The organism is Rheinheimera sp. (assembly GCF_036782235.1).
Lineage (GTDB): Bacteria > Pseudomonadota > Gammaproteobacteria > Enterobacterales > Alteromonadaceae > Pararheinheimera.
Window position 1 is genome coordinate 9,751 of sequence record NZ_DAIPZL010000004.1, and the last position, 57,671, is coordinate 67,421.

The following is a 57,671-nucleotide window of genomic DNA, read 5'->3' on the forward strand; positions in this document are numbered from 1 at the left end:
TTGCAGAGTGAGCATTTAAAAGCGAATCGGGGAGCGATTCGCGGGCGAACGGCGTAACAGGCCTAGGCTGCCTGTGCAGCGCCGGAATTAATGCAACAGACCCAGCGCAAAGTCCAACACCAGCAGCAAAGGCTTGTTGCAGAGTGAGCATTTAAAAGCGAATCGGGGAGCGATTCGCGGGCGAACGGCGTCACAGGCCTTGGCTGCCCGCGCTGCGCCGGAATTAATGCAACAACGCCTTGTTATTTAGAGCAATTACAGTAGCAGCGCCCCGGGCAAAACCAACGGCAGCGCCAGCTTACAACGCCAGCTGCGCTAACGGCTACAGCACTCGCTATCCCTGCGGTAAAGCCCCTTCAATGGCCTGTTGCAGCTGCGCCAGCCGCTCTTCAATGCGTTGCCGGTCTTGCGCCAATAATTCGCGTTCAGTCAGCAGATCGTAACTTAAATGCAAAGCCGCCAGAATGGCCGCCTGTTCGTTGCTTAAATGCCGGCCGCGGTTTTTCAGCTCAAAAATTTTCTGATTTAACAAAGAGGCGGCTTCCTGCAAACCCTCTCGCTGCTGCGCCAGCGTTTTGAGTTTGTAGTCGCGCCCTGCAATCTCCAGCGTCAGCTCGGTATATTCAGTATTGATCATCGCTGCTGCCCCCCGATTATGGCTGCGCTACAGCTTTTGGGAATAACGCCAGCAGCGCATCCAGCCGGCTGGCAGCCTGTTGTGCCTGTTCTTCCGACTCCAGCATGCTCAGTTGTAATAACTCCAGCTCTTCCTGCTGCGCTTTAAAGGCCGCTTCTTTTTGCAACAGCGCTTGCTGCAATTGTTGGTTATCCAGCACTAAACGCTGAATGGACTGTTCTAACTGACTGAATTGACTATTAAACATACAAACAAACCCACCTGGAAAAACGGCGCGCAGCATAACAGTCATGCTCAGATTTGTAAGGATTTTCCGGTAAATTTTCTGTGATTTTTAGCCCTTGGTTTGTCGCTGCCGGAGCGCTACACTCAGGCAACAGGCTGACACCAGGCAACCAACCCTGCAGCCGCACCACCTCTCACAGCAGCCGCCTTTGGGCGCAAGGAGTTACCAATGCAAAAAAACACCCTGTTGCACCTGTTATTGGCTGCCGCAGTTGCCTTCACTGCCAGTCAGGTACAGGCTGATCCAAAAGATAACAAACCAGGTAAAGCCCACAAAGCTGAACAAAAAGCGCAAAAAGCCGGCCAAAAAGCCCAGAAATCTACCCAGGCAGGTTATAGCAGCGACAGCGGCGCCGTGCTGACAGGCGCCGCTGTAACGGGCGCTGCCCTGGGTGGTGGTACTGTGGCTATTAACAGCCAGATTGGTGGTGTCAATGTCACAGCCGGTATCAGTTTTGGTCAGGCGCGTGAACTGGCGGTGAGTTATCAGCAAACCGGTTACCAGCAACTGCCACCCGGCATCCGCAAAAATCTGGCGCGGGGTAAACCGCTGCCACCAGGCATTGCAAAAAAACTTGGCCATTCACAAATGCTGAGTCAGTTGCCACAACATGAAGGTTATCAGTGGCAGGTTTGTGGTACCGACTTAGTGCTGGTGTCTATCGCCACTCTGGTGGTGGCCGATATTCTGACCGACGTCTTCCGCTAACCACTGCAGCCCTTTGTTGTGAAAAGGCTAAGATAAAAAAACCACCGCAAGGTGGTTTTTTTATCTGTCATCATCAAGCTGGCTGTGATCGTTGTCAGCCTTCAGCAGCCAGACTGTCAGCCGCACCGGCTTTTTTGCGCCTGAAGCGGCTTAATAACAAATACACCACTGGGGTGCTGTATAAGGTCAGGAGCTGACTGACCAGTAAACCACCCACTATGGTAATACCCAGCGGCTGGCGCAGCTCAGAGCCTTCGCCCATGCCCAGCAACAAAGGCACAGCACCTAATACCGCAGCACAGTTGGTCATTAAAATAGGCCGCAGCCGCTGGTTGGCCGCCTGCAAAATAGCTTGTTCCGGTGTTAAGCCCTGGCGCTCAGCCGCCAAGGCAAAATCAATCAGCAAAATGGCGTTTTTCATCACAATGCCAATTAATAAAAACAGCCCCAATAACGCAATCAGGCTAAAGGCCGAGCCGGTTAAATACAGCGCCAGCAAAGCACCAATACCGGCACAAGGCAAAGTGGAAATAATGGTCAGTGGCTGCACCACACTTTCATAAAGCACCCCAAGCACCAGATACACCGCCAGCACCACCCCCACCATCAGCCAGAAATTATCTTCGTTCTGAAACATGGCGTTGCGCTGATCTTCACCATTCACCGTATGCACCACAGACGGGATCATCAGTTTGGCCAGCATACGGTCTATCGCCGCTGCCGCCTGCTCTGCGGTCACCTCAGGCGCCAGGCCATAACCTATGCCCATAGAGGCAAACTGACCGTCGTGCCGCACCCTGTCGCTGACCAGGCCATAGTCGTAACTGGCAATGGCACTGAGCGGCACCCTGCTACCGTCTTTGGAAATCAGCATCAGCTGTTTTAATACTTCAGGTTGTGCTGTGTAACCTGGGGCCAGCTCCATCACCACCCGGTATTGGTTCATTTCATCGTATAAAGTGGCCACCTGACGCTGCGAAAACGAGTTGTTCAGCATAGTGGCCACAGTGCGCATATCCACCCCGAGGCGCTGCGCAGCTTCGCGGTCAATGCTCAGCACCACTTGTTGTGCGTCTTCACCGCCCGGCGCGTCTACATCCACTAATTCAGGCAGCTCTTTCATCGCTTCAGCGGCTTTTTTGCCCCATTCGCGCAGCGGTTTAAGCTCACCTGACAATAACAGCAGCTCATAGTCACTGCTGTTCCAGGGTGAACTTAACCTGATGTCCTGCTCCACACTTAAAAACAACATAGCGCCCGGCACCTTGGGCGCGCTCATCCGCAGCCGGTTTACCACTTGCTGTGCTGAAACACCGCGCTCACTAAGCGGTTTTAACCGCACCCGCATCCAGGAATTACTCAGACCCATAGCACCACCGCTGGCGCCTGTCACATCGGCAACGGCCGGGTCTTTGAGCAATAACTGGCGGAATTCTTCAATTTTTGGTTGCATCACCTGATAAGAAAAACCGTCGTCACCACGCACAAAACCACTCAGCTGGCCTGTGTCCTGATCCGGCAACATACCGCCCGGCAGTTGCTGATACAGCCAGACATTGGCACCAAAGACCAGTAACATCAGCGTCAGCACCGACTTTTTATACTGCAACACCCAGCCCAGGCTGCGCTGATACTTGTGCGCAAAGTTCTGAAATAACGTTGTTTTTTGCGATTGTGTTGGTGCTTTGGCCTGCTGTTTTTGCAGTAGCAGCGCCGACAAACTGGGGGTTAAGGTTAAAGAAATAAACAACGAAATCAACATGGCGGCACAGAGGGTAATGGAAAATTCGCGGAACAGCCGCTCCACTAAACCGCCCATAAATAAAATGGATAAAAACACCACAATCAGTGCCGAGTTCATCGCCACCAAGGTAAAACCCACTTCGGCCGCACCTTTTTTCGCCGCCTGCAGCGGGCTTAAACCGGTTTCGATATGGCGTTTAATGTTTTCCAGCACCACTATGGCGTCGTCCACCACTAAACCTGCAGCAACAATGAGCGCCATCACAGATAAGTTATTCAGTGAAAAATCACAGAGATACATCACCACAAAAGCACCCACCAAAGACACCGGAATGGCCAGGCTTGGAATAAGGGCACTGCGTAATTTGCCCAAAAACAACCAGACCACCAGCACCACCAACAGCACCGACAGCATTAAACTGATTTGCGCTTCAGCCAAAGTGGCGCGGATCACAGGCGATCTGTCCATCACCACGGCAAGCTCGGCATCGGCCGGCACTAAAGCCTGCAACTGAGGTAAAGCCGCCGAAATGGCATCAATGGTGGCCACTATATTGGCGCCACTGCGCCTGCTGATTTGCAGAATAACGGCGCTTTTTTCATTGTGAAAACCCGCGCTGTAACGGTTTTCGGTCGAGTCTGACACTGTGGCCACATCGGACAGATAAATAGGGGCACCATTCACATACTTCACCACCAGCTTTTGATAGTCACTGGCACGGCGCATGGTCTGGTTGGTGGCAAGCTGCCAGCGCTGCCCGTTTTGCTCCACCACTCCGACAGGCACAGTGGCATTGGCGCTGGAAATTGCGCTTCGCACTTCATCCAGCGCCACGCCAAAATGGCTCAGCATGGCCGGATTGAGCTGCACCCGCACCGCAGGCAAAGAAGCTCCTGTCACTTCAACCTCGCCTACGCCCTGAATTTGCAGCAGTTTTTGCGCAATCACAGTGGCAGCAGCGTCGTATAACACACTGGCGGCCAGGTTGTCGGAGCTCAGCGCCAAAGCCATCACCGGCGCTTGTGACGGATTAAATTTACGGTACGACGGATTGCCCGGCATACCGGAGGGTAACTGACCGCGCACAGCGTTAATGGCGGCCTGCACATCCCGGGCGGCTTCGTCGACGTTGCGATCCAGTTCAAACTCCAGCCGCACCTGGGTTGACCCCTGATTGCTATTGGAACTGATCCGCCGAATACCGGCAATACTGCCAAGCGCCCGCTCCAGCGGTGTAGCCACAGTGGCCGCCATACTTTCAGGACTGGCACCCGGCAAACTGGCACTGACCACTATCATTGGAAAATCCACCGCCGGTAGCGGCGACACCGGCAATAAACGCCAGCACAACAGCCCCAGCAGCAAAATGGCGCTGGCAATTAAACCACTGGCCACCGGCCTTTGAATAAAAGGAGCCGCCAGATTCATAGCACCACCGCCTGATCCGCCGCTTGATGTTGGGCTTTGTTATTGCTGAAATAACGGTCAAACCATAAATACACCACAGGGGTGGTAAATAAGGTCAGCACCTGACTGACAATGAGCCCCCCCACCATCACCAAACCCAGCGGCTGGCGCAGCTCGGCGCCTGAACCACTGGCCAGCAATAAAGGCACAGCGCCAAAGAGTGCCGCCAGCGTGGTCATTAAAATAGGCCTGAAACGCAATAAGGCGGCCTGATAAATGGCTTCGCGAGGCGTCAGCCCCTGATTGCGCTGGGCTTCCAGCGCAAAATCCACCATCATAATGCCGTTTTTCTTCACCAGGCCGATCAGCAGCACTATGCCAATCACCGCTATTAAATCCAGCGGCTGGTTCATGATGAGGAGCGCCAATAAGGCGCCAACAGTGGCCGAAGGTAAAGTGGATAAAATGGTCACGGGGTGAATTAAACTTTCGTACAAAATACCCAGCACTATGTACATGGTGAGCACAGCCGCCAGCACCAGCCATAAAGTGTTGCTGAGGGATGCTCTGAAAGCTTCAGCAGCACCCTGAAAACTGAGCTCAATTTCGGCCGGCAGTTGCAGCTGTTGTTGCACTTCTTCAATAGCGGCCACTGCTTCACCCAGCGAATAACCTGCCGCCAGGTTAAAAGACAAAGTGACAGCCGGGAACTGGCCCTGATGGTTAATCAACAGTTTGGCCGGACGCTGACTGACTTTGGCAACAGCAGACAGCGGCACTGCAGTGCCGGCAGCTGTGGTCAGATACAGTTTATCCAGCGCCGCTATGCCCTGCGCCTGCGCCGGGTCGACCTCCAGAATCACCCTGTATTGATTGGCCTGGGTAAACAAAGTGCTGATTTGACGTTGGCTGTAGGCACTTTGCAAAGCGGCGCCTACCTGGCTGACGCTGATACCAAGCCTTGCTGCCGCTGTGCGGTCTATATCAATAAATGCCTGCAAACCTTGCTGCTGTAAGTCGTGCGCCACTTCTGACAGCTCCGGCCTTGCTTTGAGCGCCGCCATCAGATCCGGTAGCCACTGCGCCAGCACTTCACTGTCGGGTGTGGTGATGCTGAACTGGTATTGAGTGCGGCTGACTTTATCTTCAATACTCAGCTCCTGCACCGGCTGGAACCAGCCTTTAATGCCACTGACACTGCTGGCTTGTTGCTCCAGGGTGCGGATAATTTCTGTGGCACTTTCTTCGCGCTCTGCATGTGTTTTCAGGTTCAGCAAAATGCGGCCGCTGTTAATACTGCTGTTGCTGCCATCAACCCCAATAAAAGAACTTAAACTGGCAACAGCCGGGTGCTGCAGCAAAGTGGCTGCCAGCTGCTGCTGACGCTCGGCCATAGCAGCAAAAGAAATATCCTGCGGCGCCTCCGTCACCACCTGAATCACACCACTGTCCTGCACCGGGAAAAAGCCTTTGGGCACCGCCAGATAAAGCAGCGCAGTGAGGGCAACAGTGCCGAGCATCGTCAGCATGGCGAGCCTTTGATGCTGCAACACCCACTGCAGCATGCGGCCATAACGGCGGATAATGCGCGACATCCAGTCGGTTTCATCATCGTGTTTTGGCAATTTAGTCAGTAACTTAGCGCAGAGCATCGGCGTTAAAGTTAAAGACACCACAAGCGAAATTAAAATGGCGACCGCCAGGGTTACGGCAAATTCAAAAAATAACCGCCCTACCACATCGGCCATAAACAGCAGTGGGATCAGTACGGCAATTAACGAAAAGGTTAAAGAGATCAGCGTAAAACCAATTTCTTTGGCACCTTTGAGGGCAGCCTCCAGCGGGCTGGCGCCTTGTTCTCTGTGGCGCGCCACGTTTTCCAGCATCACAATGGCGTCGTCCACCACAAAGCCTGTGGCTATGGTCAGCGCCATTAAGGTGAGGTTATTAACTGAAAACTCCAGCAGATACATCACAGCAAAGGTACCCACTAAACTCAGGGGTACTGCCAGGCTGGGAATAATAGTGGCCGGAATAGTGCGTAAAAATACAAAGGTCACAGCCACCACCAGGCCAATCGCAAAAATCAGCTCCATTTGTACGTCATGCACCGAAGCACGGATACTTTGGGTGCGGTCTGTGAGTACCTCTACTTTCACTGCGGCCGGCAGAGTGGCGGTCAGTTGTGGCAACAGTTGTTGCACTCTGTCGGCCACTTCAATCACGTTAGCACCCGGCTGACGCTGAATATTCACCAACACTGCAGCCTGCTGATTAGCCCAGGCCGCTAAAAAGCGGTCTTCCGCCCCTTGTTCTACCGAAGCCACGTCTTTAAGGCGAATGGGTGCGCCAGCGCGCCAGGCAACGATGAGCTCTTCATATTCTTTGGTGTCGCGGATTTGGTCGTTGGCGTCCAGCATGGTCGAGCGGAAGGGGCCGTCAAAACTGCCTTTGGGCTGATTGGTATTGGCGCCGGTAATGGCGGTACGTAGCTGCTCCAGGCTTAAATCCAGCGACGCCAGCGCCGCCGGGTTGGCCTTGACCCGGATGGCCGGGCGCTGCCCGCCCGCCAGACTGACCATGCCCACCCCTGTTAATTGCGCCAGCTTTTGTGCCATCCGGGTGTCGACTAAATCGTATACCTGCGGCAAAGGCAAAGTGTCGGAGCTGACGGCTAACGTCAGAATAGGCGCATCGGCCGGATTCACTTTGCGATACACAGGCGGCGCTGGCAAATCATTGGGCAATAACGAGCCTGCGGTATTCATCGCCGACTGCACTTCCTGCTCTGCCACGCCCATATCCACCACCAGCGCAAACTGCAAAGTGATGACAGAAGCGCCGTTGGAGCTTGCCGACGACATTTGTTTTAAACCGGGAATTTGGCCAAGCCGCCTTTCTAAAGGTGCGGTAATGGTACGGGCAACGATGTCGGCGCTGGCACCTGGCTGAAAGGTAAAGACCTGAATAATCGGATAATCGACCTGTGGCAATGCCGCCACCGGCAATAACCGCCAGCTCAGCATGCCAGCGATCAACAGCGCCAGCATCAGCAATGAAGTGGCTACAGGGCGCAGAATAAAAGGTTTGGACATATTCATGTTTTAGCCCTGCGCCGGCTTTTGTACCACTTCAACGTCGCGGCCCGGTCTTAATCTGTCCAGGCCTTCTAAAATCACCAGGTCGCCGGCTTTTAACCCCTCTTCCACTGCGATCAGGCCATTGTCGACAGCCCCCAGTTTCAGCATTTTTAACTGAGCTTTGTTGTTGTCGTCCACTGTGTAGACATAAGTGCCTTGTGAGCCGTATTGCACAGCGTCTTGCACAATAGTGACGGCACCTTGCTGCACCGCTACATTCAGCCTGACGTTGACAAACTGGTTGGGGAACAACTCTTCGTTATCATTGGCAAACTGCGCTTTGAGTTTTAAGGTACCGGTCGCAAGGTCAATCTGGTTATCCAGTGTGGTTAACAGGCCGTCACTGATTTTTTGTTGTTCCGCTCTGTCCCAGGCTTCAACTGTTAACTTTTTGCCGGCCTGCACTGCAGCCCGCACCGCCTGTAACTGGATTTCCGGAATGGTAAATTGCACCGCTATAGGTGAACTCTGGGTGATAGTCACCAAACCTTCGGCGCTGTTGGCCTGCACTAAATTGCCGGCGTCCACTTTTCGCAAACCTAAGCGGCCGCTGATCGGCGCTTTAATTTGGGTGTACCCCAGTTCCAGCTGGGCGGCATCAATTTGTGCCTGATTGGATTTTAATGTGCCTTTGAGTTGATTCACCAGCGCCTGCTGCGCATTAAACTGCTGCGCTGAAATAGAATTTTGTTGTTTTAACTTTTGGTAAAGCGCCAGATCGGCTTCTGCATTTTGCAGCTGGGCCACATTTTGTTGTTGTGTGCCTTGCGCCTGCGCCAGCTTTACCTGATAAGGCGCAGGGTCGATTTGTGCCAATAATTGACCAGCTTCTACTTTTTCACCTTCAGTAAAAAATACCTGCTGCAGCGGGCCACTCACCCGGCTTTGCACCAGCACAGTTTGCAGCGGTGTGACTGTACCAATGGCTTTAATTTGTACTTTTAAATCGCTGGTTTGGGCGGCAATCACCCTCACCGGCACTGGTGCATTCCAGGGGTTAGCGCCACCTGCACCTCCGCCTGGCCGGGCTGCTTGTGGTCTTTGCCCGGCCTGAGCGCCGCCTGCTTTGGCTGCAGCGCCGTTTTGTGTTTTGCCCGCCACACCAGCCTGCGGCTCTGACTGACTCTGCTGATACCACCAGGCTCCGGCCGCAATGGATAAAACACCGGCAACAATCAAAAAGGTGGGTTTGGTAAATTTCGGCATGCTGTTGTGATCCCTGCAAAATGCTGTGTGACAGGCGCTTTTTATGCACCTGTACTCTTATTGTGTAAAACCTGTAGCCGCAGCAACTGCGACCTTGTGGTGATATTCAGCCCTGGCCGAATGTCTTATCCGGCCAGGGCTGTTATTGCGGCCCGACAAGGCCTATCCGTTTTGCGGCTCATTGTGCCAACTTGCAGAAAAATGACCAGTACTGCTGCGATTTGCTGCTATTTTGCAGCGATAATCAGGGTTTAAGCCCTAAAGATGCCGAAAATACAGAAGCGGCAATCAACTCTTTTTCTGCCGCCGGCAAAGCCTGCAATTCGCTTCTGCTTAACCTGGCCAGATATAAACAATTGCTGACATCGGCATCAGGCTCATCACTGGCGATAAACTGATGCTGGGTTAACAGCGGCTGCAACATACGGTTGTCAAAACCCCACAAACAAAGCAGATGAGCAGTCACAGCCACATCAGAGCGCACTGCACCTGGCTCGCTGTTTTGTAACTGCGGGTCGTCCAGCACAAACCCATTTTGTAATAACAATAACTGGCCAAAACAGCTGAACATGGCAGCAATAAACACATGGTCCTGCTGGCTGCGCCGTAACTTCGCGGTTTTGGCCAGTTCACGGCACTGATTGGCAAATTGCATGGCGTTGTCCAGTACCTTATTGTGCTCCGCCTGATCCAGCCCCTGCAGCTGACTTCTGAGCGATAACATCAGCACCAGCGCGTTCACCACCTGTAACCCCAGCCGGCTGATGGCAATGTCCAGCGACAGGGTTTCACTGACAAAACCCATATAAGGTGAATTCACCAGCTGCATCAGCCTGGACACCACCACAGGGTCTTGCTCCAGCAAACGTGCCACCTGACTGATTTCCACTTTGGGATCCTGCAATTTGCGCTGCAGCTGCTCGCTTAACCTTGGAAACACCGGGTAATGCAAAAACGACGACAACAGCCTTTTACTGAGCGCCGTTTGTGGCAGCTGTTTGACTCTTTCAGCATTACGGAACAACTGCGTCAGATGATCAAATTCAACCGAAGCGCCGATAAAACTATGAAAGTGGTCCAGATGCGACAACACTACATCATCATGCTCCGGATTGGTCACCACCACTCTGAGCGCCAGCGGCGCCATAAAACACACCAGCCGTTTTTCTTCCTGCGAACTGGTTAAACCCAAGGCATCAAAAAACAACAAATCGATGCTGTCGTTATTGCGGGGGGCTGTGGCAAAACTGCCCACAGTCGGGAAAATTTTCAGCTGCCAGCGTGGGTCATTCAGCTCACAATATTTACGCAGATAACTTAACAACGCTGGGTTCAGACTTACCGCAACCACCTGAAACATATTGATGTCCCTACTTCAAACTGAAAAGAATGTACCAGCTGCCCCGGTACCACCAAAAACAATTTACATAACCTTTGCATTGGCTGCAGCTCTTTGCACAAAGTTCCGTCAGCTTAAAACTGCGCGCTGGCCTTTTATCGCAATCTGTCAGCTTCTTGTCTGAAAGCTGATGTAATTCATCAATTTAGCCACCGCAACTTTGATAACAGGTCGGACTGCGCGGGCAATGATTGCCGCGGGCGCAAATCAGCTGCGCCGGTTTTTCTAAACTGCGTGCCACCCAGTTAATATTCAGAATATTAGCCACTGTGCTTAAGGTGCTTTTCATCGCCGCCGGAATCTTGCCGGCGCCGCCCTGGCTGTTACACAAAAACTTCAGCTCCTGCGCCATGGCATCTGCATCCATGCCCTGGGCGGCAATGGCCGGATTTAAGTCGATACCGGCACAAAGCACATGGGCGTTACCGGCCAAGTCCTGCACCTTGACTGACTCACAACAATAAATCCGTGGTTGGCCCTGCACATCCAGCAACGACAACTGCGCCGAACTTTGTTCGCCCTGCACATCAAACATACGGAACACAGCCCAGTGCTGGCATGGGTCTTCCACTTTTCGCATATTGCCCCAGGGCAGCGGAATACCATTGCCCCGATAGACAGCTTTCAGTTTACCCGGGGTGTAAGCATCAAAATAATGCCAGTGGCTATAAGGCGACACTGCCGTCATACGGCGCATGGCGACAGAAGCGGACACACCGGCCAGCTGATGGGAGCTGATTTCATAGCCGTTACGGTCCAGCAACTGGCGAAACGGCAATTTAGGACAGAGCAAAGCACCGGCAAAAAAACTGGATTCAAAGTCGCGCCAGGCATGCAGAATATCCTGTGGCGCCACTAAACCCGAATCCGCCTCCACAGTTTCATAAGCACCGCCCACTGTCATACCGCTTTTTACACCGTCTTTATTGTGCAGCACCGCATGGCCAATATGCACCGCCAGCTCGTATTTCAGCCGGGTGGGATGATTTTTTAAAATGCGGTTTAAGTGCAGGGTTTTAGGCGGCAAAAAATACGAGGTGGACACGTTTTTACTAAAAACCCCCAGCTCATCCAGCACTGCTTTGGGGGTTTCATCAAACCAACTGATGGCCAGACCCAGTTGTTTCACAATTTGCAGCAGCTCTTCAACACTGAGCGGCATACGTTTTTGCCCCACTTCTTCAGCCGCTCTTTCCAGCTCAGGGAAATGGTTTTGGTGATGTTCCTGATGGGCGCGGATCAACAACTGGGCAAACTGTTTGCCACTGATGCCGGTTTGCGACAACATTTCCGGAATGGCAATTTGCAAAATATCGTTGGAAAACAAAAAACCGGGCTCCAGCGCCATACCGCTGATCCCCCCCCTGCTGCCTTTGGCCGGGGTAATATCCAGCTGCTGCTCTTCACCGTCTAAAAACCAGTCCAGCTCTTTTTGAAAAACTGCGGCTATCACAGTCAACATTTCCACACTGGGCACCCTTTTGCCGCGTTCAATCATCGACAAATACGACACCGAAGGTGCGTATTCAGCGTCGATGCGAATGCAGCGGGTCGACAAATCTTCCATAGTTAAGTTATTGCGTTTTCTCAGGTTTCTGATTTTAGTGCCGAGAAAATGTGATTTGCGGATCAGGCTTTTGGGTGTTGTCATTTTGTAAAATTCACACTGTGAAGTTTTAATTGTCAAATTATGCACAAAAACAACATAGACTAGTTTCTAAGCAACAGCAATGACTGACTGCGACACAACGCCCGCCACCCTACCGGGCTCAACCATGACAGGAAGCAACGACGACGCCAGCTGCTGATGCAGCACAAGGAAGTCAGCGCAGATAACAAGAGTGAGCGAGGATACCCAAATGCAAACAAATGCCACCCACAATACACAGACCGAACAACCTTTGGATCAGATCATCCGTCAGCAAATGCACGCCATCAGTGCACTGAACGACAGCCACCTGAAGCAGGTGCTGAATTATTCCAAAGGTTTTCTGGATAAAGTCTTCCCGCTATCAGCAGGCTCCCATCAGGATGTGAAAAGTTACGTGGTGTATTACCAGCATTTATTGGCATTTTTTGCCGATGGCAGCAACAGTGGTTTAGCCAATCCAACCCAGTTTGTGGCTTTGTGCGGCAGTAAAGAAAAACCTCAGTCGATTTTATTATGTAATGCCGGGCGCCATATTGAGCTGGTGATCAGCAAACAGGGTGAACATGGGTCACACGACAGCGCCGGTATTGAAGATGTGTTACTGGAATTATCGTCATCAGGTCAGCCACAACGTTGGTTTAGTATGATCCGCGGCCAGTTGCAGCAGGACGCCAGCACCAGTTGTCAAAGCAGAGCCTGTTACCGCGCCAAAGATGGCGGCGATTACCATCTGGCCTGAAGCAGTACTGAGGCAACAAAAGCAGTCATCAGCAGCAAAAAGGCGCAAAACCTGCGCCTTTTTGTTTGTTGTGGTTAACTCAAGCCTGTTACAGCTGTTCCGGCAACAGCGGTTGATGCAGTTTGTTGTCCAGAATGAAGGCTTCTTTTCTTGGATCTTTGGTCAGCACCGACAAACCCTCTGACTGCCTCAATGCCTGGGTTTTATCCGCAGCTGCGCTGGACAAACTGGCAGCCGGACAACTTAAGCTCGTCATATAATTAAGCGCAGCACCCAGTAACTTCTCGTTTGGATCACCAAGCTCAGCGTTTAAGTCGTCGCTGACCGGACAACCTTTTACATCAGCGGCAAACTGTGGTGCGGGTGTTGGCCTGAAACCGTCGGCAAAATCACCAAAGTTTTTTGCATTCACCCCACTGAACTGAATAGTAAAATAGGTGGTGCCGCAGTTGTCGGTTGGATAAAAACCATAAGGTTTCCCACAGGTTTTGCCACCAATCTGGATCACCTCCAGATCGACCCCACGCAGAGCATTCATGAAAGCTTCACTGGCCGAACAGGTGCTGTCTGTGGTTAACACAAACACCCGTTTTAACGTCAGGTTTGGCAGCGTCTGATTGGTAAACTGACTCAGCTGATAATCAATACCACGGTTGTAAAATGGCATCGGCTGTAACGCCCGCCCTGTCACCGGATCTGTATTGGGGTACTTGTCGTTAAACATGGTTTTTTCAAAAATACGGTTCTGGATCACATTAGGTCCGGCTACCATATAACCCAGCTGCGACGCCAGCGCCAGCAAACCACCACCGTTGTAACGGATGTCCAGCACCAGCTCCTGCACAGCCTGATCACGGAACTGGGTAAAGGCGTCAATCAACAGCGGCTGAGCCAACGCAATATGGCTGTTAAACTGCAGATAACCCACTTTGCCAGCCGGGGTCTGCAGCACCTTGACATTCTGCACCGGCGTTGACGCTACTTGCGCCGACTGCATGGTCAGATTCACTCTGCTGCCGTCAGTTTTGACAAAGGTCATCTGACTGCTTTGGCCCAGTTGTGCCGGGAACAAAGCCGCATTAATCAGATCAACACCAGCCTGGGTATTGTCATTGACCACATCAACCCCATTGGCCTCCACCAGCATAGCGCCACGGCGCAGCCCCTGCAGCGCAGCGGGTGAGCCAGGCTCAGTGTAAGCAATATAAATTTTGCGCGGTGGCCGGCCTTCCACAATACGCCATTCAATGCCATAACCAGCTTCCACGCCACCCTGAGTGCGCTGCAGATAACTGGCGGTTGCTTCGGAAAAATGGAAGTTGTCTTTGGCCGCCCCCGAATCGGTTAAAGCTGTAGTGCGTAATAACTTAAAATAATCGGTGACGCTATAACCGGCTGGATCCCGGTCCGGCAGCTCGCGATACCATAAATAAGTACGGTTGCTCCAGGATCTTAACCAGAGCTTTTCATGTAAAGCGCTGCCTGCTTTATCCGGGTAAGGTTGTTGACTGTATGGATTTATCCCTGAACGTGGTGCGGCACACTGTGCCTGATACTGACTCTCAGCGGCATAAACCCCGGCTTGCCAGACCGGACCTGTCGCTGGCGGATTAGTGGTGCCATTACCGGGCGGAGTGACGTTGCCGCTGTCACCACCGCCGCCACAGGCGCTGAGTAACAACAGAACCAGTACTGAGCTTATCAGCCTGGTGTGGCGGTGTTGTTGTTTTTGGTCCATCATCATGAACTCCTTACATTCGTTGTTGCTGCAACACTTTGTATCTTTGTTCGCCTGATAGCTGTAACTCACTGGGCTGCACTTCCAAACACCATGCCAGATAACAGGCTAGATAGCAGGCCAGATAAAAAATAGTACTGCACTCCAGCTGCTTTGGTTCAGCTGCCTGCACCTTAAAACCAATGCTGCCGCACCACAAGGGCTGATGTTAAGAATATGTTCAGATGAGGCGCTTTAGGCTCACATCTGCTCCCTCAGCCACAGGCAAATTCACCATGCAAAACCACATTTTGACAGCGTCATTCTGCAAAAAATACAGTGGCAGCCAACTGCTGGCGGTCATCTTGTTTCTGCTCACTGCAGGCACAGTGCAGGCCCAACCTTTAGAATACCGGCATTATTACCCGCGTCAGGCCGAACCTGAGTTTTGGAGTGTCAGGCCCTTGCTGGCGGTTGAAAGTTCCGACAGCGGCCGCATCAGCAGTGTGGGTTTACAATGGGGTGGCCTGCCGGGTCAGTCGGTGGCCGTGGTCACCAGCTTAAGTTTTTACCATGCCAAGGAACAGTGGGGTGGCAGCGACATCGGCTTTACCAATTTTGATACCTCACTGCGTTTAGGCCGTTTTGACGATTTTAGTCTTTATGCTGAAGTTGGCGTCGCGCTGGACGAGCTGGTGTTTGATGAAGAAGAAACCGAATATTACGACAACTTCGGCTACCGTCACCGCCACCAGGGTCCTATCGACTGGTTTGCCGGTGTTGGTGGTGGTTTACAACTGGATTTTATACAAATTAACGCTTTTGCCCGTTATCGTTACCTGCGCAGTCTGGAACAACAATATTACCGCGAGCCCTTGTGGCAACAGGGTTATCTGCCAAACCCTGAGCCTTATCAGTGGTTTGCCGGTATTGAACTGAGTTTCAGGTTTTAAGCTGTCACTAAAAACAACCCCACCAAGGCGGTGGGGTTGATGTTTCAGGCAGCAATAAGGCGATGACTTCTGCCCTTATTGATAATTCCAGTTTTGGGTGACCCCACTAAAAGTGCTGTAAGCCCTTAAGCCCACATGCCAGGTGCCGGCGCTTGGGTTATTGATCACACAGCTTTCGCTGTTGCCGTTTTTATAGGGGCGGCAGGCATAACTGGTGGTGGTTGGTTGTGAACCAAAACGCAGGTATAAATCGGCATCACCGGTACCACCTGAAATGGTCACTGTCAGTTTGGTCATACCGGCCGGTACCGTAATGGTGTTGCGGGTCCAGTTACCTGTGGTTGCTGCCAGATTGGTCAGAGTGCCGGAGTTGCCCGGATTGGTCACACCGCCACATTCAGTGGCGGTAATACCCACGCTGCTAAAGGCAGCCGCCACATCAGTCAGGTTATAGGCTTTGTCTTTGGCGGCTTTACAAACGCCATTGGCGCCGGCCACAAAGGTGCTGCTGCTGGTCCAGTAAATTTGGTTGGCAATGGTGAATATTTCAAAAGCCTTGCGGGTATTCCAGCCGGTTTTATTGGCCAGCAGGTAAAAGGCTTTGTTAAACACCCCTGAGCTGTAATGCACATCCATACCGCTGGTATAGTTGCTGGCATGACCAATAGAACGACCATCTTTGGTTGGGTCGTCCATATACCTTAAAGCGCCGGTGCTTTTAAAAATATCGGCGCCCACCATCCAGTCATTACTGCCTTTCATAAAATATTCAGCAGCTTCACCTGCCATGTCGGAATAAGCTTCGTTCATACCACCCGACTGGCCGCTGTACACCAGGCCTGAGTTAAACTCAGTAAAACCATGACTGACTTCATGGGCTGATACATCCAGGCTCACCAAAGGATAAAAGCGGGTGGCTCCGTCACCAAAAGTCATCTGGCTGCCGTCCCAGAAAGCATTTTCGTAATTAGAGCCATAATGTACCCGCATTCTTAGTTTGCTGTTCAGCGGATTCACGCCAAACCAGCTTTGGAACATATCAAACACCACACCACCAAAATAATGCGCATCGTTCAGTGGTGAATAAGCGCCGTTAATGGCTTTAAAAGTGTTATTCGGACAAGTGAACAGGTGAATGCTGCCGCCTGAGGTGGCACCATTTAAATTAATGGTATCCACATTGGCGTTGCTCATACGGCAGCTGCTGTCGACATTCAGGTAGCCATAATCAGTGCCATAAAAATACTGACCGGTTTTACTGTTGCCGCCAGGTCCCGTGGCATTGGCATGGTTAATCCCTTCCCAGCTTTGTAATAACTGGCCGCTGTTGGCATCAATAATGGCAAAAGGCCGACTGGGTTTGCCGTTATGACTGGTCACGTAATCTGTGATGTACACCAGCCGCGCCTGGTTTTGTTCGTCCAGATAAACCCAAAGTTTGGCTTTGGCAGCCTGCGCACTTTGATGGGCGAGTAACGTAGTTTCATCGGATGCCGACAGCAGCTGCTGCGCCGAAAGACTGCCCTGAGCCAGGGTGATGGCTTCAATGGCTTTATACTGAGGAGTGACGTCCGGCAGATCCTGCTCTATGCCGGTCACAACAGTGCCGCTGATATCAGAATAGTTGTTGCCTGCTTTACTGGCCGCCGCACTGTGGCCCCACACTGGTACGCCACGGTACATTTGCTGGTACCGCACTTTCATTTTGCCATCGGCCCTTTTGATTTGTTGTTTGGCAACAAACTTCAAGGGTTCAGATTTGCGATCATCAGCGGCCGCTTGGGTCAGCGTTTGCAGGTTCTGCCCGTTTAACACCTGTTCAGCGGGTACCACATCGGCCGCCATCACAGAACCACAGCCAGCCAGCAGCATAGCGACTGTTAAACGGGATAAATGTTGATGTTTCATTGAGGTTTGCCTCTTGTATTTAATCTGATGTTCCTGGTTTTACTGCGTGCTGCTGCACACAGCCAAGCAACCATAGCGGATTAAAACTTCGGCAAAACTGCATCAATACAATATAAGATTTTTATAAAACATCTGTCATCAGGCTGACATCAGAGCGCCACAGCACGGGCAGCAACACCACGGAAGATTCTGCTTTGCAGAAGTGCTCACAACCCTGAGCTTAAGGTGGTTGTGACAGGGCACACACCAAGCCAGCCACGTTTGAATCATAATCAAAACAGGCACGACCGCGCATGGTTTGACCTTTTTATCTGATCTTTCTCGGCAGTGAAGCGTCTGTATGACAACAAAGCTGGTTAGTCTGCGCTGTTACAACAACGAGCAGCCGCTTTAACACCAGGGTTGAACCCGGGCAACCAGCAGATCAGAGGCCCTTTTCCACTCAATTGCAACTGGGGGGGTGGTGGCCATGCCAGCAAAACAGCGGACAGCTGCGATCTGACGATGTCACACTGTTGTTGCTGTGGCGGTAATGGGTTAGCTAACTTCCGTTGCCATTGTTGTAGTTGCTGTTGTATCGCGGCACTTTGTGTTTCGCTCAAACCTGACAGCATGTCAGCCAAACCTTGTTGCCGGATATCAAGGGACAGCTGGTCGGCCTGTAGCCCAGTGCCATAAAACTCATGCCAAATGGGTTCCAGCCTGAGCTGTAACGAAACAGAAACCAGATCCGCCATGTTAAGCCCGATTTCAGTTTGCCAATCGTTTTGCTGCTGTTGCCCTTTTTGCCATTGTATAAAGCCCGACAACGGCTTTAATAGCGTCTGCCACTGCGGTTCAAGCCAAGCACGGACCGCTGCCGAAGCTTGTAACTGCTGCCAGTGCAACTGATAACGACTGTGTTGCAGTAGCGCTGAGGCCAGAATGCCCTGCAACCTGATGCCGGACATTTCGGCCAGCACAGCACCGGATGGCAAACTCAGTTGCAGCTGTTGCACCTGCAGCTCGTCACGCCAAAATATAAAACGCACCTCAAAAGCCTGCAGCTGCCATACCGGCCAACCTTCAGCACGGGCATGCTGCTGATACTGCTGATTCAACACATCCAGTTGCTGTTGCACCTGATGGCGGGCGTACAACTGCAACAACAACCACAGCAACAACAGATTTAGTGTCAGCCACAACAATGCCTGATATTTTGCTGAAAAAAACCGCGCCATTTTGGGCTCCAAACCTTTGCATACATGGGCTAAGTACGCGCTATCACAGCTATTTTTTGCTGAAGTTATCACAAAGCTCTGTACCGTTGATATGATAAATTTATTTCGCCGGAGTCTGGTATGGAGCTGTATTTTCAGTGGTTTGATTTATTGGGCATAGCCGTGTTTGCGGTATCGGGCACTTTGGCCGCCTGGCGCAAGCAGATGGATGGTTTTGGCGTGATAGTGCTGGCATCGGTCACTGCTATTGGTGGTGGTACTTTGCGTGATTTGATCCTGGATGTGCCAGTGATTTGGTTGCGTAATGACAGCTTTTTTTATGCGATTTTTGCCGCCACAGCTCTGACTATTCTGCTGGTGCGCAAACGCCTGACCATTCCCAATAACACCTTGCAAGTTGCCGACGCGCTGGGTTTGGCTTTTTTTGTGGTGATGGGTACACAAAAAGCGCTGGACCACGGCACGTCCACCTTAGTGGCTATTATGCTGGGCACCATGAGCGGGGTTTGTGGCGGTATGATCCGCGACGTGTTATGCCGGGAAATTCCGCTGGTATTTCGGGGTGAGCTTTATGCCGTCACCTGTATTTTTGGGGGGTTGGTGTACACAGGTTTATTGCAACTGGGGGTGGAAAAAATGCCGGCCATGTTTGCCGGTATGCTGGCCTTGCTGTTGCTGCGTCTCGCTGCTATCCGCTGGCATCTGACCATTCCGGTGTTTAGCCGCAGCAGTAAAATAGACCCGTAAAGCGGCGCAACAGGCTAAGCAAAAAACCTGAGCAAAAACAAAGGCCGCGATGCGGCCTTTGTGTTGAAGTTATTCGCTGATTGCGGCTGTTGGCGCTTATTCCGACAGTTCTTTATGCAGTTTCACAGGCACAGCTTTTTTCTTGCGCATGCGGATATTGATCATCTCTACCGTGACAGAGAACGCCATGGCAAAGTAGATGTAACCTTTTGGTACATGCACATCAAAACCTTCAATCATCAGCATCACACCCACCATAATCAGGAAAGATAACGCCAGAATTTTTATTGAAGGATGCGCATCAACAAAATCACCAATCGACTTGGCAGCAAACATCATCACCAATACTGCAGCAATAATGGCAATAGCCATGATTTCAATGTTATTCACCAGACCTACCGCAGTGATCACCGAATCCAGCGAAAACACTATGTCCAGGATCATAATCTGAATAAGGATCATCATCAGGTTATTCGCCACCACTTTAGGGCCTGAAGTTTCTTCATCATCAGCACCTTCCAGACTATGGTGAATTTCCTGAGTAGATTTGGCCAGCAGGAATAAGCCCCCCCCTATCAGGATCACGTCGCGGCCGGATATGTCGTTGCCCAGCACAGTAAACCAGGTTTCGGTTAACCCCATCACCCAAGAAATGGAGAATAACAGCGCCAGACGGGCAAACATCGCCAATCCTAAACCCAGACGGCGAGCAAAAGCCCGTTGTTTTTCTGGCAAACGGCCGACTAAAATTGATAAAAAGATAATGTTATCAATACCTAACACAATCTCCAGTGCAGCAAGGGTTCCCAGTGCAATCCAGGCTTCTGGGCTGGCAATCCACTCAAACATATAATTCCCGTTGATTAAAATGAACAATGACCGGTTAGTGTACCAGCGCTGGCTAAAGCCGCCACTAGTTGCAAATAGAAATTATGTTTAACTGCGCAGTTCCTCAGCAACATCGGACTTTGGCTTGCTTTCGACCAGCACAATAAAATCTGCGTTTATTGGTGCTGGCCGCCAGGGGCAGATGACTGTTATGCTCAAAAAACACCCTGCTCACCCGGACTTTTTCATGAAACTGCATAAACTTGCGCTGCTGTTGCCATTGCTATTTAGCAGCCACGCTGTATTTGCTGCACCATCTTTGCCAGAAGCTGTTGCCCAGGATTATCAACAACATCTGGCACCGTTATTCCGCCATTTCCACCAAAACCCTGAGCTATCCCATATGGAGGTGAATACCGCCAAACGCCTGGCTGCAGAGCTCAAAGAGGCTGGTTTTGACGTTTATACCGGTATTGGCAAAACAGGTGTGGTGGCTATTTTAAAAAATGGCAAAGGCCCCATGGTGATGATGCGTGCCGATATGGATGCACTGCCGGTGGAAGAAAAATCCGGGTTGTCTTATGCCTCCAAGGTGCGCACCAAAGACTGGGATGGCAATGAAGTCGCAGTGATGCATGCCTGTGGTCATGATGTGCATATCACCAGCCTGGTGGGCACAGCAAGGCAAATGGCAGCGCGCAAAAATGACTGGTCCGGCACCCTGATGCTGATAGGCCAGCCAGCGGAAGAGCGCAGCGGCGGCGCTCAGGGCATGATGGACGATGGTTTATACCAAAAATTTGGCCAACCCGATTATGCCATGGCGCTGCATGTGTCCAGTGAAATTGAAGCCGGTAAACTGGTAGCTGTCGAAGGTTCACCTTATTCCGGTGTCGACAGTGTTGATATTATTATTCACGGCATTGGCGCTCACGGCGCCAGCCCACATCGCGGCAAAGACCCAATAGTGCTGGGTGCACAAATAGTGCTGGCGCTGCAAACCATTATCAGCCGTGAACTGGCCCCCAAAGAGCCAGGGGTCATTACCGTGGGTGCTTTTCATGCCGGCTCTAAACACAATATTATTCCGGACCAGGCGCATCTTCAGCTGACAGTGCGTAATGACAATATGGAAACCCGCAATTATCTGATCAGCGCCATAGAGCGGGTGGCAAAAAACCTCGGCCGCGCCGCCGGTTTACCTGAAGATAAACTGCCGGAAGTGAAAGTGGACCCACAAACCACACCACCCACAGTCAACGATATTCCGCTCACCCAGCGTATTAAAGCCAGCTGGCGCAAAACCATGGGCGACGATATTTTTGACCAAAATTACAAAAGGTTAGGTATGGGAGCTGAAGACTTCCCGTTTTTAACCACAAAACCTTATATTCCGAGTTTGTATTTTGCCGTGGGCGGTACACCCAAAACGGCTTTTATTGCCGAAAAAAATGGCGGTCCTGCAGTGCCTAGCCATCATAGTCCGTTATTTAAAATTGAAGCTGAACCTGCTATCCGCACCGGTGTGGAAGCCACAGTGCGGGCACTGCAGGAGCTGATGCCGGCCAAAGCCCCCTGAGATAAACCTGTTGTCAGCCCGCCGCTGAACCCACCTTTGTGGTGACGTTTAGCTGTCGGGCTGGGTTTCTGGCAGTTGTTGTGCCACAGGCGTTGGTCTTTGTTCCTGCAGCTGATACAAGCGTTTTAACGCCGCCACTTCAGCAGCTTTTTCCTGTAAAAAGCGGTTAAACTCCTGAATAAGCTCAGGATACTTGGCTGTTGATATTAAAAACGGCAGTTGGGTAAAAGGCAAAAACTCCCCTATCACCAGCTTATCCTGTTGCTGAATACCACGCAGATAATGTTGTGCCACATTGTATTCAATATTGGCACCGTCCAGCCGCCCCTTGAGCACCAGGCCAAGCGCCGAAGCCACGTCGGGCACATCGACAATGCGGTAATTGTAACGCGACTGCAGCGCCAGCCACTTGGTCGGCGCAAAACCATGGATCACCGCCAGAGTGCGGAACTGCTTTAAATGAATATGCTGCTGCTCAGGCCGCACCAGAGTGCTGCCCAAGGTATAAATCACCGGTTCGCTGTAATGTTTTTCCACCCCTGTTTCCAGATATTGTTGCCAATTTGGATTGTCTGGGTAAATAAGGTCAATGCCTGAGGTTGATGAGTGATACAGCCGTTTTACCGGCAAAGGTTCAAACTTAAAAGTATGACCGCTGTGCTCAGCAAATAACTTAATCAGATCAACAAAATAACCGCGTTTTTGCCCACGGCTGAAATCGTAATGCGGATAGTAGTCAATCTCTTCGATGCCGATCACATAGTTGCCGGCCTGCGTCAGCGCGCTGTAACTACACAATACCCACAGCAAACACCACAACTTCATTGATATACCTCTGGATTCAACTGCGCACTGCAATCAGAAGTAGTAGTCTATCCCAAGTTGCAGATAATCATCCTGACGTAACCACCAAATCTGTTGCTCCGGCGAACGGGTTTGAAAAAACCAGGCGTCCAGCCGCAACCGCACGTTATTGTTATACCTTGTTGACGCTTCCAATAAACCACTACGGCTTTTGCTGTCGTCCAGATCCTGCGCGATACCAAATAATAGCTCAGTTCCGGCCGCATCGTTCCACGCCAGTCGGGTACCGATAAATAAATCACGTTGGCCTGGCGTAGTGGCAAACATACCTCTGCTGTCGTACTGATATTCCATCAGCCAGCCGAGGTCAAAATCCGAATCAAACACGCCCACCATGCTGTATTCAAAACCGCCGGTCAAGGCCCGGTAATGGCTCTGACCATCGGAGCGTCTGATGGTTTCCAGCTTCCAGATCCAGCTATCCACTATCCACTGTGCATCCAGGCCAAATTGTTTGATCTGGCCATAATAAGGCAACAAAGTACCCTGCGCTGTTGGCACAAATCCGGGTTCTCTGGAGGTGCCGCTAAAATAGGACAAACCAATATCCAGCTGATCCAGTTGTTTACTGTAACGCAGCGCCCAGTCGATATGACGTTGTTCTTGATCCGAGGCAAAAACAGCTTTGTCCTGCTCTACCAGCAAAGGTAAACGCAGCCGGCCATTGGGCCCAGCTAAAGTCCGTTCACGAAAATAAGGCAACACAAAAGTCTGCAGATTGCCAAAGTCCCCAAACCAGTTGAACTGTGCCATCGGCTGACCCAGTTTGCTTTCACCATCAATGTTATCGGCAAAATCAGTCTGGTTAATAATATCCACCAGATGTTGGGACTCAGTCACCCCCCAGAAGATTTGATCAACCCCCAGCTTTAGCTCCCAGCCGCTGCCCACCGTTAACCAGAACGCCTGGCGAATATCCAGCAAATGCCGCTCGGCATCGCGTTGATCCCAGCGCAGATAAGGGCTTAGCGTCCAACTGTGGCTTTCATCTTTCGACTGCCAATACCATTCCTGTAGCAAATTTACACTGTTATGCAGTTTTGCTTGTTGTTGCAAACCCTGCTTGGCAAAAAACCGGCTTTCCAATCCTAGTGTGCTGTTGCTTTGCACCCTATCGGTCCAGCTACTGGCGACAGGACTGCTGTTGCGGCTCTGCCCCGGCACTATAGCCACCACCACAGGCGGGGCTTTATCCGGCACTGGCGGGGCAGAAGGGGCAGCCGGAGCAGCGGCAACTGCTGGTGCTGCTGGTGCTGCTGGTGCTGCTGCTGGTGCTGCTGGTGCTGCTGGTGCTGCTGGTGCTGCTGGTGCTGCTGGCAGCACAGCCTGAACCGGGGCAGGTGCTGTTGCCAGCTGTTTTTGGGTGGCAATCAGCCGGTCAGTGGCCGAAACAAAACGACCTTGATGCCGTGGTCCGCGCTTTTGTAACTGCCGCCATAACTGCTCGTCGGTTTCTACTTTTTGCCGTGCCTGTTCCACATCAATAGCGGCAATTTCAGCCGCTGTTGGAATTTGCAACCGGGCGCCATGTTGCACATGGTGTACATTGTTGCCGATAAAAGCGCGAGGGTTTTTCTGCTGCAAGGCAATAATGACCTGGTACATGCTGTAAGGCGCATCTCCCCGCGCCGCTTTGGCCAGACTCCACAAGGTATCTTTACTGGTCACAGGGCCAAGTTCAGCCGCATCCAGTGGCCATAACAGGCCACCACAGAGCAGGGGTAACAGAGGAGTCAGACGCATATCAGTTCCTTCGCAACGCGCCGGCAATATTTTGGCGCAGACTTTTGACAGGCAAATGTCGCGCCAGCTTGCTGGGTTGAAGTTTATTTACTGCGCTTTTTATTTACTGCGTTGTAGCGCATTGGTATCAAAATCAGCATCAGTGCGGCCTTTGCCAAACTGAATGTCCTGGGTCAGCAAATCTGTGCTTTTGCCGGTCTGGTGATTGTGCATGGTCATTTTTAATGCCCGCCAGTATTTACCCAGATACTGTTGATAGTCCTGCAACAACAGGGTTTTTAACAGGCTGTTCTTTTTGTCATAAAACTCAATTTTCAGCACTTTGTAGTCTTGCTGATCAACCCAGACCAGGGTTTTGCTGTAACCCGAAAACTCATCTGTTGGCACTTGCTCTACCACAAAGGTATTTACGCCGTTCAGCGTTTCATCTTTGAGGTAATTAAAACTGAATTTTTCCAGCTCAAACGAACTTAAATCTTCATAGGCAAATTCGCTGCCCATAAAAGGGCCGGATTTATTGCGTGAAGCAATACGTTTTACCCTTTTCAGCGCTGGCAAATATAACCACTGGTCGTCCGGTTTACCGGTATGGGAGTGGTTTAAAAAGGCAGTGCCACGCACGTCTTTGGGTTCATCAAAGATGGTCAGGCCTTTGTCACCATCATTGGCCACTTCCAGTGCAATGGTGCGGATCTGCCGGGTGCTTTCTTCACCCTGGGCGTTTCTCAACACCATAGTGGTTTTGGCTTCACTGTCTTTCCAACCTTCATCACGGGCTTTTCGTTCTGTGGCAATTTGTAAACCTTTGGCGGCATCAGCCCATACAGGCGTAGTAAAACCCAATAACAACACACCAATAGTCACAGCGCCTTTAACATTAAGCAGCTTCATTTGTTTGTTCTCCTGTTGCTGCAACCGCAGTTTTCGGCTGCCGGTCGCATAAAAGTAAAAAGGCCGGTAAAAACAAAAAGTCGACAATCAGTGCGATGGCAATAATCAGCAGGGTTAATAAACCCATGTCGGAATTTAACCTGAAGTTTGACAACAACAACACGGCAAAGCCTATCACCAGCACCACAGTGGTGATCGTCAGGGCACGACCGACACTGTGAAACGCATAACGAATAGCCTGCTCAGTATTGCGGCCTTCTTTGCAGGCATGCTGGTATTTCGCCAGAAAGTGCACAGTGTCATCCACAATAATGCCAAGGCTCATCGACGCTACCACAGACAATCCAAGGTTGATTTCCCCCGACCATAACTGCCATAAGCCAAAACCCAGTAAAGCCGGAATCATATTGGGTAATAAACTGATGGCCCCCAGGCGCCACGACCTTAAACTGAACACCAGTAACAATGAAATAAGCAGCATCGCCAGCGGTAAACTTTTCAGCATACTTTCCATATTACGTTCGCCAATATGACCGAACATCAACGCTGTACTGGACGCTTCGGCTTTATATTGTGGGTAATGTTCGGCCAGCCAGCCCATGGTTTGTTGCTCCAGTGCCAGCATCTCTTTACTGCCAAGGTTTTTTAGCGCTATCGCCACTTTGGTGGCACTTTTATCCTGATTCAGCTGGTTATTCAGATCCAGGCCAAAAGGCAAAGACATTTCGTACATCAATAAATATTGTGCCGCCAGCTCCTGCGACTCCGGCAGCTGGTAAAACGCCGGATCGTCACCATTCATGTTTTTATTCAGCCGCTTAAACACGTCACTGATACTGCTGACATGGGTCACTTCCGGCAAAGTTTGCAGATAACGGGCAAATTCATCGACGGCTTTGATAAAAACCGGGTCATTGACACCAGAGGGGCTGCCACTGTCGATGGCAATATCCAGCATGGCCACACCACCCAGCCGCTCTTCCAGATAATCCACCGACTGCCGGTATTCGGTGTCGGTGGAAAAATATTTCACCGCTTCGTCATTAACGTTGTTTTGTAAGGTCAGATAACCACCCAGCAGTGTGAGCACAGCGGTCACCGGCAAAATAGCTTTATGGTGGCGGATCACCCAATCAGCCAGCCTGTCCATCATCGAAGTGCCGTCCTGGGCTTCGCGGTAACCCTGGCTGATAGGCATTAATAACAATAAAGCCGGTAATAAGGTGACAGTAAAAAACCACGCCAGCATCACACCCAAAGCGGTCAGATTGCCAAAGTCCCGTAAAATCGGCACTTCGGAAAAATTCAAAGTTAAAAAGCCAACCGCTGTAGTGGCACTGGTAATAAACACCGGCATCATATTGATCTGCACAGACTTTTCGATGGCCTGCGCCTTGCTCTGGCCCTGACGCATAAAAAACTGGGTGGAGGCAATCAAGTGCACACTGTCGGCCACCGCCAGTGTCATTACCAAAGTGGGTACATTGACAGTGGCTGTGCTTAAAAAGATACCGGCCCAGCCGGAAATCCCCATAGTGCTGCTGATGGTGACCAGAATGATCACTACCACTGTCAGTGCCGCCAGCGCCGAGCGCAGCATCACCGCCAGCATCAGAATAATCACCACAAACATCAGCGGCACCAAAGTGCTGGCATCATGTTGTGCTTCCACGCTAAAAGCGTTGTTCAGTGACATCACGCCAGCATGGTAAAAACGCAATTCAGGGTGCTCGGCCGCCAGTTTGTCGGTTAAAGAGCGCACCGAGTTGTACACATCAGACACTTCCTGATTCTGATTTTTTTCCGGCAACTGCACTGTAATATTCACCGCCGTAATGCTGCCGTCTTTTGACACTAAACGGTCAACCAAGGCCGGCTCGTTGAGCGCCACCTGTTTCATTTTGGCAACTTTGTCATCGTCCAGACTGTTGCTGTCTAATAACAAATCTTCCACCAGCAAGTCGTCGTCGGCCGCTTCGGTATGCTGAAAATTGGTGATGGAGTCGACCCGCAACGAGTGAGGGGTTTGCCAGGCGGCGTCAGTCAGCTCTTTCACCACTTTCAGCACTTTGGCATCAAACACAGTGCCGGATGCCGGTGCTATTGCCACCAGCATATTGTCGCTTTTATTAAAACGTGCCTGCATCCGTTCGAAGGCCTGCATCTGCGGGTTATCAGCTGAAAAGAAAATGCGGAAATCACCGCGGAAATACAGGTTTTTGGTGCCAATACTCAACAGCACCACCAGCAGCATCACCCATGCCAAGCTCCACCAGGGATGGCGTATTGCACCATTTAGCCAGAATTGTTTCATTTGTACTCCCTGTTGTCTGGTGTTGTAGCTGTTTAAGGCTGCTGTAGTGCCTGCGCAATTCGTTGCCAGCAGCCCTGATAGTCAAAATCGGCAGACAGAGGCTGCCAGCCCAAACCATCCAGCAATAAATTCACGCCGGATAATATCAACTGCTGCTGCGCCAGCCCCTGAAAAAAGCCCATCTGCTGAGTGGGTCTGTATAACGCATTACCGCCAAAAGCCAGTGCCCATTGCAGATAAGTCAGCTCTTCAATACAACGCCCGCCCGGTAAACTGATGGCGTTTTCGACCAGCGCCTGCTCTATCACCTGCTGGCAAAACCCCAGCAGCTGCTGCTCCAGCGCCTGACGTTGCGCCATCCGGCTGGCCGAACTTTTTTCCACCACAGCCGGCGTAGTTGCACTTAACAAACATAAAAACAACGTGGGTTCAGTGGTCGAAAATAAAAAATAGGCGTAATGCAACGCCAGCGCCCGCTCTCTGCTGTGACCACTGAACTGCAGTGCCTGCTGAAATAACAACAGTTGCCGCTGCAGACTATCGACACTCAGTGCAGTGATTAAATCTTCTTTACTGCAAAAATGATTATAAATAGTGCCTTTGGACACTTCAGACGCTGCAGTGAGCCTGTCCATGGTTAAACCGGCAAAACCTTCCTGCTGCAATATCTGTTGTGCCAGTTGCAATAGCTGAAGCTCACGCTGCTGTTTCAGACGGGCACGGTTGCCTGAGCCTTGTTCTGCTGCACTGACTGTGGGCTTTTGCGGTTCTATCATGGCAGCAACCTGCGCTGACTAACTTGACGAATCGTCATAATAGTCAATCAAACGCAGAACTCAAGGTTATTTTTTCTGCAATGGCCATAAAAACCAGAACTTTTGCTGAAAAAACAAGGGCCCATCCCGGGCTGCACAGCGTGATTAATCCGCCAGATAACACCAGTTTAAACAGCAAAAAACCAACAGCGGCGGTTGAATGCTGCCGGCAAGACCAGGCCGGCAGCAATGGAAGGAGGGACTAAAAGGCAAATACCGGCGCTGTTAATAACGCCAGTACATAGGGGTGAATAACAACAGCACTGTCAGAATTTCTAACCGACCTAATATCATGCCAAAGCTAATCAGCCACTTGGCACCATCGGGCAAACTGCTGAAATTGCCGTCAGGGCCAATCACAGGACCCAGACCTGGGCCAACGTTACTAATGGCAGTGGCAGCGCCTGTTAAGGCGGTGACAAAATCCAGTTCAAACATCGACAGCCCCAAAGCCAAAGCGCCGATAGAAGCAAAATAAATAAAACAAAATGCCAGCACCGAGCCTAGCAATTGGTCATTTACCGGTTTACTGCCATATTTTTGCACCCAGACCGCATTGGGGTGCACCAATAATTTAAATTGTTTAATCAGTAATAAACCGGCCAGCTGGGTACGGAAGATTTTGAGCCCCCCCGAGGTGGAGCCAGAACAGGCACCTGAGAAGGTAATATAAAAAAACAGGATCACCGAAAGCCCGCCCCAGGCTGAATAATTTTCTGAGGCATAACCACAGGTGGTAATAATGGAAACTACATTAAAGAAGCTGTGGGTCAGGCCGTCGAGCCAGGGTCTGGCATTGTGTTCATGCTGATACCAGGTGAGCAGCAGCACACAAAAAGCGGTAATAGCCAGAAATGCCCTTACCTGCGGATCTTTAAACAAAATCCATTTGTGCCCCCTGATGGTGCCGACCAACAACACCAGCGGCAACGCCGATAACAACATAAAAATGCCGGAAGTCCATAACAGATGTGGTTTGTCGTTAAAGTGGCCAAAAGATGCGTCATAGTTGGCAAAACCACCGGTAGCAACAGTAGTCATACCGTGGGTAATAGCGTCAAAGCCATTCATACCTCCGATATAAAACAACAGCATACAGCTGGCGCTTAAAATCAGGTACACCAGGCCTATATACATCGACAGGCTGGAGCTTCGGGGCAGGATTTTTTCGGAAATATCAGAGTTTTCAGTTTTAAATAACTTCATACCACCGATTTTTAACGCCGGCAAAATGGCAATGGCCATCACGATAATACCGACCCCGCCAATCCACTGTAAAATAGCGCGCCAAAACAATAACCCTTTTGGCATTTGGTCCAGGCCTGTCAGTACTGTGGCCCCCGTCGTGGTAATGGCCGACACAGTTTCAAAAGCAGCGTCGACATAACTGATATTGGGCAACACCAGCACCACAGGTAAAGTAGAAAACAAACAAATAGCCAACCAGCAGAAGGTGGTTAATAAAAACAGATGGCGTTTGATCAGGGTAAATTCGTGGCGGCCTTTGTACACCAGAAAATAACCAGAACTTGCAGTGATAAAAGCAGAAACCAGATAACTCCAGAAACTCTTTTCATCGTAATACACAGCAACAGCTGTGGTGATTAACATGGCGCCTGCCAGCATCACCAGCAAATAACCAATCACCCGATAAAACAAAAACCGACTTGTTGCTGAGCGCACTGCTTATCTCTCAAATCAGCGGCAGGACTGCCGGACATTTTGGGCAAAACGCTGTTGCCCAAGCTGAAAAATCTGGTTGCAGTGTAGCGACTTATCCGAGATTTAGAAAGTCAGCACAGCGGCACGCTGCACTGTTATGGCATTTATTTGCATTTTATTTACATCTTGCTACACCTAAAGCAAAGGTCAAGCGTCAGGGATGTCGCATGTCACTCGCCATAGTGTACAGCAGAGCCCGTTTAGGGCTGGAAGCACCGCAGGTTTGTGTGGAAGTGCATTTAAGCCAGGGTTTGCCTGGGTTTTTGCTGGTAGGTTTACCTGAAACTTCGGTGAAAGAAGCCCGCGACAGAGTGCGCAGCGCTTTACTCAACAGCGGTTTTGAATTTCCGGATCGCAAAATTACCGTTAATTTAGCACCGGCCGACCTGCCCAAAGAAGGTGGCCGTTTTGATTTACCTATCGCCATCGGCATCCTGGTGGCCAGTGGCCAGCTGGCGGCAGAACATACCCAGGGTTTTGAATTTTATGGTGAACTGGCGTTATCAGGTGAGATCCGCGCCATAGTGGGCGAAATACCACTTGCTATCGCCTGCCAGGCCGCACAGCGTGGCGCAGTGCTGCCGATGGCCAATGCCAGTCAGGCACAGCAAGTGCCGGGGGCCAGTATTCACGGTGCCAGCCACTTGCTGCAGGTGCACAGTTTTTTGTCCGGCCAGCAGCCACTGCCCGCCATTCCGGCTTTGCCAAGCCCGGAGCAACCTGCTGAGCTGTTGTGCTGTTCTGACGTCAAAGGCCAGCACAGCGCAAAAAGAGCACTGGAACTGGCAGCAGCAGGGCAACACAATATCCTGATGTTTGGCCCGCCAGGCACCGGCAAGTCGATGCTGGCACAGCGTTTACCCGGTTTATTACCACCACTGGGTAAAGATGAAGCACTGCAAAGTGCGGCTGTCTATTCCATTCTGGCCAGGCCGCGCGCTTTGCAGGACTGGCATCTGCCGCCCTTTCGCCAGCCGCATCACACTAGCTCTGCCATAGCGCTGGTGGGCGGTGGTTCAGTACCTAAACCAGGTGAAATTTCGCTGGCCCATCAGGGCGTGCTGTTCCTTGATGAGCTGCCACAATATGAACGTAAAGTGCTGGATGTGTTGCGTGAACCTTTAGAAAACGGTTTTGTGCATATTGCCCGCGCCGGTCATCAGGCGCAATTTCCGGCACAGTTTCAGCTGGTGGCGGCATTAAACCCAAGCCCGACCGGCCATCATCAGGATGGCCGTGCCAGCCGCGAGCAAATTTTACGTTATTTAAGCCGTATCTCGGGGCCATTGCTGGACCGTATCGATTTACAAATTGAAGTGCCGCTGCTACCCAAAGGGGTACTGAGCCAGCAACAACATCAGGACGAAAGTTCGGCCACTATCGCCGCCCGGGTTGCCGCCGCCCGCAGCCTGCAGCTGCAACGCCAGGGTAAAGCCAATGCCAGACTCAGCGCCTCTGAAGTGAACCAGCATTGCCGCTTGCGCCAGCAGGACGCTGACTTTTTTGAACATTGCCTGCAGCAGCTGAAACTGTCGGCCCGTAGTTACCACAAATTGCTGAAAGTGGCCCGCACCATCGCGGATTTACAACAACAAAACAATATTGAAAAACCGCAGCTGCTGGAAGCCTTAAGTTACCGCGCCTTTGACCGGTTGCTGCAATATTTACAACAATAACCTTTTACATTTCAGGTTATGTAAGGCTGCAATTGCAGATGCCACCTCATTGTTTAACTACACCAATAGCCTTATTCAAAATAAAAATAATTACTGATCATCGACAACGTTCATTCGATAATGCCAAATATAAACACAACGTCAAATATCTCCAGAATTTCACGCTAAATAATATTTATCACTCATTTTTCATAATAATCACAGGGTACACTTTTCATCTTGTATGCTTTATCAATAATGTGACTGTAATTTTCAAACACCCCCAAGTCGGCATAACTCCCATTTATTTTTTCATAACCATTCAGTGCACAAGAAATACCTGCATTCAGTATCCTTTCAACTTCCTGTTTCGACGAGGCCTGGCTAGCCATTTCATAGTTGTACACAGCGCTGCTTAGTGCATGAGCGACATCAAAGCTCATTTGAACAAAAACAAAATAAATAACAACCACAACAGAAATCACGCATCCAGCCAAAAAAGATATCAACAACTGAAGAATACTAAAATTTTTCATCACATTGCCTTACACAATTAAAATATAAATTTTAAAGCAGGATTTTCAACAAAAAAAATAATAAAAGTTATAAAACCCTGCAATTTTACGCCATAATCAAGCGGTGTTAAGGGATTGACCAGCAAACTAAATAACTTGATGAGCTTCCAGAGCCGCTTATGCTGGTAAATGTCATTCTACAAAATTGTTTTATCTGCAATGTTGGTAGCTTAAATGTTCTATCAGCACGATAGTTTCCAGAACCATAACCACCAGTCACGCTTGGCTCTGGACGAATTGGAAAGCCATTTGCGTCTAATGCTGAATCTGGCAAAATATCCCAAGGCAATGTCTATTCGGGATTATTCAGGTAAAAATCTATTTTTGTATAGTCTGAATATTGTGTTGTGATTGTAAAAAGCCTGGAAGTAAAAAATTGACGTATTGCAATTTTAAAGCGCATGGAAAGTCTAGTTGTATATATTGCATTAAGCAGAAACGCAACATGCTTCTTTTTATTATGGTCATTCATTAAATCATAGGCTGATTGTGCGACTGTAGATGGTACAGGAAACGGCACACCTTGAAATTTCTCTCATGCTGACACAACTCCTTGAGATGACAATTGGAGAGGTAAGCATCCCATATTTTTATGGTTGTATGTGTGCGCATGATGTGATCATACACTCTTAGATACTCGTCAAAAGAATATTGATATTCATAGGGAACCACAGAATCTGCAACTGTAACCACTCGACGATCAGGTTCGAAATCAACTTCACGATAAAAAGCTTTAACGACTCGATTTACAACATCCATGACTATAACATCACTATTTGTTGTGTACGTCTCCAAAACTTTTGTCTTGTATTGGTTATACGTGCAGCCATCACAAACTACAACATTCAACGAGTCTTCAGATTTAGTTTAAAATGAAAAAGATGTAAGCACACCCATAAGTAACAAGCTTAAAAAGCTCATAGTTCCCTCTAATATTTAATAAAATTCCACAACTTAGATAAACTAACTTTCGTGAACATTAATAATGCATCAAGTCGCTTCGCTTGAAATGTACCCAAAGCGTTAATTAAATGCAAATAAAAATGACACAAAACACCTAATTTCATTTAGTTATGTGCCTAAGCCCCCCACAAACCGTTCCAGCACTTTCAAGTGCGACAGTCTATGTAACTTCGGATCCTCCCTCTGCAAAAACCGTCCCGTATTTTCATCCTTTTATCAAGCTGATAGCAGCACAACTGCAAACTTGTCTTTATACTCTGGCGAGCTTCATATGGATAACACCCCATGCCAAATCTTGAACTACGTCAGTTACTTCGCTACAACCTGTATTATTGGTTGGCATTGGTGGCCTTTGATGGTCTGAATGGCTTGCTGATGCTGCTGAGTTATGAAGAATATGAGTTTCACCTGCCTTATGTGATTGCCCGGTTGTTGTTGCTGGTGCTCGAAATTGCTATTTCCCAACGTTTTATCAACTGGTCGTTTTCCCGTCAGTTACCGCAATTGCAGGTGGTGCTGGCCGCTTTTGTGATGTTGTGTTTATACGCCCCGGTCAGCAATCTGAGCTGGATGGTACTGATGGATGAAGAAAAGTTTAAAGCCGCCATGCTGTTAAATCAGCTGGATACCACCAGTCTGCCACTGTTTATCTGGGTCATGTGTTATCTGACCTTCTGGCGTTATCAGCAGCAACAGCAACAGCTGCGCCAATCGGCACAATTGCATCAGAACATTCAGCAGCTGGAATTACAGGCGCTGCAGCACCAGCTTAATCCCCATTTTACCTTTAATGCGCTGAATTCAGTTTGTGCTTTGCTCGAAGCTGAACGTTATGAAGACGCTGAACTGATGTCAGAACAGCTGGCCACTTTTTTACGCTATTCGTTAAGTAAATCCCCGCAAAGCCTGGTGCAACTGGCCGACGAGCTGGCAGCAATAGAAGCTTATCTCACCTTACAAAAAACCCGTTTTGGCGACAAACTCAAGGTCATTTGGGAAGTTGACGACAGCCTGAAAGCACAACGGATCCCGGCTTTGTTGTTACAGCCTTTGGTGGAAAACGCTGTGAAATACGCGGTGGCCGGCCGCTCGCAGGGCGCAACTATCCGTATTCAGGGCAGCCATCAGAACGAACAGCTGTTACTGGCAGTCACCGACGATGGCCCAGGCTGCAGTTTGCATCAGGACCAAAACCACAGTTCAGGTGTGGGTCTTGCCAATATCAAAAACCGTTTGCAACAGCATTTTGGTGACAAAGCCAGCCTGGTGATCAAAGCGCTCCCCACTGGTTTTCAGGTCAATATCTGTTTGCCGTGGCAAGGCTAAAGAGGATAACTATGACACTTTGGTCTACCCAACCCCAACACAGATTCTGGTATTTTCACCTGCTGTACTGGCTGTTTTATCTGCTGCTAAAATTTACCCATATTGCTGTGCTGGTGCCAAGGCAGGGTGACCAGGCCTGGCCTTTTCTGCTGAGCTATAGCACTGTCACTAGCCTGGCGTTATTGGTCACAGGCTTGCTGGGTCAGCATTACCTGATGGCTGGTTTTAGCCTGACACAACAACTCAAACGCCTGCTGTATTGGTTAATCCCGCTGTTTTTTTTGCTGTTACCGCTGCGCCAGCGCCTGCTGGAACTTTATGCGCTGGACAACAGAAAAGTGATGACCTGGTTTGACATGCTGATTGGCACCTCACAACTGATATTGCTGCCTTTGGCCGGCTGGGCAGCGGTTTATATGCTGATCAAAGCCAATCAGTTGTATCAACGGGAGTTTATTGCCCAGCAGGCGCTGTTAAATCAGGCCAGAGCGGCGCGTTTGAAGGTGCTGCGTTATCAGCTCAACCCACATTTTATGTTTAATACCTTAAATGCCCTCAATTCACTGATTGTCAGCCGTCAGGGATTACAGGCTGAAGAGCTGATCCAGCATTTGTCCACTTTCCTGCGCCATTCACTGAAAAACAAAGACGACAAACTAATACCGTTGCCACAGGAACTCGACGCATTGTCAGCTTATCTGGCCATTCAGCAACTACGTTTTGGCGAACGGCTGGTGCTGAACTGGCAGCTCCAACCTTTGCCCAAACTGCAAATCCCCCCCTTGTTATTACAACCTTTGGCCGAAAATGCCGTGTTGTACACAGTGGCGGAAGTCTCAGGGCCAGTGCAGCTGGACATTCAGTTGCAATGTGACGACAAGCAACTGAAAATTATTTTATGCCGGGTGCCACAACCGGAGCAGGACAACGCCGAAGCCACGGTATGGCCAGCAAGCCTCAGTCAGCTGGCAGAGCGGCTGGATTTAATGTTTGGGCAAAAAGCCAGGCTGCAACTGAAGTTATCAGCCGGTGTTTTTTACACTGAACTCTGTTTACCTCTGGAGTCTTTATATGTCGACCATTAATCTGGTGATCGCCGATGATGAACCCCTGGCCATCAGCAATCTGAAAGCCAAGCTGGCCAATTATCCCAACCTGAACATCAAAGCTTGTTTTGACAACGGCGACGACACGCTGCAATACCTGCAACAACATCAGCATGAAGTCGATCTGGTGTTTCTGGATATTCAGATGCCGGGGTTAAAAGGCATCGATATTTTAAAGCAGCTGAATAAAGCCTCGGCCATGGCGGCGCCTTTATTGATACTGGTGACGGCTTATGAACAATATGCGTTTTCCGCTTTTGAACATTTTGCTTTTGATTATTTACTCAAACCTGTGTCGCGCCAGCGGTTAGCACAATGCCTGCTGGACGCCCGCACCGCGCTGGATAAACAACCTGAACTGCCGCCCAGCACCAATCATAAACTGTCGTTTCGTACCGGCGCTTCCACCCTGCTGCTCGAAGACATTGACATAGTGTTGATTGAAGCGGCCGGCAACTATATGTGTATTCAAACCTTAAGCGAAAGCCTGGTGATCCGCGAAACGCTCAAAGAGCTGCTGCAGCGCCTGCCCGGCCATTTTGTGCAGGTACATCGGTCTACTCTGGTCAATTTACACCATGTGCATAAAGTGCAGCCGCATAACAACGACTATCAGTTCACCTTATCCGACGGCAAAGTGATCAATGCATCGAGGCGTTATAAACAAAACTGGAGCAAGCAGCTCTCTGAGTGTTAACAGCGTCAATTGTAAGCAGCTGTTGCCTGTGCTGCTGCTTTCCTCATCGCCGTGTTAGAGTCTGCTGACGCAAATACAACAGACTCTGATCCTATGACCCTATCTAGCTTCAAGCACCGCACACTGCTATGCCTAATTGCCTTGGCGGCGTTATTTGGCGCCAGCTGGTTTTATCTTTACCCGCTGAACCAACAATCAGAGATTGCAGGTCCCGTCAACATCAGTGCTTTGCCACAACAAATCTGGCTGGAAGCGGCCGAACACCATCAAGCACTGAATTTCGATTTTTTGCTGGAGAATCAGGGAACAACACCGGTTGGCATCGACAGCATTGAATTGAAAGCCTACGACAGCAACAACAAACTGGTGCTGCGTCGCAGTATCGACAGCAATGGTTTTGCCCCCAGTATTGAAACGCTACCGGGCCGGGTACTGGCACCAGGCAGTCGCAGCCTGGTATTTAACCCTTTTCACAGTTTCAGGCCCGATGTTGAATTACACCGGCTGCAGTTTGTTTTCAGCCTTAGTATTGTCAATGCAGCCCCTGAAACCACAGCCAGCATCACAATAGAACCCAGACTGTATCAGAGTAAAACTCGGTTGTTATTGCCACTCAAAGGCAAAATGATGGTGCACGACGGTCATGATTATTATGCCCATCACCGCCGGCTGAATACCGAACATCCGGCGGCAACCGAGCTTGGTCTGACGCAAAATTTTATGCGTTTTAGCCTGGATTTAAACAGCACCGATCACAACTTTGCGCTGTTTCGCGGCACAGGCGAGCGCAATGAAGATTGGTATGCCTGGAATGCGCCAGTATATGCTGCTGGTGATGGCGTAGTGGCGCAAGCCGTTGGCAATGTGCCGGATAACATCCGAGGAGGTTCAAGTTTTTTCCGGCCAGAGCAGGTAAAAACCGATGCGATGCACTTTTATGGCAACTATATCTTGATTGACCACGGCAATGGAGAATTTAGTCTGTTGGGTCATTTGCAACGGGGTAGCCTGCTGGTCAAACCCGGCGACAAAGTGACCGCAGGCCAGATGCTGGCAAGCATGGGCAACTCCGGCAGTTCCAACAACCCCCATCCGCATTATGAACTGCGCAGCGGCGCCGGTTTGCATGTGGAAGGCTTGCCCGCCAACTTTAACCACTACCAGCGTCATTTGGGCAGCACAGTGCTGCCGGTGGCCTCAGGCCCAATCGATACTGGTGATCTGCTGGAGAATAACTAAATCCACAGTAACAAATGGCGGCAAGGGCCCGGTTTCACAAGGCTCTTGCCTATTCCACACTGCTGCTTTATCCCTGCTTTTCTACCTGTTATCACTTGGCCCCAAAGTAGCTTCCGCTAACCACATCCTGCGGTTATTTCCACGCTGTTCAGCACAAAATATCGTTATGGCAAGGTTCAAGCCCGTTTGACAACAAGCCATACCACCAATGAAACACAAGGAAACTGACCATGAAAACTGCTTTATTGATCACCAGCGCTTTATTCACCCTGAGTTTGCAACAACCGGCAACAGCCAGTGCCGGCAGCTTTACTTACGCCGAAGACACAGCCCGGCAAATTTGCCTGAATACCCAGGCTGACGATAAGCTGGCTTTATTAAAAACGATGAAAGAACACCGTATTCAGCGCAAAGCGGTGGTGGAAAAAGTGGTGTGTAACGGCCAGCCGCTGATGGACTTTGCCCGTGCTGAGCAGGCGGTCAAAGTGGTGAAGCTGTTGGAGCCAACAGAGCGCCGCTTGCGTGGTTCCGTCACTATCCAGGACGTGACTGCAACACCTTAATTCCTTTCATACCTATGGCAGTTTCAGCGGGCAACCAGCTATAGCGTTGGTTGCCACTGAGTAGGTGCCAGTCTGTTTGCCCCTGCTGCAGTTCCAGTGTTTTTGCCGGGTCGTCACCTTTAACCAGCCAAAGGTTGAACCTCAGCAGCACATTCCCTCAGTCTTAAGACTGTCTTAAGTAAAGCCTTTTAAGCTCCTGCTATATCAAGAAGGAGTCTCCATGAAACTGCTGTACAGCTTTTTGTTTTTATTCTGTTTTTCCACTATTGCCAGCGAAACTGCCCCAACACCAGCCCAAGCGCTGAACCTGTCGCAATACCAGGGCAAAGTGGTGTTACTGGACTTTTGGGCATCCTGGTGTGGCCCTTGCCGCCAGTCTTTTCCCTGGCTAAATCAGATGCAGCAAAAATACCGCGACCAGGGTTTAGTGATCATCGCCGTGAATGAAGATGAAGAACACGCTGACGCCATGCAGTTTTTGCAAAAGTACCCTGCCCAATTTTCTCTGGTTTTTGACCCACAAGGCGAGCTGGCTTCGCACTATCAATTGCAAGGCATGCCCACCAGCATTGTTCTCGACAGAACAGGCCAGATCCGCTTTAGCCACGCCGGCTTTTTTACCGCTAAAACCACAGATTACGAACACGAAATTCAGCAGTTGCTGCAAGAGGGCACAAAATGAATAACAAAATCAGGGTATTAATCACCGCCTTGGCGTTGTCACAACTGGCCGCCTGCGCCAGCCTCGACACAGTTAAACCCTGGCAACGCGGCACCTTGGCCAAAAAAGAGATGCAGCTCAATTCAGCAGGTCTCGACAATGCGTTAGATGATCACATTTATTTCAGTAAAGAAGGCTCCAGTGGCGGCCGTAGTTTTGCAGGCGGAGGTTGTGGATGCAATTAAGCAAAACCGGCAGTATCAGCGCTGCTTTAGCAGCAGCCACCTGCACTTTGTTGTCTGCCAATGCTATCGCTGCCGACAGCAATACCAACAGCCAGGCCAGTGCTTTAATCGAAGGCTGGCAGTTTAATTCAGCGCTGCTGTATTACGGCGAAACCGACAGAGTCAAAGCGGCCGAAGCCATTTTAAGTGCACGCGGTGACTTTGGTGACGATAAATTTCTGAATTTAAACCTGGTACTCGACAGCCTGACCGGCGCTTCAGCCACTGGTGCTGTGGCTCAGCCTGACGCCCAGACTTTTACCCGGCCATCCGGTGCCGGCAGTTATACCACAGCCGCAGGTGCTACACCTTTGGATGACACTTTCCGCGACACCAGGGTGCAGCTTGACGCCAGCTGGGAACAGCCGCTCACCAGCAATTACCGGGGTACAGTGGGCGGCCATTTTTCCAAAGAATATGACTATTTATCTTTGGGCATCAACGGCAATATCAGCCGCGACTTTAACCATAAAAACACAACTTTATCTGTGGGCACTGCCCTGAGCCACGACAGCATTAACCCGGAAGGTGGCATTCCGTCAGCTTTTACTCCTATGCTGTTTCGCAGCAATTTTGCCAGTGAAGGGGCTTATCAGCAGGCCTTTGATGGCAGCCGCCGCACCGACAGCGATACCAAAACCACGGCCGAGCTGCTGTTTGGCGTCACTCAGGTGATCAACCCCAACTGGCTGATGCAACTGAATTATTCAATTGCCAAAGCCGACGGATATTTGTCTGACCCATTTAAAGTTCTGAGTGTGGTAAACAGTAACGGCATCACCCAGCAAAACCTGTACGAACAAAGGCCAGATGCGCGCACCAAACAGAGTTTGTACTGGCAGAATAAATGGCACTTAAGCGGCAGTTATCTCGATTTGTCCTACCGTTATATGTGGGACGACTGGAGCCTGAATTCCCATACTGCTGATGCACGCTGGCGTTTCCCGGTAGCGGGTAACTGGTATATAGAACCACACGCCCGGTATTACACCCAGGATGAAGCAGAGTTTTATCAGCCGTTTTTAAGTGAAGGGATGCCGCTACCGGCTTTTGCCAGCGCCGACTACCGTATTGGCCAGATGGATGCTTACACTCTGGGTGCCAAAGTGGGCACAGTGCTGGATGGCGGCCATGATTTTGCCGTGCGGTTGGAATACTACCAGCAAAACCCGAATAACCCGGGTGTGGAACTGCCGGGCGCACTGAAAGATCTGGAGCTGTTTGGTGACGTTAAAGCGGTGATGTTGCAGGTCAGCTACTCGTTTTAATGGCATGGCCATAGCTGCTGCTCAGGCACAGTTATGGCGCATTCCCCCTGAGCTGACAACAGCAGGGATCAGCACTCCTTGCGCCGTTATCCGTTTGTGCCGTTATCCTTTGTACAAGCGGGCCAGCAAAGAGCCCGCTTTTTTACCAAAAACATCCAACCTGCAGTATTGTTGCAATAAGCTTTGTTAAACTGCTGATTTTACTTGGATAACCCCATGACATTTACCGCCGCAGCAACGACCATCACCCTGGAAGCCACCCCTTACGGCTGGCTGGGCAAATTCCGCGCTATGGCAAGCCCCTGCGAAATTCTGCTTGAAGCTGTTACTGAACAACAAGCGGCTGAACTCACCCAACTGGCGGCTAATGAGGCCTGGCGTATTGAACAAAAATACAGCCGTTATCAAGCTGATTCGGTGTTAAGCCAGCTCAATCAACACACTGCATGCTGGCAACAGCTGGATAACGAAACCGCTGCTTTGCTGCAGTTTGCCAACACCTGTTATCAGCTGTCCGACGGTTTATTTGACATTACCTCGGGTGTGCTGCGAAAAGTCTGGCGTTTTGACGGTTCAGACCAAATCCCCACTGCTGCCGCTGTTACAGCTTTATTGCCTTTGGTTGGTTTTGACCAACTGAAATTTGCCGACCACCAGCTCTGGCTGCCGCAGGGTATGGAGCTGGATTTAGGCGGTATCGCCAAAGAATATGCGGTGGATAAAGTAGCGCAGCTACTGGCAGATGCCAGCAAAGCACAAGGCACGGCCATGGTGGTGAATTTTGGTGGCGATATGCTGGCAGTGCGCCGCAAAGCTGACCAGCAGCCCTGGCGCATCGGCATTGAACATCCGAGCAAACCAGACGAACCCGCTATGTTAGTGGCGCTTACCGCCGGCGCTTTGGCCACCAGCGGCGACGCCAGGCGTTTTTTACAAAAAGACGGCATCCGCTACAGCCATATTCTGAATCCCAAAACCGGCTGGCCAGTACCCAATGCACCCCGCTCTGTGACAGTGTCAGCGCCAAGCTGTGTGATGGCTGGTTTATTAGCCACCACAGCACTGTTGCAAGGCGAAGGCGCTGAAGCTTTTTTACAACAACAGGGGCTGAAGTTCTGGCTGATCCCCTGAATTACCAACCAGCCGCCAAGAGGGGCTGTGCGAATGCAGCCGGCAATGTTATGGTTATCTGTCACAGTCAGACCATTTGCTCAGGTCTGAATACCACAACTGTGTTTGACCGGCGTCAATCAAGTGGAATTTGCTTTTTTGACAAATGGTTATAATTTGTACCACTATGGTTTGGCTTTTTATGCCACAACTGCATGGGCAACCAATGCAGTCAGGCCCGGCTTGTAAATAAGGATGTCCATGCGCCTCAGCCCCGTCATCTTCTGCTGTTTTTTGCTGTGGATAATGACCGCATGGCCAGCATGGGCAGCTGCACCTTTAACAGTGCTGTACCCTCAGGTTAAAGCACCTTATGACGACATTTTTAAACAAATCATCCGCGGCATTGAACATCAGCATCAGGGTGAAATGCGTCTGCAACAACTAGACGCTGCCACTTCGTTGCCGCAGCTGGCTAAAGATCTGCGTGTCGACAGCAATACCATGGTGATTGCGCTTGGTAAAAGTGGTTATCAGGTGGCCCAACAAATTCACAGCAGCAATAGTGTAGTGGTCGGCGCCCTGCCCATTCAGCCGGCTGGTCTGGCTGGCATTAGTTTACTGACCGATCCCAAAGTGTTATTCAGCTCGTTAAAAATGCTGGCGCCTGCTATTGATAAAGTCCATGTGTTGTATTCCGAATCAAGCCGCTGGCTCATTCAAATTGCAATAGAACAGGGCCAGCAACAAGGCATTGAAGTTATTGCGCAAAAGGTGACAGATCTCAAAGATGCGGTCAGGCAATACCAGGAGTTATGGCAAAACATCGATGCCAAAACCACGGCAGTCTGGTTGCCGCTCGACCCGGTGTCAGTCAACGAACAGGTCATTTTGCCAAAAGTTCTGGAAGTCGCCTGGGAGCGCAATATAGTGTTGTTTTCCAGTAAACCTGAACATGCCAAAAGAGGCGTATTATTTTCCACTTTTCCGGATCATTTTGAGCTGGGTCGCGAGCTGGTGTTGATGGTTGAACAGTTGCACCAGACAAAAATCGCAGCTACCGTAATACCACTGCAACAAGTTCAGCTGGCAGTCAATCTACGCACGGCCGCACACCTTGGCATGGAATACAAACCGGAAGTATTGCGACAAATTGCCATTATATTCAAATAATTAAACAATAAGATGGCAATAAAAAACACTCCAACACTGAAGCGCCAACTCCTTAATCTGTTGCTTCCCAGCCTGTTTGTGCTGGTTGCCACTCTTGGGATCCTGCTGATTGCCCTAACTTCCCGTTCCAGCAATCAGCAGATGTTGTCCAATGCCCAGCAGCTGGCTTTGTCCTTTTCACAACAATCGGTCTTAGCGCTGTTAACCGCCAGTGCGGAAAATGCCGATTCAGTACTGCAACAAATGCAGGCCTTTCCTGATTTAATTGGTGCAGGCCTGTGGAGCAATGAAAAAGCCATGCTGGTCTGGCGTGGTGATGACATCCATGCACGTCAGTTTCGTGACAATTTAACCAACCACTCTGACCAGATGTTGATCTGGCAAAACGAGCAATATATCTATCTGGCTGCGCCAGTGCTTGTGCAGTCGCAGGCAGAGCACAGCGAATCGGAATTGTCGTTGGACACTGCCAAGATGCAAAACCTGGGTTATGCGCTGCTGGTCTTTAGCAAAGAGCGGCTGCAACAACAAAACCGCGACCTGATGATGTTAAGTTTGCTGGTACTCTCTGTGGCAGTGGTCAGTATCTTTTTGTTTATCAGCAACTGGTTGCAAAAAATTACCCAGCCACTGCATCAATTGTCTGAACGGATGAAAAGTGAAGACTTTTTACAGCAAGCCACTGAACCTGTCTTGGCCGGCAGCTCTGAGATCCAGGACATCAGCCAGTCTTATCAGCAGATGGCCGCCGCCATTGCTGAACGCGACGAAGCACTGAAACTACACCAACAAAAATTAGAATCTCTGGTGCAAATCCGCACCAGAGAACTAACGACAGCCCGCGATGCGGCATTAACGGCTAGTCGCCACAAATCCGAATTTCTGGCCAATATCAGCCACGAACTGCGCACCCCGCTGCAATCGGTGATTGGCTATATCGATTTGGTGAACGAGCAGCTGGAATTTAGTGAATATGCCGACTTAACCACCGACTTAAACCGGGCGCAACAGAATGCTGAGAACCTGCTCAAAATGATCAACAGCCTGCTTGATTTAGCAAAAATAGAAGCGGGAAAAATGGAACTGCATTGTAGTTTTGTCCGGCTGAATTCGGTAGTGACCCAGGCGGTGGAACTGATCCGTCCTTTATTACAGCAAAACCAGCTACAACTGCAGCTGCCGGAACACTCGCCGGAACTCTATCTGGATGGTGAAAAACTGTTACAAATTCTGGTGAATTTACTGAGCAACGCCTGCAAATTTACCCGGGGCGGCATTATTAACTTAACAGTGCGCTATCAGGAAACAGGCTGTGAATTCAGCATTGCCGACACCGGAATCGGCATGACAGAGGCAGAGCTGAATAAAATTTTTACTCCCTTTTATCAGGCTGATGGCAGTCAAAGCAGACAGAGCGGCGGAACCGGTCTCGGACTCGCCATTACCCAACAATTTGTCCGCCTGATGAATGGCAAAATTCAGGTCTCAAGCAAGCCCGGGGTGGGCTCGGAATTTGTGGTATACGTTCCGATATTAAAAACTTAACTGCATAAAAATCAATAGCTTCTATACAAAATACTGCTATGTTGTAGAAACGCCGGGCAGGTAATTTGAGCAAATGTCACGTTGGAGATCACTGCGTATGAAATTTAATCCGTTTGTTCGTGCTATCCTGCTGCTGGCATCATTGCATAGCGCGGCTAGTTGGGCTGCGCGGCAAAACACCATCGAAGAAGAAGTTGCCGATTTTTATGGTGAACTGGACATGGTGAGCATTGCCACCGGTACCAGCAAACGTATTGATAAAGCACCGGCAGTGACCACTTTAATCACGGCCGAAGACATTGCCCGCAGCGGAGCCAGCCATCTTGATGAAGTGCTGGAAATGGTACCGGGTTTACATGTTGCGCCTTCGACCATCAGCCGGCTGGACTCGGTTTATTCCATCCGCGGCATTCAAACCGGCTTTAACCCTCAGGTGCTGGTGCTGCTCAACGGCACCGAATTTAAAAATAGTTTTTCCGGCGGCTTACCTTATACCTTTCGTTTTCCGGCCAATCTGATTGAGCGTATTGAAGTGATCCGCGGCCCCGGCACTGCAGTCTATGGTGCTGATGCTTATTCCGGTGTGATTAATATAGTGACCAAAAACCTGAGCTCCAGCGCCAATAGCGCGGGCGCGCGTATTGGCAGTTTTGGCAGCCGCGATTTGTGGCTGCAAACGGGTGGAAACTGGCAAGAGCTGGCGCTGGGTTTTGCGCTGGAACATCAGCAATCGGATGGAGATAGCGATCGGGTGGTCAGCGCTGACCAGCAAACTGTATTTGACCGCATTTTTGGCACCAAAGCATCAAGAGCGCCCGGCGCACTGGCAACCCGCTACGATATTCTGAATGCACACGCCACTTTGCAATATCAGGGGTTTACCTGGGAGCACTGGTGGTGGCAGCAACGAGATGGTGGTCTTGGTCCTGGCGGCGCTCAGGCGCTGGACCCCGATGGCTACCAAAAATTCCGCGATTACCGCACTAAACTCAGCCATGTGCATCAGCTCAATGACACTTTGTCCTGGACCAATGATTTGTCGTATCTCGATGCTCGTAGCGAAACTTATTTTGTGTTGTTTCCGGCCGGAACCCGCCTCCCCATCGGCGCCGATGGCAATGCCAATTTTACCAGGCCGGTCGGGCGGGTTACCTTTACTGAGGGTTATATCGGCAGTCCGCGCAGCAACCATCAGGATAGCCGTTTTAACAGTATCCTGAACTATCAGGGCGTGAACGAGCATGAACTGCGCCTGGAGTTTGGCGCCTTTGAACAAAAACTCAGCCCCAGAGAACTCAAAAACTTTGGCCCAGGTGTGATTGATGGCACAGTGGCGCAAATCGACGGTCAACTGACGGATGTCACAGGTACTGACTATATCTATGTCAAACCGGTCAGCCGCACCAATGTGCATCTGAGTGTGCAGGACATCTGGCAGATTGCGGCCGACTGGGCCTTCACTTATGGTGTCCGCTACGACCACTTTTCCGACTTTGGCAGCACTGTGAACCCACGCCTCGCTGTGGTGTGGGACACAGCGCATAATCTGACCACTAAACTGCTGTATGGCAGCGCTTTTAGGGCCCCTTCTTTTAACGAATTGTTTTTACAAAATAACCCGTCAGCGCTGGGTAACCCCGATCTGGATCCGGAAACCATAGATACCGTTGAATTGGTGTTTGATTACCAAATCAACTTTGACAATCACCTGGTATTTAACCTTTATCAGTACAGGGCCAAGGATTTAATCGACAAAACAGCAGTGCCCGGGACATCTTCATTACAAACTGCCAACCTGTATAACCTGGACGGCCAGGGTGCCGAGTTTGAATGGAACTGGCGCCCGGCGGCACACTGGCGTGCCGACTTTAACTTTGCTTATCAGGACACGACCAACAGGGCCACTGATTTTCAGGTTGCCAATGCGCCCGGACAATCGGCCTCGTTGCGGTTGTATTACGACATTAACAGCAACTGGCAAGTGTCGGGTTGGGCCCACTGGATAGCAGACCGCCAACGCGCCGCCAATGACAACCGTGCACCGCTGGCCGATTATCAACTGTGGAATCTGTCGCTCAATTACCAGCCTGATCAAAGTTCATGGCAAGTAAAAACTGCTATTCGCAATCTGCTGAATAAAAAAGCCTATGAGCCCAGCAGTACTGCAATCAGCAATGATTTCCTGCTGGAAGGCCGCAGCCTGACCTTACAAATCAGCTACAACTGGCAGCCATAACATGAACAAGGATTTTGTTTATGCCGCACAAAGCACTAGCCGCATTACTCAGGAGATTGCGGCAACGGACAATCCTTATCTGGCGGTACAACAACGTATCTGTGGTTATGACTTACTGGAATTGATGCAAAAACGCAGTTTTACCGATCTGTTGTTTTTATTGCTGACCGGCGAATTGCCAGATGCTGCACAGGCGCAGTTGTTACAACAGCTGCAAATTGCCTTATGTAATGCCGGCCCCCGCCATCCGGCCACCAGAGCTGTGATGACGGCGGCTGTCAGTAAAGCGCGGCCTGAACATTTATTACCTATTGGCATGCAGGTACTGGGCGGAGAACGTCAGGGTGCTGTGGCTGTGGCAACCGCCTGGCAAGCGCTGAAACAGCGACTGGACGGGAGCACTTCAGACAATCAGCTGCCGCCCGCAGGATTTGGTCAGCTTTATGGGGAGGCGGATCCGCTGATGGCTGACATACTACAGCAGCTGGCACTGTTACCGGCAGCAGGCCCGGCTTTCGCTTTATGCCGGCAATTACAACAACAGTGGCAACCCCAACAACAGGGTATTCTGGATGTGGGGCTTTGTGCCGCAGCCTGTCTCGACCTTGGCATTGGCCAACGTGAAAGTATTGGTTTATTTCAGCTGCTGCGTGCACCTGGGCTACTGGCGCATGGTATGGAACAAACACACAGGCCCATTACCGCCTCGCCTTTACTCGCGGACGAAGATTATGAATACCAACAAGTCGAATAAACTGGCGTTGTGGGATTCCCGCCGTGGCCATATTGTCAGCCGCATTGGTAAATGGGTTGGCGGTCAGGATGTACAAATCCGGCAATATTCACTGCTCAATGACTTGTTCCTGCAAAAAAGTTACATGCAGGTGCTGGTGCTCAATGCCACAGGTCGTTTGATTAGCGCTGAGCTTGGTTGCTGGCTGGAAAACAATTTTATGGTGATGAGCTATCCGGATGCACGTATCTGGTGTAACCAGATTGGCGCCTTTGCCGGTGAATTACACAGCAGTCCGACCGCAGCCACAGCCGCTGGTTGTCTGGCTGCAGATTCCCGCGCTTACGGCGGCAGCCTTACCTCAAAACTGGCGATGGAATTTATTCAACAGGCGCGTCTTGAGGTTGAGCAAGGTGTAAGCATTGAACAACTGGTGGCCAGGGTACCGCTCAAACACGGCAAACCGGCCATTATTGGTTTTGCCCGTCCTGTGGCCCGCCACGACGAACGCATTGAACCCCACAGACGCATGACAGCAGCTTTGGGTTTTACCGATGGCCCGCACCTGACTCTGGCCAATCAGCTGTCAGACTACTTATTGGCGACTTTTGGCATGGGCATTAATATTGGCGGCTACACTGCCGCTTTTATGTCCGATCAGGGTTTCAGTCCGGATGAAGTGTACCGCATCAAAAACCTCTGTGTTGCCAGCGGTGTGATGGCTTGTTACGTTGATCAACTTGATCAGACTGAACGCAGTTTTCTGGCTTTACAATGTGCCGATATCAGCTATCAGGGGCATCCTGCCCGCACTGTTCCTTTAATTGACTAAGTATCTGCTGCCATACCGCAGCTTATGCCTTCCCCGGCTAACCGCCCGGAGTCATCGATTGGTTCTGCAGACTTTGGATGCGCGATAACATCGGCGGAATTTCCTCAGGATCAATCCGGATATCCAGCAGCGTTGGCGCTTGTTTCTGAAAAATAGCGGAAAAATCCAGCGCCAGCAGTTGCTCTGCACTGGTGATCACCGCAGAATCCACGCCCAGCGCCTGTGCCAGCGCAGCGTAATCCACCGCGCCCAGTTCAAAACCTATTTTTTCTGCGTTCCCCAGCCGCTGACCATGCATCACCATGCCCAGCACCCCATCGTTCAGCACAATAAACAAAATTGGCAACTGCTGCTGTTTGGCGACAGTGATCTCCTGCGCGCTCATCAGATAAGCGCCATCACCTGTCACACAAACGTGCGCCGCCCCTGTGGTATCACCAAGCGCAGAACCAATCACAGCACCTATAGCCCATGCCATAGCGCCTAATCCCATCGCAATATGGAATTTACCGTTAGATTCAGCACGCTGGTAATAATGAATAGCCCAGGCCCAGGCGTTGCCGGCGTCGGCAAAAAACCGGGTTCCTTCAGGCAAGATGCGGGCCAGCAAACAAAACAGGCTTTGTGGTTTTAACGGCGTCTGACGGTGTTCCATCGCCATGCTATCGCGCCACAGGCTGCGGCCACCCAAGGCATTCAGTGGAGGTACCGCACCAAATTCTGGCCAGCATTTACCCCACTTCAGCTGGGCTTGGCGAACTTCCTCCACCAGTTTTTTAAAGATCACCGGCAAAGAACCGCAGACGTGCAGCCTGGCCATTGGTGAACGGGTGAAATGCTCAACGCTCGAATCAATATGGATCAGCTTATGATTAATTAACTCTTCCGCCCAGCCACTGGTGCCAAGCTCACCAAGCGCAGCGCCTATCGCCAGCACCAAATCCAGCTTGTTTTCTTTGTCAGCCAATAACTCGGCGGCACTGCTGTGTCCGGCAAAACCAAAAACGCCCCGATACAACGGATGAGTTTCATCCACCCAGCGTTTGCCCATAGGGCCGGAAACAAAAGGTGCATTAAGCAAAGTGGCCAGCTGCATAATGCTGCCGGACGCATCCTTACAACCATCCCCAATAAAAAGCGCTATGTGTTTTGCCTGTGACAGCTCCTGAATCAGTTTTTCCAGCGCCACTCTGTCGGAGAGTTGAAATTGCTGGGTTAATAATTCAGGCCTGACTTTGGGCAGGTAACCTGCTTCGGTCCGTAAAATATCAGAAGGAATCGAAATGTGCACGGGCCCGGCCGGAATACGACTGCTCGCCATCACCGCTGCTATCAGTTTGTTTTCCAGTTGTTCCTGATGGCTGACCAGCGAGTTGTAGCGGGTGCAATGGCGGAAAATGCCAACAATATCAATGGCTGCACAGGAAGAATCCTGCAAGGCACGCCGACCAAACTTAGGTAAGGGGGTTTGGGCGGTGATCACTAAAATTGGCACATTGTCGGCATAAGCGCTGGCGACACCGGTCAGTAGATTGGTCGCCCCAGGGCCTGTGGTGGCACAACAAACACCTAATTTTCCGGTTTCTCTGGCATAACCATCAGCCATAAAAGCAGCACCGGCTTCGTGCCGTGCCACCACTGCACGCACACCGCCGCGGCGCTCACTGCGTGCCAGTGCGTTAAACAGCGGTTCAATGGCGCCGCCCGGCACGCCAAAAACATAGTCAACACCTAATAAATTCAGATACTCAACGACGAGATCTGCATAGGTCACTTGCTCCTTGTCAATCAGCTGTCCATGCTCAATCATCTGATCGTGCATTTGATATACCTTTTAAAAAGTCATGGGAGTTCATTTCCCCCAGCCATGGGTATATCACAGGGTTGGTCAAAATAACAGCAAGCAGTATATCTAAGATATTGTATTAGAATGTTTTTTCTATTTGTTCTATCGGCAGCGGCTTGCTGATGTGGTAACCCTGAGCGTAATCGATGCCAAGCTGTGTCAACATGCCAAAAATGTCCGCATTTTCGACAAATTCGGCCACAGTTTTACGGCCAAGTGCGGTGGCGATTTCCGCCATAGATTTCACTAAAGTGAAATCCATTTTGTCCTGATGCATATTTCTGACAAAAGAACCGTCAATTTTAATACTGCCGGACGGCAACTGTTTCAGGTAACTGAAGGTACTAAAACCTGTGCCAAAATCGTCGATCGAAAACTCACAGCCCAACCTGGTTAACTGTTCAATCATGGCATAGGTGCCGCTGATATTGTTTAAACTGGCCGTTTCAGTCAGTTCAAACACGATACGATTTGGTGACACCTGATATTGCAGCAATTTTTGCTCAATCAGCGGTACCAGCCGTTCGTCCCGAAACGCCTGCGCAGACAAATTGATGGCCACTTTTTTCAGCACCGGATGCCGGCTCATCATGGCGATAGTTTTGGCAATCACCTGATGATCCAATAGGTTAATGTCCTCAACCTGCTCCAACGCCTGGATAAAATCGCCCGGATAAACCAGTCTGTCGGCCAGACTCAGACGCACCAAAGCTTCAAAATAAACCACGGCTTTGGTTTTGACACAGACCACAGGCTGAAAATGCAGCACAATTTGGTCACGCACTATGGCTTCGCGCAGTTGTTGTGACCATTGCAATGAATTTTGCAGTGTATGGCTTGCCGCATCCTGCACACTGTAACAATGCGCCCTGTTCCGGCCTTTGTCTTTGGCAACATACAAAGCGATATCAGATTGTTGCAGATAGATTTGTGCATCTGACATGCTGCCATCAATCAGGCTGATACCAATACTGCAACTAAGTGAATACACTTTATCTTTTAAAGTGTAAGGCCGGTTTTGCAGTTGCTGGCATAACTGCTCCGCCAGCTCAACGGCTTGTTGCATGGATTTATATTGGGTGAGCACCACAAACTCATCGCCACCCACCCGGCACAGCAAATCTGTTGCACTGAGCTCTTTTGCCAGCCGCAATGCAACCTCACGCAATATGGCATCACCATGCGAATGACCATGGGAATCGTTAATCACCTTAAAATGATCCAGGTCGATATAGAGTAAAGCATGTGTATTTTCAGCAGAAGCCTGACCTGCCAGCCGGATCAGTTCCCGGTCAAAAAAGTGGCGGTTATATAAACTGGTCAGCGGATCGTGCATCGCCAGATGCTGTAGCTCTTGTTCGGCACGTTTGCGCTCTTCTATATTTTCTAAAGTAACAGTGACACCTGTCATTTGATCCGGCAGCTGTGCCATATTCAGCGCGACCCAGCATAGCGGCACCATCAATTGCAGCTCAATATGCCATTGCTGCGCCTGCCCATGACACAAGGACTGTAACTGTTGTTCAAACAGCACCCGATCGGCCGGATGTAAAAAACTGCCGAGCCTGGTTGTTTCCTGCAGACCGGTGCCAGCCACCAAGTCGTACCAGGCTTTGTTGGCAAAGCGGATGTTCCCGGCCGGATCTAACTCCATCAATACTGTAGAGACATGGTCCAATACCCGCTGATGAACCAGAGATAAGGCCCGGTAGCGCTCCTCGCTGCCCGCGAGCTGCTCAACTTTTTGTTTAAACTGCTCATTACTCACCAGAAAATCTTCGCGTTGGGTGGCCACGTCAATGACCCGCCGCAACTGCTCCGCCCTAAAGGGTTTACTAACAAAATCGGCAGCGCCTTGCAGCATCATCTGCTCAGCAATTTCAATACCGCCATGCGCTGTCATCACCACCACAGATTGTTGTGGTTTTTGCCGCATTATTTCCGCCAATACTTGCTGACCATTCAAGCCAGGCAACATCACGTCCAGCAATACCAACGTGAATTCCTGCTCAGCAAAACAAACCAGCGCTTGTGGGCCTGAGGCCGCAATTACCACATCATAATTGGGCTGCAGGATGCGGCGTGCCAGTTCAGCAATATCCGGCTCATCTTCCACCACCAGAATGCATTGCCGGCTTTGAGTATGTGCAGCTTTTGGCAATAAATGATTGATATAGTGGGGTAACTCCGCCAGCTGTTGTTTTGCTACCACAAGGTTAATACCATAAGCCCGTGCCGTGGTTTCGGTGATCCGTTCACAATAGGTTGAGCTGAGCAGAATAAATGGGGTGTGTTCATCACACTTGAGCACATTGGCACGAACCAGTCTTGCCAGGCGCCAGCCGTCGATAGAACCAATATCAATTTCAGAGATGATAAGATGAACAGCCTGTTGCTTCAGCACAGCAATAGCGTCAAGGCTGTTATCGACGCGGATAAACCGCACCTGACTGTCGGCAGGCAAAACCCGATGCACAGCTTCATTCATCGAAGTGCCAGTGACCAATAATGCTACATATTCAACCTGCACCAACACTTCATCCTAACTTTTGTTTGTTCTTTACAAACGCGATTTAGAAAAATCCACCTTAACTTCAGGGCGCAGGCAACGCAAGCATGTTCCTTATTCCGGCTCAGCGCACAGGTTATTCAGTACCAGGCTGCAACCAGCCCTTGCCGGCAATGGCAAAGCCTGTTACAGCCAGACTAAATCTGCATAAGGTTGTGTTTTTAACGCGGCTGGTTTAGCTGGTTCGCAACGACTTTTCCGTTAAATCCAGACTAAAATCCTGACCGTCCGTCAGACAGATCTTCAACTTTTGTTGTGAAAAGTGCAGCTTGTCTATATCGACGCTATCCGGTAACAGATAAACAATCAGCGAACCTGCACTGATTGACAAAATTTTGGTCGCCTGGCTGGATTTTTCCGCCATTTGCCCGGTAATGCCGTCGCGCAGAAAGCTGTGCCCGGTGATCTTAACCAGACCATTGTCGTATTCATCTACGGTGCCCAGGAAAAAGCGATTTTCATCGTTAATGAATAGTCTGCGATAACAAACTAACAGCTTGTCATTGTTTTTCAGCATAAAAATCTCCAATTAGATCAAGTGTCTTTGTTGATATAAGCTTTGCCAGTATTCGCCCTGACGGTCGGCGCATTCGGTTTCCACATAGTGTTTTAACCGCCGCCTGTCTTTGGGCTGGTCTTTTAAGGCTGAACCCAACAGCACGTGCAGCAGCAAAGTCGCATCAGGGCGGCTTTGCTGGTAATAATAAGCATGGGTATAAATGGCATGGGCAACACTGACGGCTTCGGCGGTTGACATAGTGGCGCCCGCCAGCCGATCGGTGCTGCGCCCATCCAGCGTCTGGCCATTGCGTAGCTCGTGAAAAATGGTCGCCAGCACCTGGATCAGCTCAGGCGCCGGTTCCACTTTGATCTGGTTGACTGCCATCAGTTTATTGCACTCCTGCAGTATCACTTCTGCTTCATCATCCAGATGACGGATAGGTTTTATATGCTCAAAACTCAGCCGCCGTTTTAGTGCTGAACTCATACGCTGAATACCTTCATCCACGCTGTTGGCGGTGGCCACAATATTAAAACCGGCCATAGCATAGAGGGTACTTTGGGCTGAGGGCAGTTCCGGGACCACCAGAATACGCTCAGATAAAATAGACAACACAGCGTCCTGCAAAGGTTGCGGGCAGCGGGTAATTTCTTCAAAACGCAAAATTTTGCCATCGCGCATGGCTCTGTACAGGGGAGTACTCACCAGAGCTTCCTGGCTTGGGCCCTGCAGCTGCATCAGTTGTGGATTCCAACTATACAGCAGCTGGCTCAGGTTACTGATGGCGCCTCCCTGGATCACCTGGGTTGAATCACGACTAATAGCGGCGGCCAGCAATTCAGATAACCAGGATTTGGCGGTACCGGGAGAGCCGGTCAGCAAAATGCCACGCTGGGTGCATAACGACAAAATAATACGGGTAACCACCCCTGCTTCGGCGACAAATTTGCGGCTGATGCCATTGGCGCTGTCACCACAGATAAAACGCTCCACCGCAATAGCCGACATAGCCCAACCGGGAGGCACAGGCGCTGTGTCCTGCTGTTGCAGTTGATCCAGCTCACGGGCATAAGTTTGCTCCGCTGATAATTTTTGTGCCGTTTTTGTCATAAGGATGACCTCACTCCACCGCGGTTTTCCGGAGCCATCCGCTCCTGCAGCAGCACTTTGGGTAACTCGCTGAGCGGGATCACACCTTCAACCACCAGATTCAGCGCACTATCGCGCATGGTGATCATGCCGGCATCCAGCGCCTGCCAGCGCAATTCGGTGGCGGTTTTTTGTTGTGAAATGGCATTACGGATGTCGGTATTCACCAGCATAAATTCAAAGACTGCCACCTGACCATGGGTGCCTCTGCCGTTACAGCGCGGGCAACCCAGGCCTGCAAAACAACGAAAATTGGCCGGTACTTCATCGGGGAATAACTCTGCAACTATAGTCGCATCGGGTTCTGTCTGCTGTTTGCAATGTGGACAGATACGTTTTGCCAGCCGCTGCGCCATCACGGCCAGTAATTCACTGGCAATAGAATTGGGATGAATTTCCAGATCGCGCAAGCGCTGAATAGCGTCTACCGCATCGTTGCAGTGCAAGGTGGATAACACCAGATGCCCGGTTTGTGATGCCCTTGCCGCTTCAAGCGCTGTAGCGTGGTCCCGTATTTCCCCCACCAGAATTACATCCGGGTCTTCCCGTACAAAAGCCCGTAATGCATCCGGAAAATCAAACCCAATATCAGCCCTCACCCGGGTTTGCTGAATGTTATCTATTGAATATTCAATCGGATCTTCGACCGTGATCACTTTGCGTTTGCCATCTTCTGCCAGCAATTGCAAACCGGCGTATAAGGTGGTGGATTTGCCCGACCCTGTGGGGCCAACCACCAGCACCAGGCCGGCGGGGTTATTCAGTAAGCGCTGATACATGCCGGTGACACGCGCCGACATGCCCAAATCTGTCATGCTCAGGGCGCGCCCGGTTTGTTTTAACAGCCGGATCACAATATGTTCGGCATGTAATGAAGGCTGGGTTTGAATACGCAAATCATATTGATGCTGGCCATGCTTGACCTGACTGCGGCCACCCTGCGGCAAACGCCGTTCACCAATATCCAGTTCGGCGCGGATTTTAATTACATTAATCAGGCCGGCTAAATCCGCCATCGACACCTGAAACTGGGTGATGTCCTGTAAGTCACCGTCAATACGCAGGCGAATCCTGGTGCGTTGCTGATAACACTCAATATGAATATCACTGGCATGCTCGCTGATGGCTTCCATCAATAACGCATCATACAAGGACACCAGATAAGGATTGACCGGGTTGGGTTTGCTATCGGCGTTAGCTTCTTCAGTACTTTTGATTTGTTCAGACTGGGCGCGATACTGTGCCTTGGTACTGACGTCAAGCTGGGTCCATAACCTGTTGAAGTCTTCCGGGGTCAGCAAGGCCAGGCTGATATGGCCATTGCCGTTCATCACCGCCAGCTCGGCAAAGTCGGCGTCCGGATCGTCTGTAACCACCAGCAGTTTGTTGTTGCTAATATTGACCGGTAAGGCATGGCTGCGATCGAGAAAAATCCGCGAAAACTGGCGGAATAAAGAGGCGTCCACCTGCTGGATCAGGCTTTCGTAATCCAGTAAGGCTAATTGCCGCTCTTTGGCAACAGCTTCAAACAGGGCGCGGTTTTTTAATTGTTTAATCCGGTTAATCGCATTAATCAGCGGTTCGGCATTTTTCCGGGCATCATTTTTAGCGGCCTGCAAGGTTGCATCGTCGACATAACCTAAATCAATCACCATGTCGGCTAAACGGCGGCTGAAATCAACCCAACCCAGATTATTTAACCGCTGCAACTGCCCCTGCTGCTTTTGATACAACACCAGATTAGACACATGGTCCTTGTCATCTTCCAGAGTTGCCAAAAAACCCCGTTCAGCCAGCACGGGCAACAGATGATCAAAACTGGTTAAGATACAGGTGGTGACAATCAACTGACACTGGCCGCATAAGGGCGTACTTAAGTTGGCATCTAATTCTATAACCTCAATATTGCTGATATTTAATGCATGAAAATGTTCACAGGTGGTACGCGCCAGCAAGTCATTACGTTCTATGGCAAAAACCCGGGCCGCCATTTTGGCCAGAATGGCACTGAAATAACCTGAGCCAGCGCCCACATGCATCACCAGTTGCTGTGGTGTAATGTCGGGTAATAATTGCAAAATACGTTGTGCTGCGGCCTGCGTTGGGAAGGAGTGCCCAGTGACCCGGTCTGCATGTTCCGGCTGGCTGGCAAATAAATGTCTGGCAGGTGCTGACGCGATAAGACTGCAGGCGTTATCCATGCATGGGCCTTTTACCGTACTCATTCATATCGGATCAGTGTAGTGGCTTAAATTAGAAAAATATTAATTGAGCGCAAGTTTTATGCAGATTTCTAAATAACGCCCAGGAGTTCAGTGCGTCCGCACTGAGTTTGGCTTTACCAAGATAATTTTTATATAAAAAAGGCCCCGGCAAGACCCAGCGACAAAGCAATAAAAAAGCCAGGTTTAACCTGGCTTTTCACAAAAACACTGAAAGTAAAAAACGATATTACCCCTTCAAAGCCTTAGTTCGGCCAGCTGTGGCTTTAGGCTGTTTAGCCTGGCTTTTCGGCTTGGTTTTATTTTTGGCCGCAGGCGCTTCAATCACAGTTTCCGACTTTTTATTGGCACGGCCCGGTACTATTTTGCGGGAGATGCTTTTTAACAACGACTCGCGGTTACTGACTTCAAAACCCGGCTGGATAATACGTTCAATTTTGCTGCCAATCAGCTTTTGAATCCGCTCCAGTGTCAGCTCTTCTTCGCGGCTGACAAAAGACAGTGCCTTGCCTGCAGCACCAGCACGACCGGTACGGCCAATACGGTGTACATAATCTTCCGGCAAATATGGCAGGTTAAAATTCACCACATAGTCCAGGCCCTGAATATCTAAACCGCGGGCCGCTACTTCGGTCGCAATCAGCACCTGCAGCTTGGCCGATTTAAAATCAGCAATGGCACGGCGGCGTGCGCCCTGGCTTTTATCACCATGGCAGACAGCGGCGTTAATTTTGCGTTGTTGCAAACCGGCCAATAAACGGTCGGCCTGCTCTTTGGTACTGGTAAATACCAGCACCTGGAACCAGTTTTGTTCGTTCAGCAACAGCTCAAACAATTCAATTTTGCGGCTTTCTTCCACCGCATAGACCACATGGTGCACAGTGTCGGCGGTGCTGTTGACCTTGGTCACTTTAATTTGCTGATGGTTATGCAGAATTTTATGCGACAGCTCGTTCACCGCAGGTGAAGTCGTGGCAGAAAACAGCAGTGTCTGACGTTTATTGGCCGTCATCTGCATCAGTTTCAGCACATCGGCGCTAAAACCCATATCCAGCATCCGGTCGGCTTCGTCCAGCACCACAAATTCCACGTCGCTTAAAATCACATTGCCAAGCGCCATATGCTCTAACAAACGGCCAGGGGTGCTGATCACCATATCCACACCGGCAGTTAACTTATTGGCCTGACCGCCCATTTTA

General features: G+C 50.4%; 44 protein-coding genes (1 of these 44 running past the window's edge). 20 read left to right on the forward strand and 24 right to left on the reverse strand.

Going from position 1 to position 57,671, the window contains the following annotated elements; translation table 11 throughout:
- Positions 1 to 334: 334 nt before the first annotated feature.
- Positions 335 to 637, reverse strand: a complete 303-nt coding sequence (locus tag V7P87_RS05845; protein WP_296294187.1) for a cell division protein ZapA — start codon at positions 635 to 637, stop codon at positions 335 to 337.
- A 16-nt stretch (positions 638 to 653) separates the two neighbouring features.
- The gene (locus V7P87_RS05850) at positions 654 to 884 is read right to left on the reverse strand and encodes a hypothetical protein (RefSeq protein ID WP_296294186.1); all 231 of its coding nucleotides are present in this window, start codon (positions 882 to 884) and stop codon (positions 654 to 656) included.
- Between the two features lie 207 nt (positions 885 to 1,091).
- Between V7P87_RS05850 and V7P87_RS05855 the strand changes: the two genes are divergently transcribed.
- A complete protein-coding gene (locus tag V7P87_RS05855; RefSeq protein ID WP_333796592.1) occupies positions 1,092 to 1,631 on the forward strand; it encodes an anti-virulence regulator CigR family protein in 540 nt (179 codons plus the stop codon).
- Positions 1,632 to 1,725: 94 nt separating this feature from the next.
- Here V7P87_RS05855 and V7P87_RS05860 read toward each other — a convergent pair whose 3' ends face one another.
- The 5 genes from V7P87_RS05860 to V7P87_RS05880 form a co-directional block, all read right to left on the reverse strand.
- Complete coding sequence (locus tag V7P87_RS05860; protein WP_333796593.1) at positions 1,726 to 4,803, reverse strand: efflux RND transporter permease subunit; 3,078 nt, start codon at positions 4,801 to 4,803, stop codon at positions 1,726 to 1,728.
- Positions 4,800 to 7,883 carry a multidrug efflux RND transporter permease subunit gene (locus tag V7P87_RS05865; protein WP_333796594.1) on the reverse strand — a complete coding sequence of 1,028 codons (3,084 nt, stop codon included), beginning with the start codon at positions 7,881 to 7,883 and terminating at the stop codon, positions 4,800 to 4,802. Before V7P87_RS05865 ends, V7P87_RS05860 begins: the two co-directional genes overlap by 4 nt.
- Before the next feature lie 3 nt (positions 7,884 to 7,886).
- Complete coding sequence (locus V7P87_RS05870) at positions 7,887 to 9,128, reverse strand: efflux RND transporter periplasmic adaptor subunit (protein ID WP_333796595.1); 1,242 nt, start codon at positions 9,126 to 9,128, stop codon at positions 7,887 to 7,889.
- 244 nt (positions 9,129 to 9,372) lie between these two features.
- Complete coding sequence (locus V7P87_RS05875; protein WP_333796596.1) at positions 9,373 to 10,488, reverse strand: HDOD domain-containing protein; 1,116 nt, start codon at positions 10,486 to 10,488, stop codon at positions 9,373 to 9,375.
- Positions 10,489 to 10,672: 184 nt separating this feature from the next.
- Positions 10,673 to 12,178: a DUF3612 domain-containing protein gene (locus V7P87_RS05880; RefSeq protein ID WP_333796597.1), complete on the reverse strand. Its 1,506-nt coding sequence runs from the start codon at positions 12,176 to 12,178 to the stop codon at positions 10,673 to 10,675.
- Positions 12,179 to 12,386: 208 nt separating this feature from the next.
- Between V7P87_RS05880 and V7P87_RS05885 the strand changes: the two genes are divergently transcribed.
- Positions 12,387 to 12,917, forward strand: a complete 531-nt coding sequence (locus V7P87_RS05885) for a malate synthase (protein WP_333796598.1) — start codon at positions 12,387 to 12,389, stop codon at positions 12,915 to 12,917.
- Between the two features lie 88 nt (positions 12,918 to 13,005).
- On the opposite strand, the gene V7P87_RS05890 is transcribed toward V7P87_RS05885, so the two are convergent.
- Positions 13,006 to 14,658 (reverse strand): S41 family peptidase, encoded by a 1,653-nt coding sequence (locus V7P87_RS05890; RefSeq protein WP_333796599.1) that lies wholly within the window; start codon positions 14,656 to 14,658, stop codon positions 13,006 to 13,008.
- A gap of 272 nt (positions 14,659 to 14,930) precedes the next feature.
- Between V7P87_RS05890 and V7P87_RS05895 the strand changes: the two genes are divergently transcribed.
- Positions 14,931 to 15,587, forward strand: coding sequence for a hypothetical protein (locus V7P87_RS05895; RefSeq protein ID WP_333796600.1), 657 nt, complete (start codon positions 14,931 to 14,933; stop codon positions 15,585 to 15,587).
- 75 nt (positions 15,588 to 15,662) lie between these two features.
- Here the strand turns inward: V7P87_RS05895 and V7P87_RS05900 are convergent, their stop codons facing one another.
- Together V7P87_RS05900 and V7P87_RS05905 are read right to left on the reverse strand one after the other, a co-directional pair.
- Positions 15,663 to 17,495 carry a M4 family metallopeptidase gene (locus tag V7P87_RS05900; protein WP_333796601.1) on the reverse strand — a complete coding sequence of 611 codons (1,833 nt, stop codon included), beginning with the start codon at positions 17,493 to 17,495 and terminating at the stop codon, positions 15,663 to 15,665.
- A 356-nt stretch (positions 17,496 to 17,851) separates the two neighbouring features.
- On the reverse strand, positions 17,852 to 18,715 hold the full coding sequence (locus V7P87_RS05905; protein WP_333796602.1) for a hypothetical protein: 864 nt from the start codon (positions 18,713 to 18,715) through the stop codon (positions 17,852 to 17,854).
- A 120-nt stretch (positions 18,716 to 18,835) separates the two neighbouring features.
- Between V7P87_RS05905 and V7P87_RS05910 the strand changes: the two genes are divergently transcribed.
- Positions 18,836 to 19,462: a trimeric intracellular cation channel family protein gene (locus tag V7P87_RS05910; RefSeq protein ID WP_260655302.1), complete on the forward strand. Its 627-nt coding sequence runs from the start codon at positions 18,836 to 18,838 to the stop codon at positions 19,460 to 19,462.
- Between the two features lie 96 nt (positions 19,463 to 19,558).
- On the opposite strand, the gene V7P87_RS05915 is transcribed toward V7P87_RS05910, so the two are convergent.
- Entirely contained in the window at positions 19,559 to 20,311 is a 753-nt protein-coding gene (locus tag V7P87_RS05915; protein WP_296294165.1) for a TerC family protein, read from the reverse strand.
- Between the two features lie 226 nt (positions 20,312 to 20,537).
- On the opposite strand from V7P87_RS05915, the gene V7P87_RS05920 reads away from it, so the two are divergent.
- A complete protein-coding gene (locus V7P87_RS05920) occupies positions 20,538 to 21,869 on the forward strand; it encodes an amidohydrolase (RefSeq protein WP_333796603.1) in 1,332 nt (443 codons plus the stop codon).
- 48 nt (positions 21,870 to 21,917) lie between these two features.
- Here V7P87_RS05920 and V7P87_RS05925 read toward each other — a convergent pair whose 3' ends face one another.
- From V7P87_RS05925 to V7P87_RS05950, 6 genes are all read right to left on the reverse strand, one after another.
- Positions 21,918 to 22,694: a substrate-binding periplasmic protein gene (locus V7P87_RS05925; protein ID WP_333796604.1), complete on the reverse strand. Its 777-nt coding sequence runs from the start codon at positions 22,692 to 22,694 to the stop codon at positions 21,918 to 21,920.
- A gap of 33 nt (positions 22,695 to 22,727) precedes the next feature.
- Positions 22,728 to 24,476, reverse strand: coding sequence for a FimV/HubP family polar landmark protein (locus V7P87_RS05930; RefSeq protein WP_333796605.1), 1,749 nt, complete (start codon positions 24,474 to 24,476; stop codon positions 22,728 to 22,730).
- Positions 24,477 to 24,575: 99 nt separating this feature from the next.
- Entirely contained in the window at positions 24,576 to 25,367 is a 792-nt protein-coding gene (locus V7P87_RS05935) for an outer membrane lipoprotein-sorting protein (protein WP_333796606.1), read from the reverse strand.
- Positions 25,354 to 27,681 carry an efflux RND transporter permease subunit gene (locus V7P87_RS05940; protein WP_333796607.1) on the reverse strand — a complete coding sequence of 776 codons (2,328 nt, stop codon included), beginning with the start codon at positions 27,679 to 27,681 and terminating at the stop codon, positions 25,354 to 25,356. Before V7P87_RS05940 ends, V7P87_RS05935 begins: the two co-directional genes overlap by 14 nt.
- Before the next feature lie 32 nt (positions 27,682 to 27,713).
- Positions 27,714 to 28,457: a TetR/AcrR family transcriptional regulator gene (locus V7P87_RS05945; protein WP_333796608.1), complete on the reverse strand. Its 744-nt coding sequence runs from the start codon at positions 28,455 to 28,457 to the stop codon at positions 27,714 to 27,716.
- Positions 28,458 to 28,721: 264 nt separating this feature from the next.
- Positions 28,722 to 30,179: a TrkH family potassium uptake protein gene (locus V7P87_RS05950; RefSeq protein ID WP_333796609.1), complete on the reverse strand. Its 1,458-nt coding sequence runs from the start codon at positions 30,177 to 30,179 to the stop codon at positions 28,722 to 28,724.
- 206 nt (positions 30,180 to 30,385) lie between these two features.
- Here V7P87_RS05950 and V7P87_RS05955 point away from each other — a divergent pair, with 206 nt between their 5' ends.
- A complete protein-coding gene (locus V7P87_RS05955; RefSeq protein WP_333796610.1) occupies positions 30,386 to 31,894 on the forward strand; it encodes a YifB family Mg chelatase-like AAA ATPase in 1,509 nt (502 codons plus the stop codon).
- A gap of 182 nt (positions 31,895 to 32,076) precedes the next feature.
- Here V7P87_RS05955 and V7P87_RS05960 read toward each other — a convergent pair whose 3' ends face one another.
- Entirely contained in the window at positions 32,077 to 32,409 is a 333-nt protein-coding gene (locus tag V7P87_RS05960) for a hypothetical protein (RefSeq protein WP_333796611.1), read from the reverse strand.
- Between the two features lie 1,287 nt (positions 32,410 to 33,696).
- Between V7P87_RS05960 and V7P87_RS05965 the strand changes: the two genes are divergently transcribed.
- The 14 genes from V7P87_RS05965 to V7P87_RS06030 all read left to right on the forward strand — a co-directional run bounded on the left by V7P87_RS05965 (position 33,697) and on the right by V7P87_RS06030 (position 48,184).
- Positions 33,697 to 34,737, forward strand: a complete 1,041-nt coding sequence (locus V7P87_RS05965; RefSeq protein ID WP_333796612.1) for a sensor histidine kinase — start codon at positions 33,697 to 33,699, stop codon at positions 34,735 to 34,737.
- An 11-nt stretch (positions 34,738 to 34,748) separates the two neighbouring features.
- Positions 34,749 to 35,822, forward strand: a complete 1,074-nt coding sequence (locus V7P87_RS05970; protein WP_333796613.1) for a sensor histidine kinase — start codon at positions 34,749 to 34,751, stop codon at positions 35,820 to 35,822.
- A complete protein-coding gene (locus V7P87_RS05975) occupies positions 35,809 to 36,540 on the forward strand; it encodes a LytR/AlgR family response regulator transcription factor (protein ID WP_333796614.1) in 732 nt (243 codons plus the stop codon). Before V7P87_RS05970 ends, V7P87_RS05975 begins: the two co-directional genes overlap by 14 nt.
- Before the next feature lie 141 nt (positions 36,541 to 36,681).
- Entirely contained in the window at positions 36,682 to 37,779 is a 1,098-nt protein-coding gene (locus V7P87_RS05980) for a M23 family metallopeptidase (RefSeq protein WP_333796615.1), read from the forward strand.
- Positions 37,780 to 38,009: 230 nt separating this feature from the next.
- Positions 38,010 to 38,342, forward strand: a complete 333-nt coding sequence (locus V7P87_RS05985; protein ID WP_333796616.1) for a DUF3718 domain-containing protein — start codon at positions 38,010 to 38,012, stop codon at positions 38,340 to 38,342.
- 220 nt (positions 38,343 to 38,562) lie between these two features.
- Positions 38,563 to 39,024 (forward strand): TlpA disulfide reductase family protein, encoded by a 462-nt coding sequence (locus V7P87_RS05990; RefSeq protein WP_333796617.1) that lies wholly within the window; start codon positions 38,563 to 38,565, stop codon positions 39,022 to 39,024.
- Complete coding sequence (locus V7P87_RS05995; RefSeq protein ID WP_333796618.1) at positions 39,021 to 39,248, forward strand: DUF4266 domain-containing protein; 228 nt, start codon at positions 39,021 to 39,023, stop codon at positions 39,246 to 39,248. Before V7P87_RS05990 ends, V7P87_RS05995 begins: the two co-directional genes overlap by 4 nt.
- A complete protein-coding gene (locus V7P87_RS06000; RefSeq protein WP_333796619.1) occupies positions 39,239 to 40,555 on the forward strand; it encodes a DUF3570 domain-containing protein in 1,317 nt (438 codons plus the stop codon). The genes V7P87_RS05995 and V7P87_RS06000 overlap by 10 nt, the downstream gene beginning before the upstream one ends.
- A gap of 216 nt (positions 40,556 to 40,771) precedes the next feature.
- The gene (locus tag V7P87_RS06005; protein WP_333796620.1) at positions 40,772 to 41,686 is read left to right on the forward strand and encodes an FAD:protein FMN transferase; all 915 of its coding nucleotides are present in this window, start codon (positions 40,772 to 40,774) and stop codon (positions 41,684 to 41,686) included.
- A gap of 285 nt (positions 41,687 to 41,971) precedes the next feature.
- Positions 41,972 to 42,838: an ABC transporter substrate-binding protein gene (locus tag V7P87_RS06010; RefSeq protein WP_333796621.1), complete on the forward strand. Its 867-nt coding sequence runs from the start codon at positions 41,972 to 41,974 to the stop codon at positions 42,836 to 42,838.
- Positions 42,839 to 42,979: 141 nt separating this feature from the next.
- Positions 42,980 to 44,383: a sensor histidine kinase gene (locus V7P87_RS06015; RefSeq protein WP_333796622.1), complete on the forward strand. Its 1,404-nt coding sequence runs from the start codon at positions 42,980 to 42,982 to the stop codon at positions 44,381 to 44,383.
- A 97-nt stretch (positions 44,384 to 44,480) separates the two neighbouring features.
- On the forward strand, positions 44,481 to 46,619 hold the full coding sequence (locus V7P87_RS06020) for a TonB-dependent receptor plug domain-containing protein (RefSeq protein WP_333796623.1): 2,139 nt from the start codon (positions 44,481 to 44,483) through the stop codon (positions 46,617 to 46,619).
- 1 nt (position 46,620) lies between these two features.
- Positions 46,621 to 47,373, forward strand: a complete 753-nt coding sequence (locus V7P87_RS06025; protein ID WP_333796624.1) for a hypothetical protein — start codon at positions 46,621 to 46,623, stop codon at positions 47,371 to 47,373.
- Positions 47,351 to 48,184: a hypothetical protein gene (locus V7P87_RS06030; protein WP_333796625.1), complete on the forward strand. Its 834-nt coding sequence runs from the start codon at positions 47,351 to 47,353 to the stop codon at positions 48,182 to 48,184. The genes V7P87_RS06025 and V7P87_RS06030 overlap by 23 nt, the downstream gene beginning before the upstream one ends.
- 37 nt (positions 48,185 to 48,221) lie before the next feature.
- Here the strand turns inward: V7P87_RS06030 and V7P87_RS06035 are convergent, their stop codons facing one another.
- From V7P87_RS06035 to V7P87_RS06060, 6 genes are all read right to left on the reverse strand, one after another.
- A complete protein-coding gene (locus tag V7P87_RS06035; RefSeq protein ID WP_333796626.1) occupies positions 48,222 to 50,006 on the reverse strand; it encodes a thiamine pyrophosphate-binding protein in 1,785 nt (594 codons plus the stop codon).
- Between the two features lie 103 nt (positions 50,007 to 50,109).
- Entirely contained in the window at positions 50,110 to 52,560 is a 2,451-nt protein-coding gene (locus V7P87_RS06040; protein WP_333796627.1) for a GGDEF/EAL domain-containing response regulator, read from the reverse strand.
- A gap of 214 nt (positions 52,561 to 52,774) precedes the next feature.
- Positions 52,775 to 53,116 carry a hypothetical protein gene (locus tag V7P87_RS06045; RefSeq protein ID WP_296294124.1) on the reverse strand — a complete coding sequence of 114 codons (342 nt, stop codon included), beginning with the start codon at positions 53,114 to 53,116 and terminating at the stop codon, positions 52,775 to 52,777.
- 12 nt (positions 53,117 to 53,128) lie between these two features.
- Positions 53,129 to 54,211: an ATP-binding protein gene (locus tag V7P87_RS06050; RefSeq protein ID WP_333796628.1), complete on the reverse strand. Its 1,083-nt coding sequence runs from the start codon at positions 54,209 to 54,211 to the stop codon at positions 53,129 to 53,131.
- Positions 54,208 to 56,451 carry an ATPase, T2SS/T4P/T4SS family gene (locus V7P87_RS06055; protein WP_333796629.1) on the reverse strand — a complete coding sequence of 748 codons (2,244 nt, stop codon included), beginning with the start codon at positions 56,449 to 56,451 and terminating at the stop codon, positions 54,208 to 54,210. Before V7P87_RS06055 ends, V7P87_RS06050 begins: the two co-directional genes overlap by 4 nt.
- Positions 56,452 to 56,701: 250 nt before the next feature.
- Positions 56,702 to 57,671, reverse strand: the 3' portion of a protein-coding gene (locus tag V7P87_RS06060; protein WP_333796630.1) for a DEAD/DEAH box helicase. 335 nt of this gene lie beyond the right edge of the window; 970 of the gene's 1,305 nt are visible here — the last part of the coding sequence; its start codon lies beyond the right edge, outside the window — the gene reads right to left on this strand; its stop codon occupies positions 56,702 to 56,704.

Bases quoted from the DNA above. Each gene is read 5' to 3' on its own strand.
- V7P87_RS05955 (WP_333796610.1), top strand. From the start codon at position 30,386: ATGTCACTCGCCATAGTGTACAGCAGAGCCCGTTTAGGGCTGGAAGCA.
- V7P87_RS05850 (WP_296294186.1), bottom strand. From the start codon at position 884: ATGTTTAATAGTCAATTCAGTCAGTTAGAACAGTCCATTCAGCGTTTA.
- V7P87_RS06020 (WP_333796623.1), top strand. From the start codon at position 44,481: ATGAAATTTAATCCGTTTGTTCGTGCTATCCTGCTGCTGGCATCATTG.
- V7P87_RS05960 (WP_333796611.1), bottom strand. From the start codon at position 32,409: ATGAAAAATTTTAGTATTCTTCAGTTGTTGATATCTTTTTTGGCTGGA.
- V7P87_RS05905 (WP_333796602.1), bottom strand. From the start codon at position 18,715: ATGGCGCGGTTTTTTTCAGCAAAATATCAGGCATTGTTGTGGCTGACA.
- V7P87_RS05900 (WP_333796601.1), bottom strand. From the start codon at position 17,495: ATGAAACATCAACATTTATCCCGTTTAACAGTCGCTATGCTGCTGGCT.
- V7P87_RS06035 (WP_333796626.1), bottom strand. From the start codon at position 50,006: ATGCACGATCAGATGATTGAGCATGGACAGCTGATTGACAAGGAGCAA.
- V7P87_RS06010 (WP_333796621.1), top strand. From the start codon at position 41,972: ATGACCGCATGGCCAGCATGGGCAGCTGCACCTTTAACAGTGCTGTAC.
- V7P87_RS05885 (WP_333796598.1), top strand. From the start codon at position 12,387: ATGCAAACAAATGCCACCCACAATACACAGACCGAACAACCTTTGGAT.
- V7P87_RS06050 (WP_333796628.1), bottom strand. From the start codon at position 54,211: ATGACAAAAACGGCACAAAAATTATCAGCGGAGCAAACTTATGCCCGT.
- V7P87_RS06055 (WP_333796629.1), bottom strand. From the start codon at position 56,451: ATGGATAACGCCTGCAGTCTTATCGCGTCAGCACCTGCCAGACATTTA.
- V7P87_RS05965 (WP_333796612.1), top strand. From the start codon at position 33,697: ATGCCAAATCTTGAACTACGTCAGTTACTTCGCTACAACCTGTATTAT.
- V7P87_RS05845 (WP_296294187.1), bottom strand. From the start codon at position 637: ATGATCAATACTGAATATACCGAGCTGACGCTGGAGATTGCAGGGCGC.
- V7P87_RS06000 (WP_333796619.1), top strand. From the start codon at position 39,239: ATGCAATTAAGCAAAACCGGCAGTATCAGCGCTGCTTTAGCAGCAGCC.
- V7P87_RS05910 (WP_260655302.1), top strand. From the start codon at position 18,836: ATGGAGCTGTATTTTCAGTGGTTTGATTTATTGGGCATAGCCGTGTTT.
- V7P87_RS05915 (WP_296294165.1), bottom strand. From the start codon at position 20,311: ATGTTTGAGTGGATTGCCAGCCCAGAAGCCTGGATTGCACTGGGAACC.
- V7P87_RS05870 (WP_333796595.1), bottom strand. From the start codon at position 9,128: ATGCCGAAATTTACCAAACCCACCTTTTTGATTGTTGCCGGTGTTTTA.
- V7P87_RS06005 (WP_333796620.1), top strand. From the start codon at position 40,772: ATGACATTTACCGCCGCAGCAACGACCATCACCCTGGAAGCCACCCCT.
- V7P87_RS05935 (WP_333796606.1), bottom strand. From the start codon at position 25,367: ATGAAGCTGCTTAATGTTAAAGGCGCTGTGACTATTGGTGTGTTGTTA.
- V7P87_RS05855 (WP_333796592.1), top strand. From the start codon at position 1,092: ATGCAAAAAAACACCCTGTTGCACCTGTTATTGGCTGCCGCAGTTGCC.
- V7P87_RS05875 (WP_333796596.1), bottom strand. From the start codon at position 10,488: ATGTTTCAGGTGGTTGCGGTAAGTCTGAACCCAGCGTTGTTAAGTTAT.
- V7P87_RS06030 (WP_333796625.1), top strand. From the start codon at position 47,351: ATGAATACCAACAAGTCGAATAAACTGGCGTTGTGGGATTCCCGCCGT.
- V7P87_RS05995 (WP_333796618.1), top strand. From the start codon at position 39,021: ATGAATAACAAAATCAGGGTATTAATCACCGCCTTGGCGTTGTCACAA.
- V7P87_RS06015 (WP_333796622.1), top strand. From the start codon at position 42,980: ATGTTGTCCAATGCCCAGCAGCTGGCTTTGTCCTTTTCACAACAATCG.
- V7P87_RS05940 (WP_333796607.1), bottom strand. From the start codon at position 27,681: ATGAAACAATTCTGGCTAAATGGTGCAATACGCCATCCCTGGTGGAGC.
- V7P87_RS05895 (WP_333796600.1), top strand. From the start codon at position 14,931: ATGCAAAACCACATTTTGACAGCGTCATTCTGCAAAAAATACAGTGGC.
- V7P87_RS05985 (WP_333796616.1), top strand. From the start codon at position 38,010: ATGAAAACTGCTTTATTGATCACCAGCGCTTTATTCACCCTGAGTTTG.
- V7P87_RS05945 (WP_333796608.1), bottom strand. From the start codon at position 28,457: ATGATAGAACCGCAAAAGCCCACAGTCAGTGCAGCAGAACAAGGCTCA.
- V7P87_RS05865 (WP_333796594.1), bottom strand. From the start codon at position 7,883: ATGAATATGTCCAAACCTTTTATTCTGCGCCCTGTAGCCACTTCATTG.
- V7P87_RS06045 (WP_296294124.1), bottom strand. From the start codon at position 53,116: ATGCTGAAAAACAATGACAAGCTGTTAGTTTGTTATCGCAGACTATTC.
- V7P87_RS05880 (WP_333796597.1), bottom strand. From the start codon at position 12,178: ATGACAACACCCAAAAGCCTGATCCGCAAATCACATTTTCTCGGCACT.
- V7P87_RS05930 (WP_333796605.1), bottom strand. From the start codon at position 24,476: ATGCGTCTGACTCCTCTGTTACCCCTGCTCTGTGGTGGCCTGTTATGG.
- V7P87_RS05990 (WP_333796617.1), top strand. From the start codon at position 38,563: ATGAAACTGCTGTACAGCTTTTTGTTTTTATTCTGTTTTTCCACTATT.
- V7P87_RS05890 (WP_333796599.1), bottom strand. From the start codon at position 14,658: ATGATGGACCAAAAACAACAACACCGCCACACCAGGCTGATAAGCTCA.
- V7P87_RS05925 (WP_333796604.1), bottom strand. From the start codon at position 22,694: ATGAAGTTGTGGTGTTTGCTGTGGGTATTGTGTAGTTACAGCGCGCTG.
- V7P87_RS05920 (WP_333796603.1), top strand. From the start codon at position 20,538: ATGAAACTGCATAAACTTGCGCTGCTGTTGCCATTGCTATTTAGCAGC.
- V7P87_RS06025 (WP_333796624.1), top strand. From the start codon at position 46,621: ATGAACAAGGATTTTGTTTATGCCGCACAAAGCACTAGCCGCATTACT.
- V7P87_RS05860 (WP_333796593.1), bottom strand. From the start codon at position 4,803: ATGAATCTGGCGGCTCCTTTTATTCAAAGGCCGGTGGCCAGTGGTTTA.
- V7P87_RS05970 (WP_333796613.1), top strand. From the start codon at position 34,749: ATGACACTTTGGTCTACCCAACCCCAACACAGATTCTGGTATTTTCAC.
- V7P87_RS05975 (WP_333796614.1), top strand. From the start codon at position 35,809: ATGTCGACCATTAATCTGGTGATCGCCGATGATGAACCCCTGGCCATC.